Annotated in this window: 42 protein-coding genes, 1 tRNA gene and 1 rRNA gene (1 of these 44 running past the window's edge); 13 read left to right on the forward strand and 31 right to left on the reverse strand. The window is 28.1% G+C overall.

Going from position 1 to position 57671, the window contains the following annotated elements; all coding sequences use genetic code 11:
- Positions 1-87 (reverse strand): 16S ribosomal RNA (locus tag EJL03_RS14550); the annotation flags it as partial.
- A gap of 558 nt (positions 88-645) precedes the next feature.
- On the opposite strand from EJL03_RS14550, the gene EJL03_RS14555 reads away from it, so the two are divergent.
- The 4 genes from EJL03_RS14555 to EJL03_RS14570 all read left to right on the forward strand — a co-directional run bounded on the left by EJL03_RS14555 (position 646) and on the right by EJL03_RS14570 (position 3305).
- Positions 646-1338 carry a DUF969 domain-containing protein gene (locus tag EJL03_RS14555; RefSeq protein WP_279222090.1) on the forward strand — a complete coding sequence of 231 codons (693 nt, stop codon included), beginning with the start codon at positions 646-648 and terminating at the stop codon, positions 1336-1338.
- 15 nt (positions 1339-1353) lie between these two features.
- Positions 1354-2310, forward strand: a complete 957-nt coding sequence (locus tag EJL03_RS14560; protein WP_125154704.1) for a DUF979 domain-containing protein — start codon at positions 1354-1356, stop codon at positions 2308-2310.
- A 29-nt stretch (positions 2311-2339) separates the two neighbouring features.
- Positions 2340-2957, forward strand: coding sequence for a pyroglutamyl-peptidase I (gene pcp / locus EJL03_RS14565; protein WP_125154705.1), 618 nt, complete (start codon positions 2340-2342; stop codon positions 2955-2957).
- 259 nt (positions 2958-3216) lie between these two features.
- Positions 3217-3305 (forward strand) — tRNA-Leu (locus tag EJL03_RS14570).
- A 50-nt stretch (positions 3306-3355) separates the two neighbouring features.
- Here EJL03_RS14570 and EJL03_RS14575 read toward each other — a convergent pair.
- Positions 3356-3778: a hypothetical protein gene (locus tag EJL03_RS14575; RefSeq protein WP_125154706.1), complete on the reverse strand. Its 423-nt coding sequence runs from the start codon at positions 3776-3778 to the stop codon at positions 3356-3358.
- Between the two features lie 234 nt (positions 3779-4012).
- Here EJL03_RS14575 and EJL03_RS14580 point away from each other — a divergent pair, with 234 nt between their 5' ends.
- Positions 4013-4405, forward strand: coding sequence for a hypothetical protein (locus EJL03_RS14580; protein ID WP_125154707.1), 393 nt, complete (start codon positions 4013-4015; stop codon positions 4403-4405).
- Positions 4406-4946: 541 nt separating this feature from the next.
- Complete coding sequence (iadA, locus tag EJL03_RS14585; RefSeq protein WP_125154708.1) at positions 4947-6122, forward strand: beta-aspartyl-peptidase; 1176 nt, start codon at positions 4947-4949, stop codon at positions 6120-6122.
- A 43-nt stretch (positions 6123-6165) separates the two neighbouring features.
- Here iadA and EJL03_RS14590 read toward each other — a convergent pair whose 3' ends face one another.
- The 5 genes from EJL03_RS14590 to EJL03_RS14610 form a co-directional block, all read right to left on the reverse strand.
- Positions 6166-6573, reverse strand: a complete 408-nt coding sequence (locus tag EJL03_RS14590; protein WP_125154709.1) for a ribosomal maturation YjgA family protein — start codon at positions 6571-6573, stop codon at positions 6166-6168.
- Positions 6574-6838: 265 nt separating this feature from the next.
- The gene (locus EJL03_RS14595) at positions 6839-7654 is read right to left on the reverse strand and encodes an undecaprenyl-diphosphate phosphatase (RefSeq protein ID WP_125154751.1); all 816 of its coding nucleotides are present in this window, start codon (positions 7652-7654) and stop codon (positions 6839-6841) included.
- Positions 7655-7759: 105 nt separating this feature from the next.
- Positions 7760-8869, reverse strand: a complete 1110-nt coding sequence (locus tag EJL03_RS14600) for a transglutaminase-like domain-containing protein (RefSeq protein ID WP_125154710.1) — start codon at positions 8867-8869, stop codon at positions 7760-7762.
- Between the two features lie 90 nt (positions 8870-8959).
- Positions 8960-10528, reverse strand: coding sequence for a phosphoenolpyruvate carboxykinase (ATP) (gene pckA / locus EJL03_RS14605; RefSeq protein ID WP_125154711.1), 1569 nt, complete (start codon positions 10526-10528; stop codon positions 8960-8962).
- 413 nt (positions 10529-10941) lie between these two features.
- On the reverse strand, positions 10942-12612 hold the full coding sequence (locus tag EJL03_RS14610; RefSeq protein ID WP_125154712.1) for a tetratricopeptide repeat protein: 1671 nt from the start codon (positions 12610-12612) through the stop codon (positions 10942-10944).
- A 311-nt stretch (positions 12613-12923) separates the two neighbouring features.
- Here EJL03_RS14610 and EJL03_RS14615 point away from each other — a divergent pair, with 311 nt between their 5' ends.
- From EJL03_RS14615 to EJL03_RS14630, 4 genes are all read left to right on the forward strand, one after another.
- Positions 12924-14063: a CapA family protein gene (locus EJL03_RS14615; RefSeq protein ID WP_164509111.1), complete on the forward strand. Its 1140-nt coding sequence runs from the start codon at positions 12924-12926 to the stop codon at positions 14061-14063.
- A 52-nt stretch (positions 14064-14115) separates the two neighbouring features.
- Positions 14116-15477: a Mur ligase family protein gene (locus EJL03_RS14620; protein ID WP_125154714.1), complete on the forward strand. Its 1362-nt coding sequence runs from the start codon at positions 14116-14118 to the stop codon at positions 15475-15477.
- A gap of 33 nt (positions 15478-15510) precedes the next feature.
- Positions 15511-16245 (forward strand): type 1 glutamine amidotransferase, encoded by a 735-nt coding sequence (locus EJL03_RS14625; protein WP_125154715.1) that lies wholly within the window; start codon positions 15511-15513, stop codon positions 16243-16245.
- Between the two features lie 185 nt (positions 16246-16430).
- Positions 16431-18290, forward strand: a complete 1860-nt coding sequence (locus tag EJL03_RS14630; RefSeq protein WP_125154716.1) for an LTA synthase family protein — start codon at positions 16431-16433, stop codon at positions 18288-18290.
- Positions 18291-18362: 72 nt separating this feature from the next.
- On the opposite strand, the gene EJL03_RS14635 is transcribed toward EJL03_RS14630, so the two are convergent.
- The 7 genes from EJL03_RS14635 to EJL03_RS14665 form a co-directional block, all read right to left on the reverse strand.
- Positions 18363-19205 carry a polysaccharide deacetylase family protein gene (locus EJL03_RS14635; protein ID WP_243108730.1) on the reverse strand — a complete coding sequence of 281 codons (843 nt, stop codon included), beginning with the start codon at positions 19203-19205 and terminating at the stop codon, positions 18363-18365.
- A gap of 323 nt (positions 19206-19528) precedes the next feature.
- A complete protein-coding gene (gene clpB, locus EJL03_RS14640; RefSeq protein ID WP_125154717.1) occupies positions 19529-22132 on the reverse strand; it encodes an ATP-dependent chaperone ClpB in 2604 nt (867 codons plus the stop codon).
- Between the two features lie 392 nt (positions 22133-22524).
- Positions 22525-23775: a helix-turn-helix domain-containing protein gene (locus EJL03_RS14645; protein ID WP_125154718.1), complete on the reverse strand. Its 1251-nt coding sequence runs from the start codon at positions 23773-23775 to the stop codon at positions 22525-22527.
- Positions 23776-23792: 17 nt separating this feature from the next.
- A complete protein-coding gene (locus EJL03_RS14650) occupies positions 23793-25097 on the reverse strand; it encodes a helix-turn-helix domain-containing protein (RefSeq protein WP_125154753.1) in 1305 nt (434 codons plus the stop codon).
- 210 nt (positions 25098-25307) lie between these two features.
- Positions 25308-25472 (reverse strand): YtxH domain-containing protein, encoded by a 165-nt coding sequence (locus EJL03_RS14655; protein ID WP_125154719.1) that lies wholly within the window; start codon positions 25470-25472, stop codon positions 25308-25310.
- Positions 25473-25559: 87 nt separating this feature from the next.
- Positions 25560-26498: a ribonuclease H1 domain-containing protein gene (locus tag EJL03_RS14660; protein ID WP_125154720.1), complete on the reverse strand. Its 939-nt coding sequence runs from the start codon at positions 26496-26498 to the stop codon at positions 25560-25562.
- Between the two features lie 137 nt (positions 26499-26635).
- Complete coding sequence (locus EJL03_RS14665; RefSeq protein ID WP_125154721.1) at positions 26636-27655, reverse strand: YkvA family protein; 1020 nt, start codon at positions 27653-27655, stop codon at positions 26636-26638.
- A 407-nt stretch (positions 27656-28062) separates the two neighbouring features.
- Here EJL03_RS14665 and EJL03_RS14670 point away from each other — a divergent pair, with 407 nt between their 5' ends.
- Positions 28063-29817, forward strand: coding sequence for an ATP-dependent metallopeptidase FtsH/Yme1/Tma family protein (locus tag EJL03_RS14670; RefSeq protein WP_125154722.1), 1755 nt, complete (start codon positions 28063-28065; stop codon positions 29815-29817).
- 59 nt (positions 29818-29876) lie between these two features.
- Here EJL03_RS14670 and EJL03_RS14675 read toward each other — a convergent pair whose 3' ends face one another.
- The 3 genes from EJL03_RS14675 to EJL03_RS14685 form a co-directional block, all read right to left on the reverse strand.
- The gene (locus tag EJL03_RS14675; protein ID WP_206427381.1) at positions 29877-30881 is read right to left on the reverse strand and encodes a rhomboid family intramembrane serine protease; all 1005 of its coding nucleotides are present in this window, start codon (positions 30879-30881) and stop codon (positions 29877-29879) included.
- A gap of 164 nt (positions 30882-31045) precedes the next feature.
- The gene (locus EJL03_RS14680) at positions 31046-32104 is read right to left on the reverse strand and encodes an HD-GYP domain-containing protein (protein WP_125154723.1); all 1059 of its coding nucleotides are present in this window, start codon (positions 32102-32104) and stop codon (positions 31046-31048) included.
- 133 nt (positions 32105-32237) lie between these two features.
- Positions 32238-32636, reverse strand: a complete 399-nt coding sequence (locus EJL03_RS14685; RefSeq protein ID WP_125154724.1) for a DUF6762 family protein — start codon at positions 32634-32636, stop codon at positions 32238-32240.
- A 100-nt stretch (positions 32637-32736) separates the two neighbouring features.
- Here EJL03_RS14685 and EJL03_RS14690 point away from each other — a divergent pair, with 100 nt between their 5' ends.
- Complete coding sequence (locus EJL03_RS14690; protein WP_125154725.1) at positions 32737-33063, forward strand: hypothetical protein; 327 nt, start codon at positions 32737-32739, stop codon at positions 33061-33063.
- Positions 33064-33079: 16 nt separating this feature from the next.
- Here the strand turns inward: EJL03_RS14690 and EJL03_RS14695 are convergent, their stop codons facing one another.
- Entirely contained in the window at positions 33080-33499 is a 420-nt protein-coding gene (locus EJL03_RS14695) for a Fur family transcriptional regulator (RefSeq protein ID WP_125154726.1), read from the reverse strand.
- Positions 33500-33565: 66 nt separating this feature from the next.
- A complete protein-coding gene (locus tag EJL03_RS14700) occupies positions 33566-34117 on the reverse strand; it encodes a manganese efflux pump (RefSeq protein ID WP_125154727.1) in 552 nt (183 codons plus the stop codon).
- A gap of 169 nt (positions 34118-34286) precedes the next feature.
- Between EJL03_RS14700 and EJL03_RS14705 the strand changes: the two genes are divergently transcribed.
- Entirely contained in the window at positions 34287-35231 is a 945-nt protein-coding gene (locus EJL03_RS14705) for a transposase (RefSeq protein ID WP_125154728.1), read from the forward strand.
- Between the two features lie 119 nt (positions 35232-35350).
- On the opposite strand, the gene EJL03_RS14710 is transcribed toward EJL03_RS14705, so the two are convergent.
- The 12 genes from EJL03_RS14710 to EJL03_RS14765 all read right to left on the reverse strand — a co-directional run.
- Positions 35351-36199, reverse strand: coding sequence for an SLAP domain-containing protein (locus tag EJL03_RS14710; RefSeq protein ID WP_125154729.1), 849 nt, complete (start codon positions 36197-36199; stop codon positions 35351-35353).
- Positions 36200-36215: 16 nt separating this feature from the next.
- Positions 36216-37277, reverse strand: coding sequence for a cell wall-binding repeat-containing protein (locus EJL03_RS14715; RefSeq protein ID WP_125154730.1), 1062 nt, complete (start codon positions 37275-37277; stop codon positions 36216-36218).
- 354 nt (positions 37278-37631) lie between these two features.
- The gene (locus EJL03_RS14720) at positions 37632-38321 is read right to left on the reverse strand and encodes an Ig-like domain-containing domain (RefSeq protein ID WP_125154731.1); all 690 of its coding nucleotides are present in this window, start codon (positions 38319-38321) and stop codon (positions 37632-37634) included.
- 172 nt (positions 38322-38493) lie between these two features.
- Entirely contained in the window at positions 38494-44466 is a 5973-nt protein-coding gene (locus EJL03_RS14725) for a DUF5050 domain-containing protein (RefSeq protein WP_164509112.1), read from the reverse strand.
- 221 nt (positions 44467-44687) lie between these two features.
- The gene (locus tag EJL03_RS14730) at positions 44688-45404 is read right to left on the reverse strand and encodes a hypothetical protein (RefSeq protein ID WP_125154733.1); all 717 of its coding nucleotides are present in this window, start codon (positions 45402-45404) and stop codon (positions 44688-44690) included.
- A gap of 76 nt (positions 45405-45480) precedes the next feature.
- On the reverse strand, positions 45481-48354 hold the full coding sequence (locus EJL03_RS14735) for a DUF5050 domain-containing protein (RefSeq protein WP_125154734.1): 2874 nt from the start codon (positions 48352-48354) through the stop codon (positions 45481-45483).
- Positions 48355-48528: 174 nt separating this feature from the next.
- On the reverse strand, positions 48529-50391 hold the full coding sequence (locus EJL03_RS14740) for a cell wall-binding repeat-containing protein (RefSeq protein WP_125154735.1): 1863 nt from the start codon (positions 50389-50391) through the stop codon (positions 48529-48531).
- Between the two features lie 81 nt (positions 50392-50472).
- Positions 50473-51051, reverse strand: coding sequence for a VanZ family protein (locus tag EJL03_RS14745; protein ID WP_125154736.1), 579 nt, complete (start codon positions 51049-51051; stop codon positions 50473-50475).
- A gap of 506 nt (positions 51052-51557) precedes the next feature.
- Entirely contained in the window at positions 51558-53552 is a 1995-nt protein-coding gene (locus EJL03_RS14750; protein ID WP_125154737.1) for a methyl-accepting chemotaxis protein, read from the reverse strand.
- Positions 53553-53761: 209 nt separating this feature from the next.
- Positions 53762-55432, reverse strand: a complete 1671-nt coding sequence (locus EJL03_RS14755; RefSeq protein WP_125154738.1) for a M14 family metallopeptidase — start codon at positions 55430-55432, stop codon at positions 53762-53764.
- 262 nt (positions 55433-55694) lie between these two features.
- The gene (locus EJL03_RS14760) at positions 55695-57284 is read right to left on the reverse strand and encodes an ABC-F family ATP-binding cassette domain-containing protein (RefSeq protein ID WP_125154739.1); all 1590 of its coding nucleotides are present in this window, start codon (positions 57282-57284) and stop codon (positions 55695-55697) included.
- A gap of 325 nt (positions 57285-57609) precedes the next feature.
- Positions 57610-57671: the end of a methyl-accepting chemotaxis protein gene (locus EJL03_RS14765; protein ID WP_125154740.1), read on the reverse strand. Its footprint extends 1999 nt past the window's final position; 62 of the gene's 2061 nt are visible here — the last part of the coding sequence; the start codon falls outside the window, past its right edge; its stop codon occupies positions 57610-57612.

Consider the following 57671-nt stretch of genomic DNA (forward strand, 5'->3'; position numbering starts at 1 on the left):
ACTCCCGAAGGAGCTTCATCGCTCGACTTGCATGTGTTAGGCACGCCGCCAGCGTTCGTCCTGAGCCAGGATCAAACTCTCAATTTAAAAGTTTAATCTTTTTTAGCTCATCGCTATTTTAACACTTTGTGTTAAGAATTAACTGGTTTCATTCTTCTCTGTTTAATTTTCAAAGATCAACCATCGCCCTTAAGCGACTTCTTAATGTTATCATTTTTTTCCTTGTTTGTCAACAACTTTTTTAACTTATTTTGTTGAAGTTTTGTTGTTGTTTGCCGCATCTCTTGGCGACAAGTGTTATTCTATCACAGCATTATATATATACTTTATGTATTAATACCTTTTATATAAATATATCTTCTTTTTTATATTATTTTCTCCTTTTTTCTCTCTTTTTTACACAATGACACGCCAGAATAGGTTTACTATATCTAATTATTCCAATCAGCTTTATTACCCTAGATTCTGCAATACTTCCATAAATATTTTATAGAACCAACAAATCTATATTCTTAACAAATAAAACCCTATGTAATCCTGTGTAATATTAATATTTATTTTGATTTTTTATTTAATAGAGAAAATTGTTTATTTTTGTAGAATTTTATATAAGATATTATTTAAAATAAGGAGGATATTTAAATGATTAAATTAATAGGTGTACTTATAATTGTTATTGGTTTTATTTTAAAACTTGATACTATAGCAGTAGTTGTTATAGCTGGATTATCTACTGGACTAGTATCTGGTTTATCATTTAATGAAGTTGTAGAAATACTTGGGAAAGCCTTTGTGGAAAATAGATATATGTCTATATTTATAATTTCGCTACCATTAATAGGCTTACTTGAACGATATGGTTTAAAAGAAAGAGCTGCCTATTTAATTGGTAAAATTAAATCAGCTACAGTAGGTAAATTAACCTCCATGTATTTAGCCATTAGAGCTCTATCTGCAGCAGCAAATATTAGAATTGGTGGACATGTTCAATTCATTAGGCCACTAATTCTTCCTATGGCTAAAGGCGCTGCAGAAAATAAATATGGAAAATTAGATGAAGAAGATGAAGAACACATAAAAGGTTTAGAAGCTGCCGTGGAGAACTATGGTAACTTTTTTGCTCAAAATGTATTTCCCGGGGCAGGGGGAGTTTTGTTAATTGTTGGTTCTTTAAAAGAATTAAATTACAAAGTAGAAGCCTTAGATGTAGCTAAAGCATCCATACCCGTTGCAATTATTATAGTTATAATAGGTTCTATACAATTTTTCTATTATGATAAAAAGTTTAATCATAAGTATAAAAATGTTATAAAAGAAAAAAATTCTTTAAAATCTTAATGGTGGTGAATAGTAATGTTAAAAGATAGTTTATTAGAAATTTTATATATACTGTGTGGACTAGTTTCCCTTTATTCGGCTTTCTGTACTTTTAAAGATAAAAATCATCAATCTAGAATCCCTACTACACTATTTTGGGCTATATTAGCATTTATTTTTATGTTTAGTAGAATAGGGCTTGTATGGGGTAATAAAGATATTTTTGTTAGCGATTTAACTATAGGATATTTAGTAATCATACTAGCACTTCTATCTGCCTTAAAAGTTGTGAAATTTCCTAAATTCAATGAGTCATCTGAGGAATTTAAAAATAAAATGTCTCAAGTCATAGGAAATAAAATATTTATTCCCGCAATTACTTTAGCATTATTTACAGTAGTTATTGCTCAAATATGGTCAAAACAAATAGGTACAATTGTGCCAATAGGTATTTCTTCTATTGTTTCCATAATTTTAGCTCTATCAATTACCAAAGGTAGTTCAAAAGAAATGATGGATGATGGAAGAAGATTACTTGAAGTAGTGGGACCTGTAAACATTCTTCCCCAATTACTTGCAGCTCTAGGATCTGTTTTTACTGCTGCAGGAGTAGGAAATGTAATAGCCGGTGGAATAGAAAATGTTATTCCTAAAGAAAATATTCTGCTAGGTGTAATAGCTTATTGTGTAGGCATGGCAGTATTTACAATAATTATGGGAAATGGTTTTGCAGCATTTTCTGTTATAACGGCAGGAATTGGAGTTCCCTTTGTAATAGCCCAAGGCGGAAACCCTGTAATTGTTGGCGCCCTTGGATTAACTGCTGGATATTGTGGAACACTACTTACTCCAATGGCTGCAAACTTCAATATAGTCCCTACTGCAATACTTGAAATAAAAGATAAAAAATATGGTGTTATAAAATATCAAGCACCTATAGCTATAGCTATGCTTGTTATTCATATATTACTTATGTACTTTTGGGCTTTTTAGCCTTATTTTAAAAGGAGAGTGACTTTAAAATGAAAATATTAGTAACAGGTTTTGATCCCTTCGGAGGTGAAAAAGTTAATCCAGCCTTTGAAGTAATAAAAAAACTAGAAAACACTATTGGTTCTATAGAAATAATAAAACTTGAAGTTCCAACTGCCTTCAATGCTTCTATAGAAAAAGCATGTGAGAAAATTAAAGAAATAAATCCAGATGCAGTTATATGTATAGGACAAGCTGGTGGAAGATCTGATATTACGGTAGAAAGAGTAGCTATAAATATTAATGATGCACGAATTGCTGACAATTTAAAACAACAACCTATAGATACTTTAATAGATGAAGAAGGAAAAAATGCATACTTTGCTACAATTCCAATTAAAGCTATTGTTAATGAAATAAGAAAAGAAGGAATCCCAGCATCAGTATCAAATACTGCTGGAACTTACGTATGCAATCATTTAATGTATGGAGTTTTAAACTATATTCATAAAAATAGTTTAAATACCAAAGCAGGTTTTATACATATTCCTTATCTTACACAACAAGTAATAGATAAAGCTAACACTCCTTCCATGTCCTTAGAAAATATGGTAGTAGCGATTAAAACTGCACTTAAAACTATTGGTAAAAAAGAAAATACCAAGTAGGATAAATGATTTTAAAATTAATACCATTTATTAACAAACTAGTTTTCTATAATAAAAATAAAAAATGATTTATATAAATAATTCCACATACAAATTTTAGTATGTGGATTTTCCTTATGTATTAACTTTATACTATTTAAAACTTTTCTGCTTTAATTGATAAATTTCAACTTTTTTATATATTTTTTTAAATAGTATTGACTTGCTTAAAATATGGTAATATAATAATATTTGTCCATTGGACAAAGTTACCTAATATGCCGAAGTGGCGGAACTGGCAGACGCACAGGACTTAAAATCCTGCGGTGCTAAAACACCGTACCGGTTCGATTCCGGTCTTCGGCACCAAAAGAGAAGTTTTAAACTTCTCTTTTTTTATTTTAATCCAAATTCTTTTCTTAAATACTCCGTAGCTTCTTTATCAATACTTGTTTTATTAAACTTTTCAGAATTTCCATGTAGTTGTGCAAAAAATCCATCCTCTTTTCTAATACTCCTATTTCTTCTAATTTATAAGTAACATCCTCTTTAAATACAGTATCCCATTCCTTTTTCGAAAAAACATTGTGGAACTTTTCATATTCTTCATATTTCAAATCTTCGCAGTACTCTCCATCATAAAATACAACTATTTGGTTATTTGATATTATAATATCCTCTACTTTAGAATATATAGGTTTTTTTATATTATTAGAAATAATAAGTATAAATAGTTTTTCTTTAACTGATATTAATTTTAAAAATTGCACCTTCCCTAGTCCCATATCATTTCTTACCCATTTTTTGTTTATTAATCCAATTAGTCTTTCAGAATAATTCATATCTACACTCCCTTATTAAAAAGCTTATTAATACTTATTTGTATTATTCCAATTGCCATGCTTTTATATACTTTTTTAAAGACTAAAATATTTTAGTATAAACTGTTTATAATAATAGCAAAATATTAATATACAAAAGTATTATATAATGTACAAACTCAAATTCTATGTTTCTTTTTATTTAATAACATAGTATAATTAAGTTGTAAACTTTTCCAAAAGGGAGGAAAATTTATGCGAAAAACAATTATTTTCAAGAAATTAACTCCTTATGGTTTACCAGACGATTATAAAATATATCTAGATTCATTTTTATGTAATTGCATTAGAAATAGTGATTGCAGATTATCTAATCTTATATCCAACTATACTAAAAATTATAATCCAGTAAGTAGACCATATAATATCTCTGACATGTATATGGATTGCTCAGATGAATGCTACAATTACTCTTCAGAACCAGATATTATAAAAATCACATTTTCATCAGATTCTCCAGAAGTAATTCAAGCTTTATTAAATGGAATTAGAGGAAAAGTTTTTCAAGTACACGATACAAGGTTAGAAATTTTAGATGTAGTAGATGCTCAAAATGAATACGTTGAAGAGTTATACAGTTTTTCTTAAAGAATTTAACTAATAATAAGTAATGGGTGAAGAATAAGGGACTGTTTCAAAAGAACTATATTTCTTTTATGAAGCTATACTCCCTCCTCTTCACTCCTTAACTTTTTTGTAATTATTATTTTTCACAACTGAATGTATTTCACCTAAATAGCTTTTTTTAATATTAATTACTTGTTTATAGAAAAATAAAACTTACTTTTTCTTAAACTTAATAAATTTCCCCTCTTCTACTTAAAATCATTTCAATACATAATCAATAACTATTAAAAAACCCTTAATATATTATTTTAAATACCTATAAATTTAATTAAAAAATCTTATAGATAATCTATTAATATAATTTCTCTCTTTATGATTTTTACAAAAGATTTATTTTAATTACATAATGATTTTATAGATAAGTTTGTTTTTATTTTATTTAAAATTCTATATTGAAATGTTTTTTCCAAAAATAGTAACTGTATTTTTTAAAAAAATTGTTGTAATATTTATATTAAATAATAAATACTCTTTAATTAAAATTTTGAAAGGACGTGCCCAAATGCTAACCTTGATAAAAGGTGGACAAGTATATTCTCCAGAGTATATTGGCAAAAAAGATATTTTAATATGTGGAGATAAAATAGAACGTATAGATGATTTAATTAACATACATACTAATAGTTTATCTATTAAAACCATAAATGCTGATGATTGTTTGATATTCCCTGGATTTATAGATTCTCATGTTCATATTATAGGTGGTGGTGGAGAAGGAGGTTTTAAAACAAGAACCCCTGAAATCCAACTATCAAACTTAACTCTATCTGGAATAACAACTGTAATAGGATGCTTAGGTACAGATAGTTTATCAAGAAATATAAAGTCTTTATTTGCTAAATCTAAAGCATTAGAAGAGGAAGGAATTTCCAGTTATATGTATACTGGATCTTACAAAATACCTGTAGTTCCACTTTTAAACAATATAGAAGAGGATATTATGCTTATAGATAAAATTATAGGTGTAGGTGAAGTTGCATTATCAGACCATCGTTCAAGTCAGCCCTCCTTTAAAGAGTTTAAAAATTTAGTTGCCCAAGCTAGAATAGCAGGTATGTTAGCTTCAAAAGCAGGTATAGTAAACATTCATATAGGTGATAGCAAAACTGGTATAAATTATCTACAAAAGCTTTACGAAGAAACCGATATACCAATAACTCAAGTTATTCCTACTCATGTAAATAGGAGTAAAAATTTATTTAAAGAATGTATAAAGTATTGCAAAAATGGAGGATATATTGATCTTACCACAAGTACTACAAAAAAGTTTTTGCAAGAAGGGGAAATTAAATGTAGTAGTGGACTTAAAATGGCACTTTTAAATAATGTGCCCATAGAAAATATATCTTTTTCCTCAGATGCTCAAGGAAGTCTACCTTATTTTGATGATGATGGTAAATTTTTAGGACTTAAAATTGGAAAATGCAGTTCACTTTACAAAGAAGTTAGAGATGCAATACTCTATGAAAACATTAATATAGAAGATGCTATTAAAGTTATAACCTGTAATCCAGCCAAACATTTAAAACTTAATTATAAAGGTTTTTTAAATGAAGGTTACGATGCAGATATAGTCATGGTTAATAAAAAAGATTTACTTATTAAAAATGTAATAGCTAAAGGAAAACTTATGGTTAAAAATTATGAAGCCTTAGCTAAAGGATTATTTGAAGATTAATATAAAAGAGCTGCTAATAAATTATATATTAGCAGCTTAAACATTAAAAAACATATTTCTTTTTTTGAAAATTAAATATTATATATTCAAAAATTATCCCCACTCCAATTCCAAGGGTATAAGCAACCAAATCATTCCACGTGAAAACATTTCCTAATATTAATGCTCCTAAAGTTGTCAATCTTATATTATCTATCCACGGGGCATGATATAGCTGAGTTATTTCAATAATATAGCAAAATAATAATGAAACTTTTGCAACCTTTTTCAACTCCATATTTTTAAAAATAAATCCACAGATTATAAAAATCATTAATGCCCAGAGTGCATCCCCTAAATATATATTTAAAAACTCTGGAATAATATATTTAAACTTTCTGCTACCCAAACCTAAAAACATTACCATAATAGCACAAAATCCATAGAGTAACCTATTACGTATATACTTCATATTTAAAACCCCATTTTTGATTTTTTTCTTACAATTTAACTTACTACATATTTATAAATATTTGTATACCTTATTTGAATTTTACTTCTTATAATTTAAGTTACTATATATTTATAAATTTTCACAAAACAATTTTAATTTTATTTCTTATAATTCAATTTATTATTTATATTTAATTCAGTAAAATAAATATTTATATTATATAATAAAATTAAAGGATTTCCCTTAAAGGAAACCCTAATAATAAGTTAACTTTTTCAAGTTATCATTTAAGTACTCCAAATAAAGCCAAAATTAGTATTATAGCTCCTATAAAAATTCTATATATAGCAAATATTCTCATAGGCTTTTTTTGAAGAAATTTTATAAACTTTTCAATAACTACAAGTGAAACAATAAAAGCCACTACAAATCCAACTATTAAAGCTATAGCCTCAACTGTACTCATAGTGATACCGTGTTTTATTAATTTAAGCCCTGAAGCCCCAAACATCATTGGTATAGCTAAAAAAAATGAAAATTCTGCAGCTACTACTGTAGATAAACCAGCAATCCAACCACCCATTATAGTTGAAGCTGATCTAGACATTCCTGGCCATAATGCAAGACACTGAAACACTCCTACTACAAAAGACTGTCTCATATTCATATTATCTACTTCTCTAGTCTTTCCTCTTTTTCTTCTGAATTTGTTTTCAATGGCTATCATCAGTATACCACCTACAACTAATGCCGCTGCCACTGTAATAGGGTTCATAAGTTTAGCATCTATTATATCATCAAATAAAAATCCTAGTATTACAGCAGGTATTGCTGCTACTACTATATTTATCCAAAATTTTAATCCTCTTCTATCCGGTGCAAAAATATCTTTTACACTGTTTATAAGCCTGTCCCAATATAAAACTATAACCGCAAGTATTGCTCCTAGCTGAATTACTATTTCAAATAAATTAGCAAAAGAACCTTTAAAATCTATTAAATGTCCTACCAATATCATATGGCCCGTAGAGGACACTGGAATAAATTCAGTTAGACCTTCTATTATAGCAATAATAATAGCCTTAAATATAAGTAACATTAAATCACGCTCACTCTCCATTTAATTTGTAACATCCCTAATTCTAAATAAACCATGTTTAATTATACTATTTTTTTACCATTTAACCAATAGTAAATTTATATATTACTTTTTATATTCTATTATTATTTCTCTTGAAACTTTCTTTCCATCTTCAGAAAACTTTACTTTATTACTGCCTTCTTTTAATGTAACAGTAAAATATCTATTTATTTTAGCAAAGGATGAATCGTCTACACTTATAAAGAATCCTTCAAGCATACCGCTATCTTTAAAAACCGCTCCATTTAATGTTACTGTTTTTTCTTTACTGTTTTCATCTTGTTTCTTTTGTGAAAAAATTAGTGTGGATTTTTTATCTGTGGATTTATTTTCATTAACTATTCTAGGTGATTTATTAAATAATCTATCTTCCTTAACAAAAATATTAGGTTTTATTAAATCTCTCCCACCTATGGATGCGTTTTTATTTATATAAGTAATATAAGAATTACTTTTTACTACTCCATAAATATTATTATCTATCTCTATTGTATATGTATATAAATAGGGTTTTATTTTTCTTATATATTTATTAATATTCTTTACTCCCTTAGTTGTAACAGTTTCTAATCCACTATTTAATACCTCTATACCGCTTAATAGTTTCCCATTTGATTCCATATAACAGTTATTCACAACATCTAAAAGTATCCATTTATTATATTTATCACTCCATATTTCACAGACATAATAATAATTATTTTTGTTTTTTTCTTCTACGGAATCTGGTTTAAATTGTCCTCGTCTTACATACATCCCTAAAGAAGAAGCTGCTTGACTATATACAATTGCAAAGTCTTTATCTGAAAGTGTATTATTTTCTCCTTCCTTTAATATGCCCAAAGCGTCTTCTTTTGTAGTAACACTGGTTTTATTAAACTTAATCTTACCATTTAACCATTCCATTAGTTTTAACGCTTTATCAAAATCATCCTTGCTATCCTTTACCACTTCATCTAAGTTATATTCTTTTTTTAGTTTCTGCAAATTTGGTTCCTTAGGATCTTCATAATAAAATTTAATATTATCCCCCTCATAAAAATTATCCCACTTTACAATTAAAGCCCCCTTACTTTCTTCATTATTACTACATCCAGTAAAAATACTTATAATTACTATAAGGAGCACCAAAAGAATCCTATTCTTTTTAGATTTTATCTTACTTTTTTTCATAAAATTCACCACCAAATATATTCTTACATTAATCTTATCGAAAAACAAGGAGCTAGACTTTATAAAATCTAACTCCTATAATTTAATTCATTATATTATTGGACCTGCTTTTCTTATATCATCAGGTACATTTTTAAACTTTTTAAAGTTTTCTATAAATCTATTAGCCAAGCCCATTGCCATCTTTTTATAATCAACTTTATTTTCCCAAGTATTTTCTGGATTTAAAATTTCTTTTGGCACTCCTTCACATTCATTAGGCATAAGTATCTTAAAAATTGGGTGCTCATTAAATTCTACCCTTTCAAGTTTCCCTTCCAAAGCAGCAGTTATCATAGCTCTTGTATAGGAAAGCTTTATTCTATCTCCCTTTCCATATCCACCATATAACCATCCCGTATTAACCAAAAATACATTGGTACCGTATTTTTCTATCTTCTCCCCTAAAAGTTGTGCATATATAGAAGGATTCATTGGCATAAAAGGTTCTCCAAAACAAGCTGAAAATGTAGCTTTAGGCTCTGTTATGCCTCTCTCTGTTCCTGCTACTTTACTAGTATAACCTGACATAAAGTGATACATGGCTTGTTCCTTAGTAAGTTTTGAAATAGGCGGCATAACTCCAAACGCATCTGCAGTTAAAAATATTATAGTACTTGGTATAGAACCTGTCCCAGTTAATTCTGCATTATCTATATAATTTATTGGATAGGCTGCTCTAGTATTTTCTGTACGTGAACCATCATCATAATTTGGTTTTTTATGTTCATCCAATACTACATTTTCTAGTAACGTACCAAATTTTATAGCATCAAAAATTTCCTTTTCATTTTCCCTTGAAAGTTTAATTGTTTTAGCATAGCATCCCCCTTCAAAGTTAAATACTCCATCTTGACACCACCCATGTTCATCATCCCCTATTAGTTTTCTAAAAGGATCTGCGGACAAAGTAGTTTTGCCTGTACCTGATAATCCAAAAAAAATAGCTGTATCTCCTTTTTTACCTATATTAGAAGAAGCATGCATAGGGAATACCCCTTGCTCTGGCAAAAGGAAGTTCATAACTGTAAACATAGACTTTTTTATTTCCCCTGCATATTTAGTTCCACCTATTAAAACAACCTTTTTATCAAAATTTATTAATACAAAAGCCTCTGAATTAACCCCATCTTCTTTTCCTTTTGACTTAAACCCCGGTGCTGCAATTACTGAAAATTCCGGTATAAAATTCTCCAATTCTTCTTTACTAGGTCTTACAAATAGCTGATGCACAAATAAGGACTGATAAGCATATTCGCATACTATCCTCGTGGGTAGATTATGTTCCCGCATGGTGCCTACAAACCCATCAAATATAAATAAGTCTTTATCCTCTAAATATTTTATAACTTCATCATATAATTTATTAAAAACTTCTTCTGTTGTTGGCTTATTCACTTTTCCCCAATTAATTTTTTCTTCAGTGCTTTTTTGCTTAACTATAAATCTATCCTCTGGCGATCTTCCTGTATATTTCCCAGTGTCAACAACTAAAGCCCCATTTTCACAAAGAACTCCCTCACCCTTATTTACTGACATTTCAATAAGTGTTGATACAGGGAGATTCCTAAAAAGATTCTTACACTTCTTTATCCCCAAATATTCTAGACTTATACCCATAAAACATACCCCCATGATAAATTTTCAAAATATTCATTTTATTATATTGTATACTAAAATTTTGTAAATTTAAAGTTCCTATTTTCATAATTTTAATGTATTTATACTTTATGTGCTTTAAAACACTTATTTATATGTTAAATTTAAAATTTATTTTTATATAAAGATAGTTATAAAACCATTGATATTATAGGATTATAAAAAATAATATTTGTAAAATCATGGATTTTTTTCTAATATTGTAAAAAGTTTGTTAATATTTTATCTAACTATACTTTAGGTTTTATATTTTAAAGCACAAACTATTTATTTATATATAAATAAACATTTTAAGATTATTTTAAAAATGCTGTTGACAAATTATATTTATCAACAGCATAAGAACTATTACTTTAATAGTCTGTAAATATAAATTAATAAAATAAAGTTAATTCTGGTACCGGAAGTTTTTCATTTCCCTTAGCATTATTATATGCATCAAGTAGCTTTTTTGCTTTTTCATAATTTTCAGTTATAGTTTTTCTAGTATATTCCCCTGTATTTTTATCTATTTTGTCATAAGCAGATTTTAAATTTTCTACCCCTTTTTCAAGTTCTGAAGACACCATGACATAATAACATCCTGCATTATTAAGCGTTAACATATCATCTTTGTCTGCATCATAGGCATCTTTAATCTCCGCTAAAGCATTTTCATATTTACCATGTAAAAAATAAACCGTTCCTAAAGTTCTATGGTATTTAGGTACATCATTTTGAATATCTATAGCTTTTTTAAGAATTTTAATTGCTTCATCATCCTTTTTATTTGATAAATGTATAAGAGCTATATTATATTTTATTTCTGTATCAAGGGGTCTTATTATTTCAGCTAACTTAAAATATTCTAAAGCCTTATTACTATTATTAGCAGTACTTAAATAATACTCTGCTATATATAAAATAATATTATAATTGTAGGGTTCCTTAAGTAAAGCAATTCTAAAATAAGGTTCACCCTCTACACCCTTGTTTTCAGCTTTTAAAATATCTGGCATTAAAAAAGCATAATTATCTACATAATTCTGATTTTCATATATGGATTTTTCAGCAAACTCTCTTGCCTTTCCCAAATCCTTTTTGTGTAAATAATACCATGCTACAGTGTGTAGCACTCTATAGTCATCTTTATTATCACTTACGAGTTTACTTATTATAGCCTCCGCTTTATCTTTTTCATTGGTTCCTTCATATATATAATATTCTATTACATACTTTTCAATTTTACCTAAATCTTTATCTTTAATTTCACCTAAGATTTTGTCTGCCTGAGAAATAGTATCTACACTCATTGAATATATTTTAGCTAACCACATCTTATATGCTACATCCTGTGGATTTTTCTTAGATAAAACTGAGATATCTTCTAAAAGTTTGTTCTTATCATATAGGGACATCTGTACTAAAGAATCATATATTTTATACTCATCTTTATCTAAGTCCCATGCCTTTCTAAGTTTTTCGTAGCCATTAACATTATCTCCAATTAAAATAAGCATCCTTCCATACTCTGCCATATCATAAGCAGATCCTTCATCTACAGGATAAGTTTGAATAAGTTTTTTTGCTTGTTCATACTGAGAATTAGCCATATATACAGCAAACATTGTTTTTACCAAGCTTTTATCCTTGGGATATATCTTTAACGCCTCATTTCCATCCTTTAAAGCAGTAGCATAATCCTTATTCATATATTCTGTAAACACTATATAATTTAGAACCTCAGAATTTTTGTCTTTTGATTTTTTAATTTCTTCTATATATTTTTTAGAGTTTTCTATATCACCTTTTACAGAATAAATCTGAGCGATTTTAGCTTTCCATAATAAGGATTTGTCTTCACTATATAATTTTTCGAATTCCTCTATGGATTTATTAAAATCGGATTTTAAAAAATACTGTTCCCCTTTATTTTTTTCTATATTATATTTTTTATTTTTATTTGTCTTTGTATATATAAAGCCTGCCAATAAAATTATAATAACTATTCCAATAATTATAGGAAACTTATATTTAGCTATGTCTAACCTTTTTGGTTTATTCATGTCTAAACTCCTTTCAAAATTTTATGTTTATTTTATTTTATACTTTAATGGCTACTACTATACAATTAAAAATAAAGTTGAATTATAAAAATTATTGTGAAATCACACCTATTAATAGAATTTATTACAGATTTATACGCAAATTTTGTTAAGGTAGGTATGATTTTATCAAAAATAGGATGAAAAAACTATAGGATTTATTTGTATTTTCTAGTGATATATGCTGTAAAATACTTTACTATTATAGGTAAATATCTTACAATTTTATATAGTATTAGTAATTAGTTGTATTAAAAAAAATGGAGGTTATCATGGGAAACAAAACTAACAAAAAACCATTTATTTTTATTTTCATTGGCCTACTTATTATGTTAGGAACAGTTTATTATGTTATTTATTACTCTGTTAATAATATGAAAAAGGCCGACAACCACAAAAATGTATCCGCTACTAAAGAAGTAACTGCTAAGGTTTCAAAAGAAAAGGCCAAAAAAGACACTTATTCACAGGTCCTAATATCATTTTCAGGAGATTCAACTATAGGACATGACTCAAATTTTAATTTTGCTAATAGCTTACCTGATGTTTTAGGCAAAAATAACAATGATCTTTCTTATTTTTATAAAAATGTATTGCCTATTTTTAAAAAAGATGATATTACAATAACAAATTTAGAAACAACTTTTACTAATTCAAAAGAAAAGGCCAAAAAAGACTTCAACTTTAAAGCTGATCCCTCTTATGCTGAAGCATTATCCTTAGGATCAATCGAAGGGGTGAATTTATCAAATAATCATATATACGATTACAAAAAAAAAGGTTTTGAAGATACTATAAAAGCTTTAAAACATAATAATATAAACTTTTTTGGTCAGGGAAATATATGGGTAAAACAAATTAAGGGAATTAAATTTGGTTTTTTAGGTTATTTAGCCTTTAATGATACATCCGAATTTAGGGCTAAAATAAAAGAAGATATTAAAAAGTTAAAAAATGATGGATGTATGGCTATAATAAATTTTCATTGGGGAATTGAGAGTAATTACTATCCTATCGAAATGCAAACTAATCTTGCGCATTTTGCTATAGATAATGGTGCCGATCTGATAATTGGTCATCATCCTCATGTTATACAGGGTATTGAAAAATATAAAAATAAATTTATATGTTATAGTTTGGGTAATTTTTGTTTTGGAGGAAACTTTAATCCTAAAGATAAAGACACATTCATATTTCAAATAAAATACAAATTCAAAGACAATAAAGCTATTTCCTATGGCGTAAAAGCTATTCCTTGCAGTATATCTTCTGTTGATTATATCAATGATTATTGCCCAACCCCTTTAAAAGGTGATAATAAAGCTAGAGTTTTAAAGAAAATAAATAAGCTTTCTCCTAATTGTAATTTTAAAATATCTGATGAATTTTACAATATAGATGTAAAAAACTAATCTTTTGTATTATAATTATAGAATGTAATTAGTTAATTTTTTTACAAAGGATGTGTTGAAAATTAGTATAAAGTCTTACTTTAGTATAGCAATATCAAAAGTCGTTCTAAAACTTTCTAAAACTTTATTTAAAGGAGGTACTAATTTCCCAGGAAGAGTTGCTCTTAAATTAGATAAAAATATATTAAAAACAGTAGCAAAAAATTATAAAATTATACTTATTACAGGTACTAATGGTAAAACCACTACTACAAATATGATATATAATATGTTAAAAGATAGTGGAATAAATGTAATAACTAATAATACTGGAGCTAATATGCTACCTGGTATAGTTTCTTGTTTTATTGACCACTTTAAGTTTGGGAAAAAGCAGCTTGAACAAAAATTTGCTGTAATAGAAACAGATGAAGCAAATGTATCCCTTGTTACTAAATTCGTTACTCCTGAATATATTACTGTTACCAACTTATTTAGAGATCAACTTGATAGATACGGAGAAGTTTATACTACATTAAACAAAATCTTAGAGGGTCTTAAAAAAGTTCCTTTTTCCACTCTAGTTTTAAATGGGGATGAATCTTTACTTGGAGATTTAGATCTTCCTAATAAAAGTGTATATTATGGATTTAATTGTTCTTTAAATAATGAAACAAAAATAGATTTAAATGCAGACGCTAAGTTCTGTAAAAAATGCAAAACCCCTTATAAATATAATTATTTAACTTATAATCATTTGGGAAGCTTTTACTGTGAAGGTTGTGGTTATAAAAGACCTAATTTAAAATATTCTGTAGAGGAAATAAAAGAACTTACAGCAGAAGGTTCTTATGTTGTAATTGATTCTAAAGAATATTATATAAATCAGCCTGGAACTTACAATATATATAATGCACTATGTGCTTATTCTATATCAAGGGAATTAGACTTAGATAAAGATATTATTTTTAATTCTTTAAAAAGTCAAAAAAGTAGTTTTGGTAGACAAGAATCTATCAATATAGATGGTAAAGAAGTAAAAATTATATTAGTTAAAAATCCTGCTGGTTATGATCAAGCTATAGATACTATTAGTCTAGATAAGAGAAACATAAATTTAGCCGTTCTTTTAAATGACAACTATGCAGATGGAAGAGATGTTTCTTGGATATGGGATGTTAAATTTGAGAACCTTACTTCTCTTAATGTGGATAAGGTAATGGTAGGTGGTATAAGACAATTTGATATGGCTGTTAGACTAAAAATTGCCGGTCTACCATATAAAGAATTTACTGTATGTGAAAATTATGATTGCTTACTAAATGAAATCCAAAGTTGTCATAGTGAAATTGTGTATATTCTGGCTACATATACTTCTATGATTGAATTTAGAAAATACTTATTTAGTAAAAATTATATAAACAAATTTTGGTAAAATTCTACAAACTTAAGAGGAGAGTGAAAATTTATGGAGCTTAATATATGTCACTTATATCCTGACTTGTTAAATGTATATGGTGATATAGGTAATATACTTATTTTGAAATATAGAGCTGAACAAAGAGGAATAAAGGTAAATATTTTTGATGTATCTTTAAAGGATAGCTTTGATGGGGAAAATTATGATATTGTATTCTTTGGTGGGGGACAGGATTATGAACAATCTATAGTTTCCTCAGACTTAATAGATAATAAAAAATTTGCTATATCCGAGTACATAGAAAATGAAAAAGTATTTTTAGCTATTTGTGGAGGATACCAACTTCTTGGCAAATATTACACCACATCTGAAGGAGAAAAATTGGATGGACTTAATATTTTAGATATATATACTGAATCTGGTGAAAAAAGATTTATTGGTAATACTATTATCACCAACGAAAATTTAAAAGAAACCTATGTTGGTTTTGAAAATCATTCTGGAAAAACTTATTTAGGTGAAAAATTAAAGCCATTAGGAAAAGTTTTAAAAGGCTTTGGAAACAATGGTGAAGACGGCTTTGAAGGTTGCATATACAAAAATACCTATGGTACATATTTTCATGGATCATTGCTTTCAAAAAATCCAGAATTAGCAGATAGACTACTAAAGACAGCACTTAAAAATAAATACAGTGAAGATATAGACTTACAACCTTTAGACGATGGATTAGAATTTAAAGCAAAAGAATTTATAATAAACAAATTAAGTGAAAAAAAATAAGTTTTATAGAATCTTAATATTTTATATTAGGATTCTTAATTTTTCCTTAATAAAAACTAAATTTTTCTTTTTTGTTAACTTTATCGCCTTTTTTTATGTTATATTGATTATGGAATATCCTATTATTTTAATTTTTAAAATAATTTAGGATTAAAAATACTTAACATAGAAAGGAATATTAATTAATGGAAAATATTCAGTCAAATACCAAATTAAATACTTCTCTAGATAAGCCATCTGACAAAATTAAAAGAATTATAAAAAATAATTGGCTATTTGTTATAACCCTTTTAGCTATATTTATTAAATCTTTAATTTTTGTATCTTATATTGCCTCATCTTCAGGCAAAAGTTTAAATATAAGCAACTTTCCAATATATCTAATAAATCCAATATTATATTTTAGTATAATTACAGCTTTTATAAGTTTTCCATACTTATTTAAAGGGAAAATACAATTTATAGCTTTTATTTTTATTAATTGTATTATTTCTTTATTTATGTTATGCGATATAGTGTATTATAGAGGATTTCAAAGTCTTATTTCCATATATAATCTATCCCAAAGTGGTAATTTATCAAACTTATGGGATACTATTTTTTCATTATTAAAGTTTACGGATATATATTTTTTTATTGATATACCTATCTTAATATATATTCTAGTAAAGAATAAAGAAATATGTACCTCAATTAAAAGAAAAGTTATTTTATCTATTACTCTTTTAATAGCAGGCAGTGGACTAGCTTTTTACTATCACTATCGCTATGACATTTTAGAGGATGGAGCTAATAAAAGATACTTTCACATGTATTGGTCACCATATTACAGTGTTTCTAATATGTCACCAATAGGCTATCATATATATGATAGTTACTTATATTTTAAAAACTCAAAAAGATTAGTTCTTAAAGCTGAAGATAAAAAAGCCATTAATAATTGGTATAAGAAAAATAATGAACATCTTCCTGATAATTCTTATAAAGGGCTACTTAAAGGTAAAAATCTAATAGTTATACAAGTAGAATCTCTTGAAGATTTTGTTGTAGGAAAAAAAATTCAGGGCCAAGAAATCACACCTAATATTAATAAATTGCTAAAAAATAGTTTGTATTTCCCTGAAATATATGAACAGGTTTCCGGTGGTAATAGTTCTGATGCGGATTTAATGACTAACACCTCCACCCATCCTGTAAGAAGCGGTGCTACATTCTTCCGTTTTCCAGATAATAAATATAATTCTCTACCTTTAATGCTAAAAAATTTAGGTTATTATACATCCGCTTTCCATCCAGATGGAGGAGGATATTGGAATTGGATGCCTGCTTTAACTTCTATAGGATTTGATAAATGTACTGATGTTACGGAATTTAATAAAGATGAGATTATTGGATTAGGTTTAAGTGATGGAACCTATTTAAACCAACTTCAAAATAAAATTGGTAAGCAAAAACAACCTTTTTATTCTTTTTTTGTTACATTAACTAGTCATATGCCTTTTAATTTACCTAAAAAATATAGGGAATTGAATCTATCTAAAAATATTGATAAAACTGTTTTAGGAGATTATTTCCAAAGCATTAATTACACAGATAAACATATAGGAAAGTTTATAGAGGGGTTAGATAAACAAGGAATCTTAAAAAACTCTGTAATAGTTATATATGGAGATCATACAGGTGTTCATAAATATTATAAAGATAAGCTTAAAGATGTAACCCCAAGAGAAGATTGGTGGTTTAAAGATAGTTTACGTATTCCTTTTATTGTTTATAACAAAGATGTTCAAGGAAAGAAGTTTGACACAATTGGTGGGCAAGTAGACTTCTTACCAACTATTAGTTATCTTATGGGTGTTAACGAAAAAATTTATATAAATACAGCCATGGGTAAAAATTTACTTAAGACGAAAAAAAATTTTACAATACTAAGTAATGGTGTGGTTAAAGGTAATCCTAATAATGATGACGATAAAAACCATGCAATTAATGCACTTTATATATCGGATAAAATGCTTAGAAGCAACTATTTTAAAGACAAATAAATAAAATAAAAATAACGCTGTTCATCACAGTGTTATTTTTATTTTAAGGGACAGAGCCTTCTATATTTAAATTTATCTTCTATTTATTACTCCCATTTTTATCATTTTGGTTCTTTCACCTGGTGTTAAATCATCAAAAGTTTTAAATGTAAACCCCTGACTTTTTAACGATTTTATTGTTTCAGGTAATGCCTCTACAGTGGTAGTCTTATAATATCCATCATGCATAAGAACCACAGCTGTTTTGCTATTCCCCACTTGAGACACTATGTTGCTTTTTATAGTACTTGTAGGTACAGAATTTCCTGTAGCATCTCCTGAGGATACATTCCAGTCCACATAATCAATACCTTTTGCGTTTAATCTGTTTCTAATGCTCCTTAAATTTTCAGCTTTACAAACTAAATTATCCGACCCACCTGGTAGTCTTGTATAAAACTCTGGGCTTTTACCTGTGATTTTTCTAATTACATTCTTACATTTTTCTAAATCCTTAAAATAATTTTCTACACTACTATAAATAATTTTATAATCATGGCAATAAGTATGTGGTAATATACACATTCCACTGTTGTTTAATTCTTTTAAAACTTGTGGGTTTCTTTCCGCTTCTTTTCCAATTACAAAAAATGTAGCTTTAATATTGTTTTGTTTTAATATATTAAGTATCTTTGGAGTATTGTTCCCTGAAGGTCCATCATCAAAAGTTAAAAATGCAACTTTTTTACTAACAGAAGCACTTACCATTTGTTCTTGTGACTTCCCATTAAATCCTTCAATATACTCTTTATCTATATTGTTATCCATAGCAAACACTTCTCTAGTTTCCAAAGGAGACATTATTAATACTGATGATATAAAAAATAAACTAATAATTATAGTTTTACAAACCTTAGATAAAATTTTTTTCCCCATGAATTACACCTTCTTTTTATTAATTTCCCTATATTTATAGAGTAACCTTTATACAACTATTAATGCTTACATTTCACAGGGAATTAATGGGCACTAATATAAGGGACAGAACTTTAATTTTTATCTTATTTTTAAAATTTTTATAGAAACAAATCTAATTCTAAGTATTTTAGGGATAGAGCATTATTTAAACTGATTTTTAAAAAATTTTATTGTGACATATCTTTTATTTTTTTAATTTAAGATTAATAAACGCTTCAAAAAAAGAGCCTATAGTTTAAAACTTTCAAATTATAAGCTCTTTTTTACTTTTAATCAATATTTTATTTTACTCTTTCTATTTTGATATTTTCTCCATCTGCATCCACACCTACAGTTGTTTCTTCAAATATTTCTCCCTTTATTATCTTTTTAGCAATATCCGTTTCCAAGGTATTTTCTATATATCTTTTTAAAGGTCTTGCTCCATAAACTGGGTCATATCCTTCTTTAGCCATAAGCTCTTTGGCACTTTCTGTTACTATAAGTGAAATATTTTTTTCTTTCAATCTATTTTCTATATCTTTTAAGAATATATCTATTATCTTAGTTATCTCATTATTTGTTAATGGCTTAAACATAATAATATCATCTAATCTATTCAAAAACTCTGGTTTAAATCTAGATTTTAATTCATTCATAACCCTATTTCTTATGTTTTCCTCTATTCCATTTTCATATGTGTTATCTAATAGATAATTACTTCCTATATTTGATGTCATTATTATTATACAATTTTTAAAATCTACAGTCTTTCCTTTATTATCAGTAAGTCTGCCGTCATCTAATATCTGAAGGAATATATTAAAAACATCATCGTGAGCTTTTTCAATTTCATCAAATAAAATAACAGAATAAGGCTTTCTTCTAACAGCTTCTGTAAGTTGCCCTCCCTCTTCATAACCAACATATCCTGGAGGGGCTCCAATAAGTCTAGAAACAGAATATTTTTCCATATACTCAGACATATCTATTCTTATTATATTTTCTTCACTATCAAATAGATTTCTTGCTAATGTTTTTGCAAGTTCAGTTTTTCCTACTCCTGTGGGGCCTAAAAATATAAATGAACCAATAGGCCTTCTCGGATCTTTCATACCTGCCCTAGCTCTTATTACTGCGTTTGAAACAGCCTTTACTGCTTCCTCTTGCCCTATTACCCTACTTCTAAGCTCATCTTCAAGTCTTAATAATTTCTTTTTCTCGCCCTCTATAAGATTAGATACTGGTATACCAGTCCAATTTGATATTATTTGAGAAATCTCCTCTTCTGTGACTTCTTCCTTTAGCATATTTCCTTGTTGCTTTTCACTAATTTCATGCTCTTTTTCCTTAATTTGATTTTCCACTGTAGGTATTACACCATATTTTAACTCTGCAACTTTGTTTAAATCATACTCTCTTTCTGCCTTCTCAAGCATACCTCTTGCTTCATCTAACTGAGCCTTTAAATTTCTAATAGAAACTATTTGTTCTTTTTCTTTTTCGTATTTTGAAGTTAACTCATTATCCTTATCCTTTAGTTCACTTAATTCTTTTTCTAAAACCTTAAGTCTTTCTTGTGACTTAGTATCTTTCTCTTTTGATAAGGCCTCTTTTTCAATTTCCATTTGAAATATTTTTCTTTTTATAATATCCATATCTGTAGGCATGCTATCTATTTCTGATCTTATCATAGCACCTGCTTCATCTATTAAATCTATTGCTTTATCTGGAAGATATCTATCTGTTATATATCTACTAGACAATTTTGCCGCAGCAACTATAGCTGAATCATGTATTCTAACTCCATGATGTATTTCAAATCTTTCTTTTAACCCTCTAAGTATAGATATAGTATCTTCTACAGAAGGCTCATCTATAATTACTGGTTGGAATCTTCTCTCTAAGGCCTTATCCTTTTCTATATATTGTCTATACTCATCAAAAGTTGTTGCACCTATACAATGAAGTTCACCTCTTGCAAGCATTGGTTTTATAAGATTTCCAGCATCCATGGCTCCTTCAGTTTTTCCCGCTCCAACTATTGTATGAATTTCATCTATAAATAATATTATCTTTCCTTCACTTTTTTCAACTTCTTTTAAAACGGCTTTTAATCTCTCCTCAAATTCTCCTCTAAATTTAGCACCTGCAATTAATGCACCCATATCAAGTGAAAAGATTATTTTATCTTTAAGCCCTTCTGGTATATCACCTCTTACAATCCTTTCTGCCAATCCTTCTATAATTGCTGTTTTACCAACACCAGGTTCTCCTATGAGTACAGGGTTATTTTTCGTCCTTCTAGAAAGTATTCTAACAACCCTTCTTATTTCTTCATCTCTTCCTATTACTGGATCTAATTTATGCTTCTTAGCTTCTTCAATTAAGTTTGTTCCATATTTAACCAATGCCTCATATGTGCCTTCTGGATCGTTATTATCAACCCTTTGATTTCCTCTTACTTGAGCTAATATATTCATAAAATTATCTTTATTAATGCTAAACATATTAATTAATCTTCCAACTGCGCCTTTTTTATCTACATCCATCATTGCAAGCATTACATGTTCTACACTAATATAAGAATCTTTAAAATCCTTAGCAATTTTTTCTGCTTTAACAAAAATTTCTTCAAACCTTCTAGTAGCATAAACATTAGAGCTTTGAGCCCCTTCTCCCAAAACCTTAGGCATTTTATCTAATTCTTTATTTGTTTCTTCATTTAACTGCTTTAAATTAACACCCATTTTCTCAAAAATATTTGGTATCAATCCATCCTCTTGAGAAATAAGTGCTGAGAAAAGATGAATTGCATCTAATTGTTGGTGATTGTATTTAACAGCTACAGCATGTGCCTCATTAATAGATTGCTGAACTTTTAATGTCAATTTCTCTATATCCATAACTATTATTCCTCCTTTTACTAGAAAACTCCTTATATATTATTTTCTCTTAAGATAATAATATTAATCATAATTTTTCTATCTTTTATTTTAACCCAATATTTAGGTATGGAGCATTATTTCAGCTTAGAATATACATGAAAAATTATAAACTACTTACTTAAGTATAAATAATTAAACAATAATACATTTAATCTTTATGCTCTGTCCCTTATTTCTATAAGTAAATATTATTATATTGGTCAAAGAAAGTCAAAGTCTATTTTCCGTTAGAATTCTTAGAAAACCCGATTATATTGAAGAAATTCTTAAATAATCTTAAAATGTAAAAAAATAAGAAGGTACTGCAGTTTTTTTTGCAATATCTCCTTATTTTTTTTATATAAGTATTTCTATATTTTTTTATGTAAATTAATTGCTAAGTTAAAATACTTTATAGCTTCCGATGTATTATTCATCTTATAGTACATAGTCCCCATCTCCATATATCTTTTATATATATCTTTTTTGCTTCCAAATTTAAGCAATGCATCTAAAGATAAATTCATATACATTTCTTCAGAAACTAATTCATCTTTCTTACCTAGCAAAAGAGCTTTATAGTGATATGCCTTTTCTATATATATCATGTTATCTAAATTTATAGCATAATTTATAACTTCATCATTTACTTTCTCTGCTTCATCAATTATATTATTTTTTAGAAGTTCTTCAACACACATAAGCATAAAACTAACTATTTTATTTTGTTTTTCTCTTGGATGACACTTTAAAGCTTTGTTTATATATTCAATTCCTTTTTCCTTCATTTTTACAGTAAACATAGCAGTAGCATAGTTAAATATTGCCTTAGATTTATGAATATCATTATCCCCATACAAATCGTAGGATTTCTTTTCAAATTTACTAAACTCTACTATATTACCTCTTATAGCTAAAACAGCCATCATATGATAGGCATCAGCTTTTTTTATGTCATCTTGAAAATATTCTATATAATTATCAAGAACCTTGCAAACTTTATAAGCCTTTTCATAATCTTCTAGCATTAAATAACAAGCACATTCATTAAATGTAGCTTTAGCTAATATATTGTTTTTATCTTTTTTTATAGCCTCAGTTCTTATTGTATTATAATAACCTGCTGCTTGTACAAATTCTTGAGAATTGTATAAATATCTAGCAATATCCATGTAATAAGTCATTTGGTTATCATCTGATTTAGATTTTAAGCACAAGTCATAATACTTGGGAATTAACACCTGAAGTTTTTCACAATTTCCACTATCTATATTAAAGCTAAAAATCATATGCATTATTGAAAAAGCTTCTTTATAGTATTTATATTCCTCTGCATAGGATAGATTATACTCTAATTGTTGTTCATAATCTGATTTCTTATTACTTTTTATTATTCCTATGTTCTTTTTTATTTGGCTTTTTACATCATCTTTTAAATAATTCACATCTAAATCTAATTTTTCAGCCACAAGCTCTAATATCCAATCCTCTGGTATAACTTTATTATTTTCTATACAACTCATTTTTGAAACGGATATTTTGTCCCCACAAATATACTTTAAAGTATATCCTTTGTAAATTCTAGCTCTTCTAATTTTTTCTCCAGTAGACAATATTTCCATAATTATTCACCTATCCATTAAGACTCCTTTAATATGCCTAATTTCTTAAATAACTCTACGCCATTGTTAAGATATTGTGCCGCTTCTTGGTCTTTGCCATTATCTATATAGAATTTACCTATCATTATAGATATTTCAGCAGCTTCTTTTAAGTAGTCCATATTTTTAACAAAGTTTAACGCCAATAACAATGTATTTTCAGCTTCCTTTAAGTTACCTTCTAGCATTTCAACTCTGTATTTTAACAAATAGTACTGAATTAACGCATCATGATCTCCATCCTCAAGATTTTCTACTACTTCTTCAAGTATTTTTTTAGAATTTTCTATGTCTTTTAATTTTATATAATTTTCGCAAATATTTACTAAGGTTTCTATTATTTTAGAATCCTTTATAGTCTTTCTAAGTTCCCTAGCTTTATTTAAATGCACAAAAGACTCCTCTAAATTTTCGAATTCATAAAATAATTTACCTAGATTATTTTCTATTTCAGCTACATATAACTGATCATCTATTTCATTAAATAAATCTAATGTCTTCCTAGAATACTTAATAGCACTATCTATATCTCCTTTTTTGTTATACTGTTCTGCTAACATAAGAAGTGTATTTGCATATTCATTTTTGTTATTAAGTTGTTTAAACTTTTCTTTAGCAAGAAATGAATAATTTATAGCTTTTTCTGTATTCTCTAGTTTAAAATTAGTGTAAGCCATATAATAATAGATTTCTCCTAATAAAAAATCGTTACCTATATCATTGTCCTTATACACCTTTTCTCCTTGTTGAAAATAACTACATGAAGAATGATAAGCTTTAAGTTCTAGAGTTATTTTACCTAAATTCATAAATGTATTTATAATTTCTTCTGATTTATTATTTTTTATAAAAATCACATTCGCTGATAAGAAGAATTGTTGGGCTAATGCCATTTCTCCTTTTGCCATGTATATTTTTCCTCTTAAATATAAATTTTTAGCTTTTCTATATTCTAAACTATACTTTTCGGCATAGTATAAAGCTTTTTCAACATATTGCTCACCTAGTGAAAGATCATTATTAAAAACATATGATTCAGCTATATTTTCAAAGTATGTACATATTTTTTCCGCTTGGGTTTCCTCAGACTCCATTAAATATTCTACTGAAGTATTTAATGAATCTGCTAAATATTCTAACAAATCCATGCTTGGATTAGACTTTCCAGATTCTACAAGGCTTATTTGTCCTGGAGTTATTCTATCTCCCGCTAAATCTTTTAAAGTCATGTTTAATTCTTTTCTTCTTCTTTTAATTTTTTCACCTAGAGACAATATTTCCATAGTCCACTCTTCCTTTACCTCATAATTACAAAGAATAAATTTAACCATATTTAATTATCCTTCAAATTCTGTTTATATTATAACATATTTTTGATAAGTATATTAAAATTTTCAAAAAATATCTTATTTTTTAGTACTTCTAGATAAATAATATAAAAAAAGGACAGATCCTTTAGAATCCATCCTTTATTACTAATTTACATGTACATTTTACTTTACCATTTTAACCATATTATCATATGCTTCATTAGCTGCACTTCTCATATTTCTTTTAGCTCTTCTTATTCTTCTTTTTGTACTTTTATCAAATTGTGGTGCAAATAACATAGCTGCAGTAGCTCCTAATACCATTCCTGTTAATAATTTCTTTTGCATAGTCTCTCACCTCTTATTTATATTTGTTTTATGATTAGATTATGCATTTTTACGTTTTTTACTCAAGGAACTTTTATGAAACTTTTTTTATCTGCATTTTATAATATTTAGTAATAATTCATCTTTAACTTCAGGATCCAATGTATTTATATATTGTCGAGCACTCTCTTCGCTCTCTTGTATTAAATTTTTTATTATATTTGTTATTTTAATAAAACTTTTATCATTTATTATTATGTTATCACCCTCACCGTGGTTTTGGCAATGGTTAGTAATTTGTATATTTTGATGATATTCTGGGCAAATTTTCATTATTTTTTCTTTTACTTCATTATTAAGAACTTTTATAATTTCCCTTTTTAATAATTTTTTCACTACACCTGGTACAGTTACTCCCGCAGCTAACTTGGCTAATTCATCCACTATTTCATTATATATATCGCCTGTATGACTATCTACCTTTACAAAAATTATATTTAAATTTTTATTTTTCATAAAGTCATTCATTATATTAAAATATTTTTCTGAAGATTTCTCTCTTCTTTCCCATTGTCCTGTAGCATGATGACAGATTCCTTCATAGTCATGAAATAATACAAGTTTTCTTTCTTTTTTGTCAACTGCATACTCTGCAGATTTAACTGCTGCCTTTAATTCACCAGCAATTTGCCTTAAATCTTTCTTACTATTATCTTCTGCCACACCGTTTTCAGCATATAATATCACATCGTTTTTTACTATAACATAAGCATAAGAATACTTTTCTGTGGCTGCATTAAAGCTTCCATCAACATAAGCATGCATAATATCTAACGGATACTCATCTACGCCTTTTTTTAATAGCTTATTTTTAGAATTTAAAAACTTTTCTGCCTCTTCCCTACTGAAAAAACTTTTATATGCGGCACCTTTTACTCCCTTAACATACTTTAAGCATTCATTCCAAGAACTTACTATAATATTTTCAATTTTTTTATTATTTTCAAAATCAAATCCTAATTTTATTGCATACACTTTTTTTCCCACAATAAAAACCTCATTTCTTCTGCTTATATGTGTGTAATTCCCTAATAAACTAATTTTTCATATAATTATTAAACTTATTAGGACACTTTTCTTCATTAAATATAAAGATGAATTTTTTAAATAAATCTTAAGTAGAATTAATAATTTTGAATAACAACTTTTCTTTCATTATATTTTTTCTTTTTTCCCATATTTGTTTCTTCAACCTGGTCATCTTTCTTTAATTTTTTGCTTCCTTCAAGTATTCCTTTTATAGCATATATAAGTTTTGCTATATTTTCTGACCCTACTACTTCAGATATATATTTTACTCCTTCTTTAATTATAATTATTATATCTTCTTCTCCAGCCCAATTTTCCAGTATAACTTCTTGTGATACCTCACTCATAATCATATTTAATCCATAAAAAGCTACAGCTATATCATCTATCCTTCCTATAAAAGGTATAAAATCTGGTAATATATCAAAAGGCATTGCCAAATATCCTATAACTGCCATAGCCTTAATCTTAGTTTTAATCCCCACTCTTTTATCTTTAAATATTCTCCATAGTAAAGCTACTATGTCTGGTACAACCATTGCATACTTCATTACATTTTCATATTTATTTGATACTTTTTTATTTAATTCATTTCTAAAATTATAATAACTATCTTTACACATTCCTTGGTTACTTCTTTTTTCTGTATCTTTATTTACTTTTTTCTTATTTTCTGAATACATTAAGTCCTCAACTTCAGCTTCTATAAATCCATTCATAATTTTTATGCTACGTAATTTAAAATACACATACGGTATAAACTTTGATACTAAGCTTAAATCTAGTTTTATATTATCTTTGTCAACTTGTATTCCATATTCACTGAATTCCTTTAACACCTTTTTTAAAGTAAAATTTTTAATTCTCTTTAGTATTCCAATTTTAGCTACACTAATATTTAATATTTTTATATTTACTATATTTCCCCTTATACTACCTATACCAAGCCTTACTTTGAAAGGTATATTTATTCCCTTTTTATAAGTTCCCTCCAGAATTATAAGTTCACTAATTTTTATTTTTTCAAAAGAAAGTCCTTCTATTTTTATGTACTCTTTCATTATATTTATTATATCTTTTTCTGTTAAAACAGCCTTAACTGTAGATATCTTCATAAAACCCCTCCCATTTTATCACAAATCTCCTATGCTTTTTAAAAGGTTATATATAAAGTATACATTAAATTATAATTTCTGCAATAGTTGGGGACAGAGCCTTTCCATCTTACCTGTCAATGATTTATTAAGGGACAGAGCTTCATTTAATATTTAAAATTATAGGGGACAGAGCCTACAAACTATACCTACCATTTTTTAGGTACAGAGCTTATATTTTATTATAAAAATCATAGATTGGGATCTAGTAAAAAAAATTCATTGCTAATTGTAGTAATGATTTTTATGGATATATATCAAGAAATTACTATAGAAAATTTTATGATTTTCATTGGACTTAAATAAAAAATTGATATAACATTATTCACATAAATTAAATATTTAAAATAAAGTTAATGGGGGTTTTTATGAAAAATAAAATAAAGAAAAAACATATAATTTTTCCAATAATTACTGCCGTGCTCTCTTTAACTCTAATGTTATTGGTTAACTATAACTTTAATTCATTAAAAAATAAGAACTATGTTGATTTCTTATCTGATTTATCTAGTAAAAAAGTTTCCACTGTATATTTCACAAATACGCCTAAAATAAAGGTTAAATTATCTGACGGCAAAATTTATGAGACAGATAATCCTAGAATAGATAACTTTAAAGAAAATCTTTTAAAACAAGGTGTACAAGTTTTAGAGAATTCTCCTTCTGACATATCTCACTTAATATTTATGACAGCATTTATTATTTCTATAGTTTCCATAATGGGTATTTTGATAAAATCTTCAAGTATACGTTCTAAAGGTATGTTATCTGTAGACTCATTAGATACTGCTGCTATTAGTGACCTTCCATTCACTTTTAATGATGTAGCAGGAAACGAAGAAGCTAAAGAAAGTGTACAAGATATCGTAGACTTTCTTAAAAATCCAGAAAAATATAATTCCTATGGTGCTCGAATGCCTAAAGGGGTTATTTTATATGGTGAACCTGGAACTGGTAAAACTCTTTTAGCCAAAGCAGTTGCTGGAGAAGCTAATGTTCCATTTTATGCAATGTCTGGTTCGGATTTTATACAAGTTTATGTTGGTGTAGGAGCTAGTAGAATTAGACAATTATTCAAAAAAGCAAAATCTCATGGAAAGGCTGTAATATTTATTGATGAAATAGATGCTATTGGTAAAAAAAGAGATAGTGGTAAAACTGGCGGTTCTGATGAAAGAGATCAAACCTTAAATGCTTTACTTACTGAAATGTCAGGATTTAATGAAAAAGACGGCATTGTGGTTATGGCTGCTACTAATAGATTAGATATGCTTGATGAAGCATTATTGAGGCCAGGTAGATTTGATAGACATATAGAAGTATCATTACCAGATTTATCTGCAAGAGAGAAAATTTTATACTTGCATTTAAAAAACAAACCAATAAATGAAATTTCAATAAATGAATGGGCTCAAAAAACTGCATATTTTTCTGGTGCTAAACTTGAAAATTTAATAAATGAAGCAGCTATTATTGCTTGCAAAGAAGAAAGTAAGTACATCGAAAATTCTCACATAGATAAAGCCTTTTCAATCGTCATGGCTGGATATGAGAAACAAAATAGGGATTATATAAAAGAAAAAGATAGGAAAATTACAGCATATCATGAAATTGGCCATGCTTTAGTTTCCTTAAAGGCTTTACCTGAAGATAAAGTTTCAAAGGTTACTATAATTCCAAGCACCAAGGGGGCCGGAGGATATACTTTAAGTATACCCGAAGATAATTTATACACAAATAAAAACTATTTGAAAAAGAGAATTATGGTCTTACTTGGTGGAAGGGCTGCAGAAGAAATTATCTTTGGATCAGAATATATAACCACTGGTGCTCATAATGATTTAAAACATTGTACCAGTATTGCTTTTAATATGATAACTCAATACGGGATGGGTGAAACTTTAGGTCTATTGAATATGGAAGAGCTTATTAATTTAAATATAAACAAAAATAGCATAGTAATTGAATGCAAAAAACTAGTAGATAAATTATATAATGATACTAAAGCATTGCTTTTAAATGAAAGCTGTTTATTGGAAGCAATGACAAATGAGCTTCTGGAAAAAGAAACCCTCCATGCAGAAGATATTAAAAAGTATAGGGACAAAGCATTAAATTTTTAAGCATAATATTAGGGACGGAGCTTAACTATGACCTATTTTTAAGCTCCGTCCCTTAATTTTTACAGCTTTACTTTTTTCCATAATATCATGCTGGATATTAATCCACCTATTAAACCTCCTATATGTCCAAAATTATCAACATTAGAAATTGATATCCCTACTACAAGATTAACAACTATTACAGACATTATATTACTTACAAATTCTTTTCCTATTCTTTCTTTCATTTTTATTGCAAATATTAGAGCTGCACCTAAAAGTCCAAATATAGCTCCAGACGCTCCTATTGAAACACTCTCTGACATCCAATAACTTAATAATGAAGACGTAGTTGCAGATAAAATATATATACAAATATACTTTATTTTCCCATAAATCCTCTCAACTAATGGTCCTAATGTATAAAGCATGTACATGTTTAATCCTAAATGAACTATTCCCCCATGTAAAAATGCACAGGTTATTAACCTATAATATTCTCCTTTTGCTATTAAAAAATTAACTTTTGCTCCTAAAAATATTAGTACATTTATATCACTATCTATTATATTACCAGATAATATAGCAGTAATTATATACATTAATATATTAATTCCTATAATTGTATAAGTTACTTTACTACTATCTTTTAATTTTTCCTTCTTTTTATTTTCACTTTCTATTGTGTAGTTAACATAATATTCAATAATATTAACTATATTCTCATTTCCATTGGTGTATCCAAGAACTCTATTATTTAGATTATTAACTAAAACATAACTTCTCTCACTTATATAATCTAATTTATTTTTTATACTCACTAAATTATTTTCATTAACAAAAATAATTTTTGTTACAAATATATCGGGACGAAGCTTTAATTGATCTATATGCCTTTTTATTAATTCGTCAATAATTTTACTATTATAGTTTTCATTGCAAAACACTATAAGTTCATCATTACTTTCGCCTCCCAGTAACGCCCACGGACTTATAAGTCCCTCATATGCATCATTAATTTCTACTAAATTATAACCTAACCTATTTATAACATTTTGCACTATAAAATTTATTAACTTTTTCATTTAAAATTCTCCTTTAATTCTAATTCAAATCCTCTGTCCCTATAAGTTTTTAAGTTTTTATTACAAAAGGGCTTGACCAAAATTTGGTAAGCCCTTTTAAGTTTTAGTTCATAACATTGTAAATATGAGTTAAAAATAAGAAATATTATCAAGTTTTTAAAATTTCAAACAATAGCTCTTATAACCAAACTAGTATTCTTGAGTAAATCTATTTCATAAAATGGCATACTAGATTTAGTTTCCGCATCATATAATACCCTAATTATAGGTCTATCTGGAAATCCCCTATTTTGTTTTACAACATATCCTTCCTCCCCATTAGATAACCTAACGCAACATCCTAGAGGATATATTGCAAAAGTCTCTTTAAATTTTTTCACTAACTTTTGATCAAAGTTTGTTCCTGAACCTGCTAATATCAACTCATATGCATCATTTGGATTAAATTTCTTTCTATAGCACCTATCATTACTTACGGCATCGTATACATCACAAATGCATACAACCTTAGCAAATTTAGATATGGAGTTTCCCTTTAACCCATATGGATAGCCTAACCCATCAAATCTTTCATGATGTTGTTCAACTATATCAATTATTGAGTTAGGAATAGAAGGATTTTTTCTTAATATTTGCCCCCCATATATGGTATGTTTTTTTATTTCATTAAACTCTTCTTCTGTAAGCTTTCCCTGCTTATTCAAAATTCTATTGGGAATCATAGTTTTCCCGATGTCATGAAGAATAGCTCCCACACCAAGCTCTTTTAATTCTTTCTTGTTAAACTCTGAAGATAATCCTAAAAAAGATGTCATAATACAGGTATCCAATGAATGCATATATGTATAATTATCATAAGTCTTTATATCACTTAAACTTTTATTTACATCACCAAGATCTATTATATATGATACTAATTCCTCCACCGCCCCTAAAGACTGCTTTAATTCTTTTCCATTGCAACTGTGTACATTTTTTATTATATGAGACATACTTTTCATTGTAAACTGCTTTAATTCTGCTAATTGTTCATCCTCTAACTCTACATCCTCTAACCTTACATCCTCCAAATAAATATAAAATACCCCTATATTTTTTAACTTTTTCAAGTAGTTTTTTGTAAGTCTCATACCAGCCCTTAGAAGAATTTTTCCATCACTACTTAAAATATTTTTACCTAAAATTTCCCCTTCTTCAACCCTATTTATAAATTCAAGTCTCATAGTACTACTCCTTAAATATTGTTTGAATTCCTAGCACCAATTGCATATCTAAGTATGATGATATCATAATGATTACAAAAATTAAATACTTAATATATAAGTTTTGAATATAACTACATAGGGAGAAAGTTTATTACATATATTCCTCTTCTTTGTCCTTTATACTTAAAAATACTATATCCATTTCTTTTTTAATAAGACTACAAATTTTTTTCAGCGTATTTTCCATAATCTGATGTTCATGAATAAATCCAAATTCTACTTTCCAAGTTGGATTATATTCATCGTCTACCTCCTCTATTATATAACCATTTTCTTTAAAAACATTTTCATTAAATAAATCAAATATAGCACTGTACTCCCATTCCTCTACGTCCTTATAAGTATTAAAAAACAAATTTATTTTTTCTCCGTCATAATACATTTTACTTATATACTCAGCACCATCCGTTGCCTTATAACTACCAAGTTCTTTTATAAAAAGTCCAGTTTCTTTATCTATTTCCATTAATACTAATGAAGAAAAATCCATTTTAATCCTCCTGTTCTTTTTTTCCAGTTATTTACTAATTACCTTTTTTTGTTTATAATAATAAGTGAGATAATAATTTAATCTTAATTAAGGGGGTATTATGAAAAAATCCAAAAACAAAATTTTTTTAATTTTATTAATAATAATTTTGTCATTAATAAGTTTTATAAAATATAGAGTGGTAACTTATAAATGCAAAGAAGTAACATATGCAGTGGAACGTTATCTTACTGCTGGATTGTTTAACTCCCACAAACTTCATTCAATAAATAATTTTCACCTTAGTTTTTCAGATGGTAACATTGCAGTAGTTAAGGTTATGGGAGTTGAAAAAAAATCACCTCATAAAAAAATAACTTATAATATATTCTTGGAAAAAAATTCAAAAGGAATCTGGAAAGTAAAAAAACTTTACCAGGTTCCTTAAACCTGCTACATATAAACTAATTTTTATTAATACATTCCCTACATATACCCTCTAATTTAAAATTTAAATTATCATCTAATATAGTAAACCCAGTTTTATTTTTTATCATCTGCTCGACTTGCTGCATAGGACAATCTATCTCAACCTCTTTATGGCATATGGTACATTCTAATATATGCTTATGCCTATTATTATTTATAATATAATTATATTTTCCATGTCCTAAATCAAATTTATCTACTATTTTTTTATTTTTAAATAACTCTAATGTTCTATAAACCGTTGATAAATCAATATTTATACTTTTAATTTTACACTCTTCATAAATATATTCTACTGTTAATGCATCTTTACTTTTAGTAAGAATATTAAATATGCTTACTCTTCCTTTAGTTATCTTTATGTTATTTGCTCTTAGGTACTCTTCCGTATTCATCTATATCACCTTACATTTATATTAATATAATTATATCATAAAAGTTGAATATATGTTATTCTTCTGCTAGAAAAACATCATTTTAAATCCGAATAGTATTAAAATAATCCCACCTATGTAATCAGCATATTTACTTATAATTTGAATTCGTTTTAAATATTTTGAGATAATAAAAGCTAAACTAGTTATTACCAATGTAGTGAATCCTATAAACAAAGTATCTTTTAAAATGATTAGATTATTGGGTATATTGTTTAAAGCTGTAAACCCCACTACCATTGCATCAATACTTACGGATATTCCTAATATAAACCACATTCCTGGCTTTAAAAATGTAAGCTCCTCTTTATTATCAATCCCCTCTTTTAACATCAATGCTCCAACTAATATTATTATTATTCCACCAATTATTTCAGGGACAGAGGCTATATATTTATTAAATAAAAAACCGGAATATGCTCCTATAAATGAGAACAAAAACTGAAATGCAGCAAAGGATATTATACAACATATTTTAAAACCTTTAGTTGCAGATTTATTCAATCCTATTGAAATTGCAATCCCAAACGCATCTAGTGACAGAGCTAATGCAATTAATAATAACGAATATAAATCCAACTATTTTCACCTCCATTATAGGGACAGAGTCTTAATTATAATTTATCCTACAGTTAATATATACAAAAGTAATTATTTATATGTTATAAAACTTAAGGTTATTAAAATAAGAATACATTTCTATATTATGGATATAATCATTAATAAAATATAGTAAAGGATGATTTGAGTGCCTAGAATTGCTAGAATAAAAGTTAAAAATGGAATTTATCATGTTAGTATGAGAAGTGTTAGTGATATTAAGCTGTTTAAAAACAACTACGATAAAGATAGATTTTTACATATTCTACATAAATATAAATTAATATTTAAATTTAAAGTATTTTCATATTGTCTAATGAATACACATGCTCACATACTAATACATTCAAATAATTGTGACATAAGTGATATTATGCGTTGTATAAACCAAAGCTATGCCCAGTATTATAATAAAAAATACAATAGAATTGGTCATGTATTTGCAGATAGATTTACAAGTTCTTTAGCTAAAACAGATTTGGATGTGATACTTATGTCCGCATATATTCATAATAATCCTAAAGACATATATGGTTATAAAAATTGTGTTGAGAATTATCCTTATTCCAGTTTTTCAATATTTCTTGGTGAAAAAACTAACAAACTAAACTTAGTAGATTATACATATGTATTAGATTATTTTGATAAAGATTTGATACTTTCCCGTAGTAAATACTATAATCTGGTACAAAATAGACTAATCAGCAATGAAAACGTAAAAAATATTAACCATATTTATGTCAATAAAATACTATTTAAAACAAACCTTATAAAAGCCACTTTTGGAACTAAACGCATACACCCAAAACATATTTTTTCCTATATATATTCTGTAATAAAAAAAGATAATAAATTTCTTATAAATTCAAACAAAAAATCATATAATTATAAGCCCTTATTTGCATTGCTAATAAGGTGTTTTGCAACCTATGAGGATATAGAATTTTTTAAAATAAAATTAAATTCACCCTCATTTTCACAGCTATGTTCCGAAGGATATAATCTTATTTTAAATAATTTTCATTATAAAGAACTCTTTAAAAACTTCTGTTTAAAACATTCCTTAAACTTTGCTAATAATTCTTATTTTTAAAACATTTATTATGGGAATTTACCTTTTATTAAATTTTTGTACAAGCTTAAAACTTTCTGTAAATTATTAAAAAGGCTAACCATTTATGATAATCAGCCTTTAAAATATCTCTCATTAAACTATTCTTTTGAAAATAATACCTTACTTGTAGTTAAATCAAAATCACTTATCTTCATAATTTCTTTTTTAAATACTAAACTTAATATTTTAGCTTTATATGCACCTGTATTACAATTAGGCAATTCAAAGGCACCTGATAACACCGTTTCTTCATCTGCTGTTTTTATAGTTATAGGTAATTTTTTCATTTGGATAGATTGATTTGTAGCATTTCTCATAACAAGAGTCATAAGCAAGCTGCCATCCTTATATTGAGTCATTGTAAATACTGATAGACTTACTTGTCCATCTTCTAATTTAGGCAATGTACTTAGAAATTCATTGAAAGTATTAATTTCTTTACTATCCATTCCTTCCGGAATTCCTTCCAACTCTATATCAACATACTTAACTGCAGTAGCGTCTCCTTCAAATACAACTTTCCAATCATTTTGAGGTATTTCCTCAACAAAAACATTTTCCTTATTAAAATAAAATTTCCAAGGTCTTGCTGAATGCTCAGGAATATCACCCATTTTTCTTAAGTCAAAAATCTGATATGCTAGCCTTTCACCTTTAGAATTAATTATATATAAAGGTACTTCCTCAAAATTTATAGTTCTAGATAACCCATTAACAATATAAACTTTAACTTCTAAACTCTGTCCCTGATCAAAAGCATATACTCCTGATATATTAATCTGTCCCTCTTTTATTTCAGGTAATACTTCCTTCATTTCTTCTTCTAAATACTCCACCTGTACATCGGATATTTTGTCCTTTTCATCTGAGGTTAAGTATAAATCTATATCAATTTTTTCTAAATCTTTGTGTATTGTAGTTACTATATCCTTGCTATTATTAACCATAATTTTCCTCCGATTTCTACTGAATATCTATAATTTCAAGTTCATCTTGTGATATCTCTTCAGCTAACTTATTAAAATCTGCTTCAATTGTTTCCGATAAAACTCCTGTACTTCCAACTAAAATAATATTTGTATTCTTACTCATATTATTTTTAACAAAGTTCTTTGAATTTAATATATCTTCCGATTTAGCTCCAAGTCCACTTAATACAACTGGAGATCCATCTTTTGCTGCTGCTGCAGAAGCTACTAATGCATCAGCGAAATTTTTTGAACTATCATTTCCACCGGCTGCTACATACACTTTATCAAAAGAAAGACTTGGCTTAAAATAGCTAAGAACATTTATATTAGTTGCAAATCTATCTTTCCCTTGGGCTATTCTAGTTGCCCCAACTAATTTTATAACTGAGTCTTTTAAAACCCCTGTCCCTCCTACTGCCATTATTTTTAATCCATTATTATCAATAACTTTTTTTACTGCTGGATCTATTGAATTTGAACTTGAGATTAAAACAGGAATCTCTAACTTTGCGGCAATAGACGCTACACTCAAAGCATCTGAATAACCGTCTTGTCCATTAACTAATATAGCTTGTTTAGATCCAGTTCTTTTAATTACTTCTTCTGCCACAACTGCATTTGTATCAAATCTATTTCCTCCGTCTTTAGCATAACGTACAACATTTAGTCCATTTGCTTTCAACTTAGCATATATTGTTGGCGTAACTACCCCTTCACCACCTACTATATATACATTCTTTGCTCCTAATTTTTGTATACTAGACAAAACTCCATCACTTAACATATTTGATTCTGTTAATAAAATAGGTGCCCCTAATTTTTTAGCAAGTGGAGTTGCACTAACCGCATCTGCATATCCTTGTCCATTAACTAAAATTACATTTTCTGCTGTCTTAAAGACACTTTCTGCCAAAATTTTAGCTGTAGCATACCTACTTTGTCCACCTATCCTATTTACAGAAGCAGCCTTAACATTTGTAAAACTTGCTCCTGATACTAATACTAATGACATGGCAATAGCACTACATAGCTTAATATATCTTTTCTTTAACATAATTATACCTCCCTTTATATACAACCAATTTTTATTCATTATATAATATAATTGTTTAATAGATATTTCTTATTTTCCAAAAAATAAAATGCATCAAAAACTATTTCAATTCAAACTGCCTAATTTACACAAACCAACAGGTATCATTATTGGCTTATGATTTATTTATAATATATAAATTTAAGATTTTATATATTAGTGTATTGGTATATTCGCTACATTATCACTTTTAAACTAAAATTTACAAATCATACACTTCTATTGTAACAAATTATGATAAATATTAAAATACTATATTTAAATATTTAATAATTTTATATCTTATTTTGTAAATATTAACAGACCTGTCCCTAATTATTCTATTCTAATACTTACATTTTTACTACTAGAACTAACATTTAACCTTCCCATTCCTATCAATAATTTTCCATCTATACCATAAAAATATATATTAGTATTTTCTTTATCTATAATAGTTATAGCTGAGTTTCCTACATCAATTAATGTATTACTATTTTCAACCTTATACTTTTTTATATTTTTATTATTAGTAGACTTTATTGTTATAGATTTAAGAATAGAAATTACTGGTGATACATTTACCTCACACTCTGCTAAATAATTTTTGTTATTTTCCTCATTATTACTCTCTTCATTAATAATATGAAATTTAATTTTTCCTTTCTGCTTCAACTTAACCCCATTAATAGCTCTTAACCCATCATTTATAGTTAACGTATAATCTTCACCTAGCTTATACCCTTCTTTAGGAGGTCTTATCTCTAAACTCTCTTTATCAGTTAATAAGGCTATTTTAACACCAATCTTATCTCCACTTTCATCTTGAACTAATATAGAATCTTCAATAGTGCTTTTGTCTAACTCATCATTAAAGGTTATTGTCCAAACCTTATTTTCTCCTACATTTTTTTCAGGAAATGTTTTTATATCATCTAAAGCATATGCATTTGGAATGAAATAGATAAACACACTAAAAGCAAAAATTCCTATTAAGTATATCCTTTTATATCTACTACTTCTCAAATTAAGTACCCCCTTTAATTCTATTTCTATATTGATTTTTAAAGAAAACTAATATACTTTTATTAATTTAATATAAGCCCTGTCCCTAAAAATATAAGCAGTTGACACTACTATTTAAACAGTATCATCTAAATTATTAAAATTAAAAATTTAATTTTATAAAAAAGAAATATTATTTATTTTTGATATAGTTATCTGTAACAATTTTGTCTAAAAATTTTATAATTTGACCCTTAGAATTCACTTCACATAAACCTATATGTTGCCCTGTCCCCGAATTTACTATAATATCTTTACCAGATTCATAATCGTAAACAACATATTTATCATAAGTACTTCCTATTTTTTGTTTATTTATAGGAACTTTTATTTTATTAATTTTATCTCCTATTATTATCTTTAATGAATTTCCTTTACCTGGAGAATAATTTATTTTTGTACTGCCAATCTCTTTACCTGGTTTAAATGTATATCCCGTTACAGTTTTTGGCGCCTTAATATCCACAGTACATATTGTTCCAGGTAAATACATACCTTTTGCTCTATATCTAACCAATATATTATTGGTTGGATTTACTTTATACACCGACAACTGTAATTGCTTAGAATTAGTAGGGACCTTTGTCCATCTATTACCTTTATCTAAACTATACTCCATATCACCATTTACTCCTTTCAAAATTAAGTTATTACCTGAAAGAGTAAATGAAACTTCCTTTGGAGTATTTTTATTAGATTTAAAAGGTATTTTTACAGATTCAGAAGGTGTATAAATAATCTTATTATTAATATAAGATTTTTTTCTCACAAGAATATATTTGTATTTACTTAATACTTTTCCGTCTACATCTTGTACTGCATTTGTGTTAATCCAATGATTTCCTCCATCTATACTATACTCACACTTACCTAAATTACCTCCTTTAAATACTATTCCTATCTTATTTTCATTATTATTTTGGGATTTTAAGTAAATTTTAATTTCTGTAGGTTTATTTCCTTGACTTTTTAACTTTATAACCTTTGTCTCGGACTTTGGATTCTCTGAGGTTGCTGGCACTCTTATACTTATTTTCTTCTTGTTAAACATTTCTTTTATATATTGATCTGGTAAAATAAATCTTTTATTATCATCACTTTTAATACTTTTCCATCCACTACCAACATTATATTGCATAATATTAATATTATAGTTTCCACCCGCAACTAATTGAAACTTTCCCTTTACAATTTCTAGACTAACACTTGGAGCATTACATATATCTCTAATGTCATCCTTTGTAATAACTAAATCCACAAATTTTATTACCTGTCCCTTAGAATCCACCTCAAACAAACCCACATGTCTTCCAGCTTCTAAAACATTAATATCCTTTCCTGATTTATAATCTATAACATCATATCCATTATAATTGCCATTTATTATCTGTTTATGTAAAGGAACTTTTATAGCTTCACTTTTATCTCCTATCACAATTTTTAATCTATTTCCTACCTCTGGGCAATAAATTATTTTAGATGTTCCAATGCTCTGTCCCTTATTTATACTATACCCTTCTATAGAATTAGCAGCTTTAATATCTATTACATAAGGTTTACTTGGCATATATATACCATGGGCCTTGTACCTCACAAATATATCATTATCTGAACTAACCTTATTTAAGTCTAATTGCACATCATCAGTTTCCCAAACTCCTATCCAGCTTTCCCCTTTATCTAAACTATACTCCATAGCATTACTTAATCCACGTAAACTACCATTTGCAATGTCAAACTTAACTTCTGATGGAATATTATCATTACTTCTAATTCCCATTTTTATTTTCTCTGAAGGAGCATAGATTACATCATTATTTACATATGCCCTTTTTCTAGCCAAAATATCTCCACATTCTATTAGTTTTTTAGCATCAACGCTTTCTATTGTGCTTGAATCGAGCCATCCATCTCCTCCATCCACACTATATTCATAGTTTTCTAAATTACTACCTGTAATTTCAACTGTTATTTTATCATCTTTAATATTTTCTGATTTTAAATTCACTTTTAAACCCTTTGGTTTATCCAATTGTTCTTTTAATTTTATTACCTTAACTTGAGAAGCAGGGTTTCCTCCCATCTCGGGTATTCTTACACTTATTCCTTTATTAACATACATTTGTTCTGCATACTTATCTGGTAATACAAACCTAGTTTTATCAGCAGTTATTATATTTTCCCATTCTATTCCAACATTAAACTGTACTACCGTTATATCATTATCATCACCTGAAACTAATTGAAACTTATTATCTACAAGTTTTAAATTAACATTAGGCAAATTGCCAATATCAGTATCATGTTTAACATTAAATATTAGAGTGTTCTTGTCTTCATCAACAGCTCCATTTAATAAATTGATAACTGTAAATTTTAATGTATAAGTTCCATTGATATCAATTTTAGATCCCTTATAATATTTGTTATTAATGTCTGAATCTAATTTTACTTCCTCTAATGGCATATGAACATATTCTCCATCATTAGTCTTAATTTGTGCAGAAATGTTAACCTTTTGATTTCCTTCAATAAATGGAGTAACCTCTTTGTATATACCTTCATTAGCTAAAATGCCCCCATCTTTTCCTAACTCATCAATGGTGTGAATTGGTATATTAATACTTTCGGTTCTATCAACAATAAAATATTTAACATTAGGTACAAAAACACCTGTATCCTTATTTTTAATTCTAACAGTTAATTTATATAAACCCTCTTGATTAATGCTCTGTCCCTCATTTATCTGAACTTTTGATGAGTTTTCAAATCCATCTTTAAACTTAAAGGGATCATCATTAGTGGAATTATTATCTCCAAGCATTCCCATGTTCCACTTATTAGACAAGTCATATTGCCTTGCTGCATTAACCCTCCCTTCACTCCAACCATTCTTTAAATCCAAAATCTCTTTAGGTAGTTCAAGCCTTTGGAGTATCATTTCTAGCTCTGTCCCAGATGTTTTATTACAAACAGGTGTAGCTTTATAGTATATATCTATATTTTTATTTAAGTCTCCTTTATCTTCTTTAATAAAAATATCTATTGGTGATGGCATCTCATTATTAACTTTAAATTTAACTACAGTTACACCAGTACCCGTTCTTCCGTTCACTGTCATAGTTTCCGTTAATACTACAGCATAAATCTTATCAATTTCAAAAATATATTTATCTTCCTTGTCTTTCTTATCCACCTCTAATTCCTGTCCATTACTTATACTTATTTCCGAAACATTTTCCCACTCTCTTGGATCTTCATTATCATCATATAATTTAACTTCTGCCCTAATATTTTTATTAATTGAATCCCAACTAGGTTTAGGTTTTTTATCCTTGGAGTAGACTTCCCCATCGTTTATCCCAGTTAAGACCGGGGGCTGAAATAATGAATAAGCTCTTGGTTTACTACTTAAAGTTGGTCCATTATCTTTAGTCCTTATCCAAACCTGCATATAACTATTTATCATTATAGAGGTTGATCCATCACTACAATTTTTCCACTGATCTATACTAGTTGGAGGAGTCATCCCATCCCCTGTATCGTAAGCATATTGCATATCTTTAGTAGTACCTAGTATAGTGCCGGATTTATAATCGATAGCAACATATTGAGAAATTTTTCCTCTACTTATTACCACTCTCTCTGATAAATCACTATTGCTACTCTCTAACTCTGAGGCTTTAACTATTCTAAATGCTAAGTCCTTCCCCTCATTTGCATCAATCTTTTCGCCAAACTTAACATCATTTTCAAATTTTACAACCCCACCATCTTTTACAGTAATACCAAACTTTATAGGACAAACCTTTCCAGACTCTGATATCTTACCATCTCCAGGATTATTCCATTCTACATTCTCGTCATCAATTATAGAAGCATCATATAAATACCCAATATATTTACCCTCATTCAAGCCATCTATATCATTATTTTCCGCATCTATTTTAAAACCCACTGGTGCCTCTGCTTGGTATGATACAACTAATTTTTCACTCTCACATTTATCCTGTTTGGTTAAAGTTACATATAATCTACCCCCATCTTTTTTCAAATCCAATCCCTTTATTAAAACGGTTCCATCCTCTGAAGCTTTTCCTAATATACCCTTAGAATTCTCTTCCTTATATACTTTTACAATATCTCCTTTATCTAAATTATATACCTTTACGTAGTCTGATTTTCCAGGTAAATTCCTAACTTCAACATCTTTAGTACTAACCCCCTTAGAACCCAATTCTATTTGTAAAGATACTTTATTCCCATATCCTAAAATACATCCCGTATAAGTATAAATTCCATTTTTTATTATAGGTTTATCTTTATTCCAATTTACTACTAACTCTCTGATAGATCCATCATTCATTATAGCGGAAATCCTTTCTGGGAAATTAAAATTTTCTAAATTATCCACCGTAATTTTAGGGAAATTCTGTATTTTAGAAACTTTTCCATCTAATTTTGGTTTTTTAACAGCCTCGCTTTTTGAAGCTCCGTCCCTTTCTAAAGCTATTCTACTTAGCTTGTTTGATTTCATATAATAGACAAATCCTTTGCTCATATCCACATTAGATTCGTCTGTATTTATTAAGTTTATAAAATCCACTGTTCCATTGCATATTTTATATCCATTCCCATAAATATCAGATTTATATAGCTTCCCTCCATCTACATAACTTTTATAATATATATTTCCACCTTCATCTACTAAAAAATTTGACATCTTTTCTTTAATAGATATTATATTATTTTCATTTCCATTTTTAGGGACATTGCTTATTACATCAATAGAGTGATTTGTTTCTGGGTTGTTTTTGTTATTATATAACTTACCATCTGAGGATACATAATATATGTTCGTTTCAGAAACAGCATTTATACAACTAGCTGAAATACCACTTAATTTAACGGGTTTTTCGGAAGCATTATCTAATTTTAATGAATACAACTTGTTTCCATCTGAAACATTGCTATAAATTATGGATTTCCCTGCTAAACTTAACTCCTTAACGGAATGTGTGGTCAATGCCTTCTTCTCTTTATTATTTATTACATAAACCTTTGCCCCATCGGAATGATTTATATAATAAATACTTTCACCCACTACATTTATACAAGATACCATATCCTTTGTAATTCTCTGTCTCCCAGTTCCATCAAATCTAACTTTATACATAGCTCCATTATCATCATAATTACTATAATAAACCCAATCTCCCACTACATTTATATATTTAGCACTATCCTCACATATAATATAATCCTCTATTCCAGATACACTTTTTTTATATAACTTATTCTTGTCTGCTGAATTAGAATAATAAATCCATTTTTTGTCTTTGTCTACAGTAACAAATCCGTTATTTACAATATTTCCAGCTAAATTACCCGTTAAAAACATATCTTCTCCAAAATTAGATTCTGTAGATTTAAGTTCTACAGACTGCTCTTTAATGCCTGATTTGTTATCTATATCAAAGTAAAATGTTCCAAACATCACAGCTTTTTTATTTTTATCGTATATAGTTATTCTTTTCAGTGTTTCAGTAGAATTTAAATAGGTCAAAGTATCATTTATAGCTATAATACTATTAATATCTGACTCACCTTCTGAAACTGTATAATATGCTGCGTTATTTATTCCAGTTATATTTTTAATTTTTACTTGGATCAAATTAATACCTTTAAACTCTGTAAAATCATTATAGTTTATACTTAAAACAACATTTCCCACTTTAGTATCTTCAGATACGTTAGTGTTAATATATTTATTATCTTCTCCTGCAACATATATAGTGGAATTACCATCCTTATCAAAATTTGTTAAAACATTTCCCGCTTTTAATATTAAGTCTCTTTCCGAAATATTATCTCCTGTAAACATATCCTGTGCATTGCCTTCTTTGTCTATAAAAAACATTGCCTCCAAATTATTCATCAAGCGTTGATTTATTAAATCAATATGAGATTTGATATAATCCATACTAAACACTTGATTCCCTGCCATAATTGAACCATTGGTATTTCTAGGTAACTCCGCATATACAGTAGTTCCTATTCCTAGAACAATAGCTGCAGTTGCAACTAACATCTTTGTTTTTTTCATATATTCCCCTCCAAGTTTTATAGTAAACATTGCATCTTTAAACAATTTATTCTTATATTCGAGTATTTTTAACAAATCACTAGGAAAATTAAGTAAATTTTTCGCATTTTTCTAATAAATATTAGTTTTTATTTTACCTATATTAATTTTTTTACAATATAAACGCCCAAAATTAGGTTAAAATACAAAAAACTGTATGGATATTTAATCCATACAGTTTTTTACTTAATATTTAATACAATATGATTCATGGTCTTATCTACATTCAAGTCTGCACTTCCAAGCTTACTATATCCTGTGGAATCATAAAACTCTACTTTAACAAGAGATTTGTTTTGTATCATATTAATAGAAGTCTCTCCTATATCAAATATAGCATCATTACCTTCTATTTTATATTTTTTCACATCCGCTCTAGTAGTATCACTTATTGTTATACATTTAAACTCTGGTAAAACTGGGGAAACAACTACATCAGATACAAATGTATTTATATCTTCTATAGAAAATCTCATTATATTATCTTTTAGTAGACTTTTGCCTTTTACATTTCTAACTGTACCTTTTTTAACTGTAATCTGATACAACTGACCTTTTTTATATCCACCTGGAGGGGGACTTATATTTAATGAGTTCATATTTCCCTTTGATATATTTACAGGGACAGAGCCTAATAATGATTCATTATTAACTTCATTAACTTGTATTGCATCACTAATAGAATTATAATCTATTTCCGAATTAAAATTTATATTCCAACTTTTATTAAAATCTGTTGATATTTTTTGTCTAATCACATTTACATTACTCTGTTCATAAATGTAGTTAGGTACGTTTTCTGCATGCACTGTCCCTATACCTACATTAGAAATTTGAATAGCAGAAACCACTAAAATGGATGCTGCAATGAATTTAATTCTGCTTTTAATTGATTTCAAAATTTTTTCTCCTTCCTAAATATCCACAATTTTTTCCCTAAAATTAGATAAGAATTTAAAGCTCTGTCCCTAAATCTTAGTTTACATCAGCAATTGCTTTTGAGCATTTTAATACTTTTCCATTATATGTTTGAACAATATACACCTTATCTCCGTTATTAGCATTTATAATAGGATTAGCTTGGTCACCTATTAAAGTCCAACTACTATCAACGCTATCCCCAAGTACAGGTATGGAAGCCCCTACCTTATAGTAATACTGATATTTATCTGGCGTATAAGCTTCTGATGGAATCTGTGGCAATCCAAACACCATAACATTTCCAGATGAACCATTTACAACAAATGATCCTAATGGTAAAGCAATTCCTCTTTCAAATGAAGTAACAATATCATTACTCTCAGCAAATTGTGTACTTCTTGTTATATAAAGCTTATTATTTGCACTATTTTCTTCATCATATTCTAGTGCTCCAGGTGGAAGTATAATATTACATTTAAACTTCTTTTCTGCAAAAGGATCTGAATCCGGAACTAACTCTACTATATTTGAACCTATTCTTGTTTTCATACCATCTTCTAGTTTATAAACATTTACTACATCCCCTTCTTTAAGCTCAGTAGTAGGATCAATCTCAACAATATCACTTTCAGTTAATCCATTTGGAAGCTTACCATAATTAGTAACTTTAATAGTAACATTGCTTGCATCAAATGTTGGTCTTCCCACAACATCTCCATTTATTTCAACTGGTATAACTTCACTTTCTAAAGTATTAGGTGAAGTTCTAGTAATATAAACTTTCCTAGCATCATCAGTCAATGTCTTATTTCTTCTTAAAATAATAGTACAACTCATAGGCTTCCCAGTTACAGGCTCCATAACTGTCTCTTGACCTAATAATTCTGCCTTTAATGGATCTCTATAAACTTTTATAACATCCCCTGGTTTTATATTTGCTTGTATAGGGAGTCTATCTCCTCTTTCATCTATATTTACAAAAATTTTATCATCCTGCATTCCCGCATTATTAATAACTTTTACAGAATCTGCTGGTATTCCTTCACTTGCCATAGATAATTTTAAGGTAACCTTAGCTCCATATCCAACTATTGTTCCTGTGTAATTAATAATTGCTCCCTTATTATTTTTATTAGGATTTAAATTCCAGTTAACTAATAATTCACGTACACTATTATCACTCATTACAGCAGTAACTTTATCTGGCAAGTACTCTTCTAAATTATCAAGGTCCGCTCCAACAGCATTCTTAGTTGGTACTGCCTCCTTATCATAAGAAACTATTTTCAATCCTTGCTTTGGTTTTGTAATAGGTGTTGATGAATACTCATATACCACTCTTCCAACTGTATCTCTATTTGGAGAAATCTTAGGCTCATTAGCTATTAGCATGCTATTTCCTCTAGTAAAATAAACCTTGTCTTCAATAATATTTATAAAATTTGCACTATCATTAGAATATTTATCACCAGATATTCTTAAATAATCAACTAAAGGTGCTCTATAAATTCTATTTCCATCACTTGCATCTGCATAATACATCCACTTACCATCATCTGTAATATTCATACTAGTAATAATAGCATTTGTACCTGTATTTCCATTACTTACAGAAATGCTTCCAAAGCTTCCTCCGCTTTTATTTATCCACTTTAACTGACCTGCGTCTGTTAAATAATATATTTTACCTTCAACTAAAGTTATAAATTTAGAACTGTCCCCAATTAACTTACTTCTATATGTGCCATCTGTATGAACGGAATAAATAGCATTTCCTTCATATTTATTAGTAAAATATATAACATCCCCTGAAACTGTTAAGAATTCAGCCTCATCATTAGTTATATTAGTACCAATATCTTTATTAGCATTTCTACTAACCTTTCTAATATTACCAACCCCATTACCAGAGTGATAACTATAATAAATATATTCTCCTGATGCCACTACAAAAGATGCTTGATCTACGCAAACTATTCTTCTTCCAGTACCATCTTTTCTTATTTTATATATCCTTTGTCCATCTGAATAATTACTATAATAAATATATTCTCCTGATACATTTATATATTTTGCATTGTCATTACATATCTTTTCGTTAATTACTCCATTGGTTTTATAAATTCCCCCACCATCTGCTGAATTACTATAATAAGTCCACTCTCCATCCTGTACTGCTAGTCCATTATTATTTAAATTCCCTAATCCATTATAATTATCTATATTTGCTGTAGGGGGTCTAAAGTAATCATCTAGACTAAAAGTCACAGTGTTTTTACCTTGCTGTAGACTCTTTCGTTCTGTAGTAGCTATTATGGATTTATCTGTTGCTAATATCTGCAATCTAATATAAGGATCCGTAGTTATTAAATTTAATATATAATCATCCTCATTTTCAGTCATCCCAACTTTACCTATTTTCTTTATCATATCACTGCTATTATTGTTGTATGCTTTAAAATACTTTGGTTCTAAATTATGAGGTTTAATATTTACCTTTGCTTCATTAGGTATTTTTATACTTACAAACTTCATAATTCCACCTAAATCAGTAACAGTTATTTCTGCCTCCACTGTAGAACTATTTTTATCCTTATCAAAATCTTTACTTTCCTTATCATATTTATACATTGACCTATTTCCATTTGAATCATAATAAACTATGTTTTCAGGTAAAATTCCCAAATCTTCGAGTTTACTTCCAGTAAATAAAGATTTCACTTCTGACCCATTATTATAATAAATATCTTTAAACTGGGTTGAATTATTTATTATATCATTAAGTTTGCTAGCATTTTTAGCTATGTAATTTATATCATATGCCTTATCTCCTATAATAAGAGCATTACTAGGCAAAGCTGCAAAAACGCTGCTAGTTATCATAGTAGCCATTGCTATTGCTGCTACTAAAATTTTTGTCTTTTTCACTTTAAACCACCTCTCCTAAAATAATTAATATTGTCTCTTCAACTTAATCTACTAAAATTTAAGCTCTGTCCCTTATATTTCGTCTAAAAATTATATTGTTAGTTAGAAGCTTTAAATTAAGTATTTGTCTTTCAACTTTAAATTTACCTATAATTTAAAGCTCCGTCCCTAAATTTAATACTTAGCTACAACCTTCAAAACTAGTAACACAGGCTTATTGTAATGTTTTACTTTACCTTTGATGTAGTATGTTTGAGGAGTACCAAGATCCACAAAAGGATTCTCCCATTCTACATCTACCATTATGCTCTTTCCATCTGAAGTCTTTGCTTCAACTCTCTTTGGAAGAGTATAATGAGTACCCTGAAGAACTGTTTCTCTGATTTCTGGTATATCCTCAATTTTTGGTAACACTATAAGTGTTAAATAAGCTTTATTATAAGAACCCAAAACAGTACCCTCAAGCTTTACAATTCCAGTTTTACTTGTATCTATACTCTTTGTATTCCAAGTTACTTTCATATTTTTATTTGTTATCTTATCTAAAACTGTCTTAGGTAATTTATATGTTTCCCCCTGAACTATCTCAATAACAATATCATCAAACTGATTGTTTGAACCTGATCCATTATTATCTCTTATAGCCAATGTTAACTTAACTTTTTTCTTATATTTATCCACCCTTCCATAAAACTCATATATTCCATTTTCTTTTTGTTTTTCACTACTATAATCCCAAATTACTGGTAAATCACTAGTGGTTCCATCACTCATAGTGGCTAACACCTTTTCAGGTAACACAAAACTTGACCTTGAAGGTGCCTCCTTATAAATATCCCCTATTTTTACTGGTATAGGAGTTACCACAAGTCTTAAAATTACACTTCTATAATATCCTTTAACAGTACCATAATAAGTAAACATACCTGGCTTTGACGTGTCCACCTTTTTAAGATTCCACTCCACTAAAGCTTCCTTTTTATTTCCTCCAGTAGTATTTACTATAAGAGATCTAGGAGGAGAATAAGGATCATTTTGGTTTATAACATTATAAATATCTGGCACATAAACTATATCCTGTGGTAAATATTTAGCAACATTTTCAAGATCATAACTTACCATAGTTGGCCCACCTAAAATAGTTACATTATTAATTACCTCTGAAGATAAAAATCTATTGGTTGGCGTTGGTAGTGGCGTATCCCCAAGTAATATAAACCCTTGATTTTTAGCTGCCAGTGTTGACCCTGCCAATGCATCTGCGTATGCTCTCCCAGAAGCCAAATATAAATTATTTATATTTAGTTCATTTCTAAAAGAATTTATTATCTCAATATTTCTTTGATACTTGTCCCCATATCCTATTCTTTTCCCATTTGGTATAGAATTAAATACTTTTTTACTTATAATATTTTCTCCACCAATCACATAAACTTGTTCTGATTTTTTAAAAGAGTTTAGATACTTTCCCACATCACTTTTTATAGTGTTTTTTTCAACCATAATTATAGGAATGCTCTTATTGGCTGCAATAGGCGCCATGGAAACCGCATCTTCAAACCCGCTTCCATTAACCACTACAGCTTGCTTTGATCGTCCTAACTTTTTGGCAATTTGTAGTGCTGTATCATATCTAGTCTGTCCACCTAGTCTAGTAGTTTTAATTCCCATGGTTTTTATGCCATCTTCTACATTTTGTGATATAACTCCTTTGCCCCCTATAATAAACGCATTTTTTACATTTAATCTCTTTAACTCCACTGAAGTATACATATTTAGTGTACCTTTGTTGGTCAAAAGTATAGGTGCGTTGAATTTTTTAGCCAACGGTGCTGAACAAACTGCATCAGGAAAATTTTCTCCGCACACTACAACAGCATAATCGGACCTTTCCTTCCAACCTTCCTGACATATCTTAGCAGCCGTTTCATATCTATTTTCCCCATATATTCTTTTAACAGATGGTGAAGCAGAAGCCCTACTCCCTACAATACATAATGAAACCACTATAGCTGCTATTAATTTATTTTTTAACATTAAACATCACCTTTTATTTATTTTTTATAAAATATTTAAATTTAAACTCATCTTTATTTATCGTATATAAACACGATAAGTTTATTTAAAATTTTTATATATTTTACAATATATTTTATTTACTAAAATATATATTAATATTCCAAAAATACTTCCTACAAAATCAATTAATACATCCTTTACAGAAGAGGACCTTCCTGGTACAAAACATTGGTGAAATTCATCTAATACTGCATATAAAATACATATAAACATTACATATATTATTCCCTGATTTAAACTTATTTTATATTTACACAAAACATTACAAATTAATATGGCTAATACAAAAAATTCAAATGCATGGGCATTTTTTCTAATTAATACATTGAATTTTTGTTTTTTTATATCCACTTCTTTTTCTTTAATTTCTATATAGTTACCATTCCCTCTTTGTTTTTCATTTATCTTATACTCTTTTAAATTTTCCTGACTTTTATCTTTTGATGCTCCGTCCCTAAATTTTCTATGACTTTCTTCAACTGGATTATTATGAAAGTTCTGGATTAAATTTAATATAGAATAACTTGCTTTATTAGATTTATCAGCATTTTTTGAAGAATTATAAAATATAAATCCCATCCATAGAAGTGTCAACATTATTGCGACTACTTTTCTCAAATTTACCACCCTTTACTATAATCTATGGATATTTTAACCTATAAATAACTATTTGTATATAATACCCATAATAATCACTAGTATAATTGCTATATTATTGTAATTTAACATACCATTTTCCTTTATATAGTAAAAACATTGAAAAACTTGTTGTAATCAGCTAATAAAGCATATATAATTGTAGTTATAATAGTTTTTATAATAAAGTTAAAGTTGAAATTAAAAATAAATTTATGATTCCTTCTTACTATTTTTAGACAGAGGTGATTTATTAATGCAACAACTTAATCCTATAGAAGCCAGAAAAAAGCATATTAAAAAAATTACTTGGCTTGTGGCTATTTTAACTATAATTTTAGTTGCTGGTATAATTACCGCAATATCTTACATGTAAGAATCAGTGTACTGATTCTTTTTTTGTTTTAATGGTTTTCTTTACTAAAAAAACATAGGAATCTTCCTAAAGAAAATTCCTATGTTTTTTGATCTGTCCTTAGATTTTAAAATCACAATTTAAATTTATAAACATACTTCATCATATCCTTAGTCATATTACTTAAATTATTTGCAGATTCAGAAACCTCTTGTGAAGAAGCACTGACCTGCTGAGAAGAAGCGGCTATTTCTTGTGACGATGCAGAAACTTCCTCCGCTGTGGACGAAACTGCTTCTATTCTATCTAAAATTAAATTCTTCTTTCCATCTATAAACACCGCTTCTTTATTTACGGATTCCATCTTAGGAATAACCTGATTTACAGAATCTACTATATTATTAAATCCATCAATAGCATTATTAATAGCATTAAGGGAATTTTTTAATTCCGAATTAACATTACCACTAGAATGCACAATTTCCTCTGTTTCTTGTGATATACTTAGAATTAATTGTCTTACATTATCAGAAGCATCTTTGGTTTGTTGTGAAAGTTTTTTAACTTCCTCTGCCACTACAGCAAAACCCTTACCTGCTTCTCCAGCTCTTGCCGCCTCTATAGCCGCATTGAGAGCTAAAAGATTAGTCTGCTCTGCTATTTCATTTATAAGTGTAGTAATATCATTTACTTTTACCACATTTTCACCTAACACATTTATCTTATTAATAAAACTTTCAAAAGACTTAGATATATTAATAGAAGAATTATTAAGTTTTTCCATCTTTAAATTACTACTTGTAGCTACATTTTCTATTTCCTTTGAACTTACATTTACATTTTCTATTTCTTCCATCATCTTTCCAAGTAATATTCTAAACTCATTAAGTAAGCTAGTTATATTTACCAAATCTTCAGCTTGAGCCTCTGTTCCTTTTGCAACATCTTGTATAGTATCTGATATATTCTCTGCAGATGATGCCATTTCCTCTGAAACTGCTCCTAAATTCTCTGACTGAGTTTCAATTTGTAAAGAACTGTCCCTAACTAAAACTAACATAGCCTTAACATTTTTCTGCATATTATTAAATGATTCTGCAAGTCTTCCTATCTCATCTTGCTCCTTTAAAAATTTCTCAGGAAATTTTATAGTATAATCACCTTTAGAAACCTTGTCCAAGTGATGCACTACTTCCTTTATAGGCTTAGCTATAGAATTACCTATGAATCCTGAAGCCAATAACCCTACTATTAAAAAACCTAATGAAACTAAAGTTAAAAATATCATTAATTTTTCTACACCAGATAATATCTCACTTTTAGGTGCAAATATAGATAAAAACCAATTTGTTCCTTCTATAGGTGCGTATCCTAAATATTTATTAGTACCAGCAAAGGTATACTCTCCTGCTCCTGTTTTACCTTGTATCATTGTTTCATGTAACTTAGCTAAGCTCTTAAAACCTTCATCTTTCTTAGCATTATTCATAACATTATCTCTTTTTGAAACTAAAGAATAATCTGATTCAGCTACAGTATAACCTTCTTTGTTAATAACAGTAACACCGCTATTTTCGCCATATTTAACATCTTGCACAATATTAGTTAACTCACTACCATTTTTTACTCCTCCAATAACTCCCTGTACTTCACCATTAATTTTTATAGGTACTGCATAAACTACCAACAACACATTATTTTCTTTATCCATAATAGGGTCAGAAACAACCTCTTCTCCCTTTAGTGCCCTTTGAAAATACTCTCTTTCATTGTAGTTATCATCTTTTTGGTCACTGCTTATGCTGTTGCCGTTTTTGTCTGCAACATATATAAATGAATATCCATAATTATCTGCTTGCTCCTTTAATATTTTTCTTTTCTCATCTGGTTTCACATTTACATCCTTAAGCTCATGAATATTAGAAATTACATTTAAAATATTTAATTGTGAATCTACTCTCGCCTTTAAAATTTTAGCACCTTGATTGGCAACCTGTGGCAAAACCGTTTCTACATTATCTATTAATATTTTAGATGCTACTGTATAAGTTATAACTCCAATTCCTATACAAATAACTGAAATAAGTATGCCAAAACTCAAAAGTAATTTTCCTCTTAAACTTTTCATAGCCCATCCCCCTAATACTTCACCATAATCAACTTTTCTGTAGTTACTATTATTTTAATTTATACTATAATTTTACAGTGTATTAAGAAATATTTCAATATAATCAGTTATTTTCTTTACATATAATGCTAATAATTACTTATTCTAAAAAAAATCCTGATTAAAAAGACATTTCTCATCTTTTTAATCAGGAAAATTTCATTTAATTTTTATTGTACTTTTATAGTATATGCATCTAATTTCTGATTCTCCATGTATCTATAAATTGGTATTTCATCGTTAATCTCTGCAGGAATAATATTAAACTTAACAAAACTATCCACTGCATCTGGCTCCAAAGTCATTGCAATTATATTAGCATTTGGTTGATCCATGGAAAACACATAGCTTCCCTTATTAAACTTTATAAATTCTTTACTTATCTTTACAGTAACTGTATTTCTTAAATGCCCCTCATAATAGTTTGTATCAATTACTTTGTTAGTAATTTTAAATGCTTCTACGGGTAACTCAACATCCTTACTTAATTTTTTTATACTAACCCCAGAATATGATAATTTTTTAGCTACTTCATGGTAAGTTGGTGGTAATATATATGCATTAGGTCTCACTCTTTCAACTAAAGGTTTTTCTTTGGTTGAACTAAACACATCTACATCCAATTTAACTTTTTTACCTGTTTCTACGTCTATAATATCTAAGGTAGATTTTGGCATATTTACACTTTCACTAGTAATAACAATCTTATCTAAAGGATCTACTTTTTTTCCTAACATAGTTATTTTCCTTCTAGCAGAATCTACAGTATCCTTAATAAACTTTGCGTTATCTGCTGTAGTTTTTATTATATTTTCAGAAGTAATAATATGACTCATAACTCTTCTTTCAAAATTTTCTTTTCCTATACCAATTCCTCTAGTCTCTACTAAAAATGAAATAGAAGGCTGCAAACCATAAGCATTTCTTCCTATTTTAGCATCAGTACCAGCCTCATAAATAGTAAACTTATTTCCATTTCTAGAGGTAGTGTAATACATATGACTTGTATAATCTTGACTAGCTAAGTCCTTCTGTACATTATTTACAAATAAACTATCTGAAACACTTCTTACCTCCTTTGGTATATTTAAATTTTTTGCAGAAGATATTAAAACATCATAAGCTGTTAATGATCCTTTTTTACCTACACTTTTAAAAGCAGAAAAAACTCCATATTCATGAGCATCTACCACAACTTCAGGCATAAACTGATTAAAAGTTTTGTGTACTATTATAGTTTCTAAATTGTCAAACTTTAAATGGTCTCTATTTGAATCTAATTTATTAACCATTTTTCTATCGAAATAATAAGCTCCGTCCCCATTAAATCTTGGTAAAATTACTACTGAAACATTATCTAAAACCTTTTCACCAAACTTACCTGTCCCTAAATTTCTAGCAACTGCTAACATAGCTTCTCCTCCTGCAGGTTCATTCCCATGTATTTGCCCCTGAAGCCATACTACAGGCTTGTTTAATTTTAAAACATCTGCTGCTTTAGCATAGGAAGGTTTACTAAATATTAAAATTGGAATAGGTCTACCCTCTTGACTATATCCTATTATAGACACTTTCATATACTTACTATCTCTTTGCAATCCATAAATAAACTCCATCATTTCCTCATGAGAAGTAAAATCCTCTTTCCCCTCAGTAAAAGCTGGTGTACAAATAGGATTTTTAGGTTTTGGAAAGTAATTTTGTATTATTTTTTCACTCTGTTTATAATAAGAACCTGGTGCATAAGGCGCAGCTAAAACATGTGAAAAAGCTGATGTTATTAATACCAAAGATAAAATTATACTAGTGGAAACTTGCTTAAAGGTTTTTTTACTTTTCATATATATCCCCCTTTTATACAGTGGTATTTGTAAGTTTTTTACAAATATCCTTATTATAATTTTATCCTCACTTCTATTTATTGTCAATTCAACTTTACTGATTAATAAAATTTTCCTATAATATTAAAAATTTAAGCTCTGCCCCTTAAAAATACTTTGAATATATACACTAAAATAGAAGCTCTGTCCCTTAATCATATAAAAAAAAATAGAACTAAAATTAAAAATTTTAGTTCTATTTTATAAAATTTATACTTAAAATTTAATTATTTAACTCTAAATATTCGTCATAGGTCATTTTCTTATCAACTATAGTACCATCTTCTTTAATGTCTATAACCCTATTTGCAACAGTTTGAACAAACTGATGGTCATGAGAAGTAAATAGGACTGTCCCCGGAAAATTCATAAGACCATTATTAACTGCTGTTATAGATTCAAGATCAAGGTGGTTTGTTGGTTCATCTAAAATAAGTACATTAGATCCACTAAGCATCATTCTAGATAGCATGCATCTAACCTTTTCTCCCCCTGATAAAACCTTAGCACTTTTTAAAGCTTCCTCTCCTGAGAAAAGCATTCTACCAAGGAAACCTCTTATAAATGTTTCACTTTTTTCTTCTGAAAACTGACGTAGCCAATCAACTAAATTTAAATCAACTCCATCAAAATACTTTGAATTATCCTTTGGAAAATATGATTGTGATGTAGTAACTCCCCATTTATATTCCCCACTATCCGCTTTTTCTTCTCCCATAATTATTTCGAAAAGAGTAGTTTTCGCAATTTCATTGGTTCCTATAAAGGCTATTTTATCTCCTTTATTAACCATAAAACTTACATTATTAAGTACCTTAACTCCCTCTATGGTTTTATTTAACCCCTCAACAAATAAAAGATCATTTCCCGCTTCTCTTTCTGGTTTAAACCCAACAAAAGGATATCTTCTTGAAGAAGGTTTTATGTCATCTAAATTTATCTTATCAAGCATTTTCTTACGTGAAGTAGCCTGCTTTGACTTAGAAGCATTAGCACTAAATCTCGCAATAAACTCCTGAAGTTGTTTAACTTTCTCTTCCTTTTTCTTATTCTGATCCTTAGCCATTTGAAGAGCAAGTTGACTTGATTCATACCAAAAATCATAGTTACCTACATAAAGCTGTATCTTTCCAAAATCAAGATCCGCAATATGTGTACAAACTTTATTTAAAAAGTGTCTATCATGAGATACAACTATTACCGTATTTTCAAAATCCATAAGGAAATTTTCAAGCCAGTTAATAGACTTTATATCTAAATGGTTTGTAGGCTCATCTAAAAGTAAAATATCTGGTTTTCCAAATAATGCTTGAGCTAAAAGTACTCTGACCTTTTGAGCACCATCTAAATCCTTCATATTTTTCTCATGAAGATCTGTACCTATCCCAAGTCCAATAAGAAGCATAGAAGCCTCTGCTTCAGCCTCCCAACCATTAAGCTCTGCAAATTCGCCTTCAAGTTCGGAAGCTTTTATTCCATCTTCATCTGTAAAATCCGGCTTTGCGTATATAGCTTCCTTTTCTTTCATAATAGAATAAAGCTTTTCGTGACCCATTATTACTGTCTCTAGCACTTGATGCTCATCAAATTCAAAATGGTTCTGTTTTAAAACTGCCATTCTTTCACCTGGATCTATACTAATATCACCTGTATTGGCTTCTATTTCTCCTGAAAGTATCTTTAAAAAAGTTGATTTACCCGCACCATTTGCTCCAATTAGTCCATAACAATTTCCTTTTGTAAATTTTGCATTAACATCTTCAAATAGTACACGAGCACCATATCTTAAACTAACATTATTTACTGTTAACATTGCTCATACCCCTCCATAGTTTTAGTTGTATTCGATTATTTTATTTATTACTCGACATATACCGCAATATTGTATCATAATAGCTTTAAAATAACAATTATAAGATAATTTTTATATGCTGAATTCCCTTGTAAAATAAATTCTTTCTTATACTATAAATTATAGCTTTTATAAATTTAAATTATAAATAGATTTATACTATGTAATATAACTTTATAAATTCATTAATTTTGAAATTAAAGAGGTAATAAAATTTTAAATTTATGACCTGTTTAATAGCATAAATAAAAGCCTCCATAAACTGAAGGCTTTTAACATTTTTTATTTAATACTTAAATTTTGATATTATTTCTTGCATATTCTCTGCTAGTTTTGCTAAAGATTCAC

Origin of the sequence: Clostridium rectalis (genome assembly GCF_900626095.1) — a bacterium.
Taxonomy (GTDB): Bacteria; Bacillota; Clostridia; order Clostridiales; family Clostridiaceae; genus Clostridium_AS; species Clostridium_AS rectalis.

Bases quoted from the DNA above. Each gene is read 5' to 3' on its own strand.
- EJL03_RS14675 (WP_206427381.1), bottom strand. From the start codon at position 30,881: ATGAAAAAGTTAATAAATTTTATAGTGCAAAATGTTATAAATAGGTTA.
- EJL03_RS14560 (WP_125154704.1), top strand. From the start codon at position 1,354: ATGTTAAAAGATAGTTTATTAGAAATTTTATATATACTGTGTGGACTA.
- EJL03_RS14750 (WP_125154737.1), bottom strand. From the start codon at position 53,552: ATGAAAAGTTTAAGAGGAAAATTACTTTTGAGTTTTGGCATACTTATT.
- EJL03_RS14610 (WP_125154712.1), bottom strand. From the start codon at position 12,612: ATGAATAAACCAAAAAGGTTAGACATAGCTAAATATAAGTTTCCTATA.
- pcp (WP_125154705.1), top strand. From the start codon at position 2,340: ATGAAAATATTAGTAACAGGTTTTGATCCCTTCGGAGGTGAAAAAGTT.
- EJL03_RS14680 (WP_125154723.1), bottom strand. From the start codon at position 32,104: ATGAGACTTGAATTTATAAATAGGGTTGAAGAAGGGGAAATTTTAGGT.
- EJL03_RS14665 (WP_125154721.1), bottom strand. From the start codon at position 27,655: ATGAAGATATCTACAGTTAAGGCTGTTTTAACAGAAAAAGATATAATA.
- EJL03_RS14580 (WP_125154707.1), top strand. From the start codon at position 4,013: ATGCGAAAAACAATTATTTTCAAGAAATTAACTCCTTATGGTTTACCA.
- EJL03_RS14650 (WP_125154753.1), bottom strand. From the start codon at position 25,097: ATGGAAATATTGTCTCTAGGTGAAAAAATTAAAAGAAGAAGAAAAGAA.
- EJL03_RS14655 (WP_125154719.1), bottom strand. From the start codon at position 25,472: ATGCAAAAGAAATTATTAACAGGAATGGTATTAGGAGCTACTGCAGCT.
- EJL03_RS14710 (WP_125154729.1), bottom strand. From the start codon at position 36,199: ATGGTTAATAATAGCAAGGATATAGTAACTACAATACACAAAGATTTA.
- EJL03_RS14755 (WP_125154738.1), bottom strand. From the start codon at position 55,432: ATGAAAAGTAAAAAAACCTTTAAGCAAGTTTCCACTAGTATAATTTTA.
- EJL03_RS14740 (WP_125154735.1), bottom strand. From the start codon at position 50,391: ATGTTAAAAAATAAATTAATAGCAGCTATAGTGGTTTCATTATGTATT.
- EJL03_RS14725 (WP_164509112.1), bottom strand. From the start codon at position 44,466: ATGAAAAAAACAAAGATGTTAGTTGCAACTGCAGCTATTGTTCTAGGA.
- iadA (WP_125154708.1), top strand. From the start codon at position 4,947: ATGCTAACCTTGATAAAAGGTGGACAAGTATATTCTCCAGAGTATATT.
- EJL03_RS14625 (WP_125154715.1), top strand. From the start codon at position 15,511: ATGGAGCTTAATATATGTCACTTATATCCTGACTTGTTAAATGTATAT.
- EJL03_RS14635 (WP_243108730.1), bottom strand. From the start codon at position 19,205: ATGGGGAAAAAAATTTTATCTAAGGTTTGTAAAACTATAATTATTAGT.
- EJL03_RS14630 (WP_125154716.1), top strand. From the start codon at position 16,431: ATGGAAAATATTCAGTCAAATACCAAATTAAATACTTCTCTAGATAAG.
- EJL03_RS14760 (WP_125154739.1), bottom strand. From the start codon at position 57,284: ATGTTAACAGTAAATAATGTTAGTTTAAGATATGGTGCTCGTGTACTA.
- EJL03_RS14695 (WP_125154726.1), bottom strand. From the start codon at position 33,499: ATGAATACGGAAGAGTACCTAAGAGCAAATAACATAAAGATAACTAAA.
- EJL03_RS14600 (WP_125154710.1), bottom strand. From the start codon at position 8,869: ATGAAAAAAAGTAAGATAAAATCTAAAAAGAATAGGATTCTTTTGGTG.
- clpB (WP_125154717.1), bottom strand. From the start codon at position 22,132: ATGGATATAGAGAAATTGACATTAAAAGTTCAGCAATCTATTAATGAG.
- EJL03_RS14715 (WP_125154730.1), bottom strand. From the start codon at position 37,277: ATGTTAAAGAAAAGATATATTAAGCTATGTAGTGCTATTGCCATGTCA.
- EJL03_RS14615 (WP_164509111.1), top strand. From the start codon at position 12,924: ATGGGAAACAAAACTAACAAAAAACCATTTATTTTTATTTTCATTGGC.
- pckA (WP_125154711.1), bottom strand. From the start codon at position 10,528: ATGGGTATAAGTCTAGAATATTTGGGGATAAAGAAGTGTAAGAATCTT.
- EJL03_RS14590 (WP_125154709.1), bottom strand. From the start codon at position 6,573: ATGAAGTATATACGTAATAGGTTACTCTATGGATTTTGTGCTATTATG.
- EJL03_RS14575 (WP_125154706.1), bottom strand. From the start codon at position 3,778: ATGAATTATTCTGAAAGACTAATTGGATTAATAAACAAAAAATGGGTA.
- EJL03_RS14670 (WP_125154722.1), top strand. From the start codon at position 28,063: ATGAAAAATAAAATAAAGAAAAAACATATAATTTTTCCAATAATTACT.
- EJL03_RS14690 (WP_125154725.1), top strand. From the start codon at position 32,737: ATGAAAAAATCCAAAAACAAAATTTTTTTAATTTTATTAATAATAATT.
- EJL03_RS14685 (WP_125154724.1), bottom strand. From the start codon at position 32,636: ATGGATTTTTCTTCATTAGTATTAATGGAAATAGATAAAGAAACTGGA.
- EJL03_RS14595 (WP_125154751.1), bottom strand. From the start codon at position 7,654: ATGTTACTTATATTTAAGGCTATTATTATTGCTATAATAGAAGGTCTA.
- EJL03_RS14645 (WP_125154718.1), bottom strand. From the start codon at position 23,775: ATGGAAATATTGTCTACTGGAGAAAAAATTAGAAGAGCTAGAATTTAC.